Origin of the sequence: Bacillus sp. CDB3 (assembly GCF_002081505.1) — a bacterium.
GTDB classification, from domain to species: domain Bacteria; phylum Bacillota; class Bacilli; order Bacillales; family Bacillaceae_G; genus Bacillus_A; species Bacillus_A cereus_AT.
In genome coordinates, this window is sequence record NZ_ALBR01000026.1 from 57,672 (window position 1) to 115,342 (window position 57,671).

Consider the following 57,671-nt stretch of genomic DNA (forward strand, 5'->3'; position numbering starts at 1 on the left):
AATTTTTATTTTTTGTATTAATAGTACCAACTCCTAAAGCATCGTTTTCGACATAAAATATGAATACATTATTGTCAATTTTTGTTTGAGATATGATTGCATTATTCGTCACACCTTCTTGCTGTAATCCTCCTTTAATGGCTTCTTGTATACTGCTATAAGTAGGTAGTTTGTTTTGAACGGTCTGGTTACAACCAAAAAGTAACATTGATGTGAAAAAAAGCACAAAAAATCGCTTTTTCATCTCGTATACACTCCTTCATTTATTAAAGATTTTAATTGTATTTGCGCTTTTACTTAAATATCCTCTAATTTTCTAAAGTTTATATATTAATTGTTTTGAGAATGCTCGATATTTTTTATGAAACGTAATTTCGTTCAGAATGCAGCAGATTTATATAAAAATGGGTTTAAAATGAACTTTTAGTTGATTATAAATTCAATCAACAAATTTTGTATAATATTTAATTACAAATAATTATATTCGAATTAAAAGCAAGTATTTCAGCTGAGAGAGAACAAGTACTTTTAGATAAGTGGTATAAAATAAGAAGAGTTTAAATAACAATAAAATGAAAAAAGTACTCTGTTTATTGTTTAAACAGAGTACTAATATTAATCTACCACTCAATCGGTTCTTCCCCGTACATCTCCCATAGCTTAGGAAACATCTTTTTTAAACCTTCTTCATCGTCTTCATTCCAGTCAAATTCAAAATCTACATCGTCGAATTCTTCATTAGATAAGACATGGTAAAGTGTAAAGTAAGTATCATCTTCGTCACCAGTTTTTTCTGCATATACAGTGAAACCGAAATATAAAGAAAGTTCTTCTATTTCTGGAACTTCATACTCACTCAAATTTTCTAACACAGAAATTAACCGTTCTGGATCTTCAATACAAGCTTCGTATGTCTCTTTTCCTTGATATAATAACCATCCGCGGAAGTAATCAAAACAATCATCCGAACACCCACCTAAAATAATATAGGCTGCTGCCCATAAGCGAGATGTATAGGAAGCTTTTAATATATGATGCATATGCGTATCAAAAGCAACAATTTCATGTACTGTACGTTTAGCAAGGTGAGAAATAAGCCATTCTATTTGTTCTTCTTGGTCTTCACCTTTCGTTTTTGCACGTTTAAGTAGTTCCCAAAATTCTTCTTCTGTTATCGTCTTTTCTTTTATGTAATCTTCCCCTAGAATAGGGTCTATGTATCCCTTTTTACGTTTGGAAGCAACTAGTTTGTTAGCTTCTTTCATACATTCTTCTGCTGTTTCAAACTCTTTTGCTTTCACACTACCGGCTGTGCCAATTTTTCCGTAAAACACAACATAGTCCTTTTCTTTCACAACGATTTTCCAAAACTTATTTGATTTCTCAGTTTGCTGGATTAATAACGTTTCCATTCGTACCCCCATCATGCTTTTCTAGTGTGCACTGTGATTGTAACATATGTATAAATACCTGTAATGACAAAAAGGTGAGTGTAGTTTTTGGAAAGTTCGAAAATCATTGAACGAAATAGAAAAATTTAGTAATCTTATTTATACAGCACATACATAATCGTTTTGTAATAATTCGATATTTAATATATTAGGGGGCATTACGGATGGATCTTACGTTTAAAGTAGAGGAAACATGTTTTAATTACCGAGTTGGAGCAATTTGTAAACAAGGTAATAAAATCCTTATTTTGCAAGGTGACGGTGAAGATTTTTGGTATGTACCAGGCGGAAGAGTGAAAATGCTAGAAAATAGTGAGGATGCGTTAAAACGAGAGCTTGCAGAAGAACTAGGTGTTCCTATTAAAGGGAAGAGATTGATATGGTCAGTAGAAAATTTCTTTACACTTTATGAGCGAAAGTTTCATGAGATTAGTTTTTATTATGAAGTAGAGCTGCATGAATTGCCTGCAAATGGAGCGGATCAATATATTTTGGAAGAAGAGGGTAGAACGTATTTGTTTAAGTGGGTGCCGGTAGAAGAGTTACATGCATATAACGTACAGCCTGCATTTATAAAAGAGAAAGTAAAGGATATAGCAGTTCATACAGAACATATCGTTTTACAAAAGTAAATGTATTCGGAGGGAGAAAAGAGTGAAGGGGACTAAAAAAGAGATACATATAGATAATAAAGTAATTCGTTACACACATATTGAAAAGGGTTGTAATACGGTTTGCTTTATGTTCTCAGGTTCAGGATACAATTATGATAAGCCGTTGTTTTTTTATTCGACGATGCTTATGCTTGAACATAAAATTGATGTTGTACATATTCATTATTCCTATGATGGACAATTAATGAATAAACCAATGGAAGAAGTAACGAAAGTAATGATGGATGATATTAATCCTATAATGAATGAAGTATTAAAAGATGAGCAATACAACCATACTATGTTTTTAGGGAAATCACTCGGAACAATCCCAATTGCAAATGATTTAATGAAGAGAGAAGAATTTTTACAGTCAAAAATGATATTATTGACACCGTTACTAACGTTTGATTCGATTTTTGATTCAATCTTACATAGTCATCACGAAGGGCTTTTAGTAATTGGAGACAAAGATCACCAATACAATGCAGATCAAATTGATCAATTACATAAAACGAATTTAAAGATTGAGGTTGTGAAGAACGCAAACCATTCTTTAAATGTTGGGGAACTTGAAACAGAGAATTCAATTGTAGCAATAGCAAAAGTAATAGAAACACTTGAAGATATAATTAGAGTTTGAATGGATTATTTTTGTTAAAATACATGCAAAAGAGGTGCTTCATGCATCTCTTTTTTATGTTCAAATTTCAATGGGTTTTTTCAATGTATCAACCTTAATTCTTAATTATTTTAATTTGCCTCTCTACTTCAATTACAGAAACTCCCTGAACAGAAATTGAATTCCTATGAAGTAAAGTCCACATTAAATAGGAATATTACTTTTCTTTTTCCTATAAAAAGCGGATAACAATTTTAAGTAGTAGTTATTACAATTTAAATACGGAAAATTCAGAAAAATTTCAGAAACTTGAGAAAGGATAATTGGAAGCGTTTACTAGTTGTGGAGTACAAGAAAGGGAAAATTCCTATATAAGGGGGCTATTAAGGTGAAATCGATTAACCCGATGAAAGTGATAGATGAGAGTCGTATCCATTCCATGCATATTTGGTTAATATTTTGGCTATTTATCGTAATTGCATTTGATGGATATGATGCTGTTATTTATGGAGCAACTGTACCTTCGCTTATTAAAGAGTGGGGAATATCAGATGTTACAGCAGGGGCGATTGGTAGTTGTACAGCTATAGGAACGGCAATTGGTGCTGCTTTCTTCGGTTTATTAGCTGATAAAATAGGTCGTAAAAATATTATACTAGTAACTACAATCTTATTTAGTCTATTTACATGTTTAGCCGGTTTTGCGAACGGTCCTGTAATATTTGCTATTTTTCGTGTTATAGCGGGTGTAGGACTTGGCGGAGTTATGCCGAATGTAATTGCTATAGCAACAGAATTTTCGCCAAAACGAATTCGAACTGCTATCGTATCTTTTATTTTTTGCGGGTATTCAATTGGAGCAATGGCGGCGGCACTTACAAGTCGTTCCATTCTTACGACAGCAGGATGGGAGCTTGTTTTTTGGTTAGCGGGAGTTCCATTATTGTTTATCCCGTTTTTAATGAAAAGTATTCCTGAGTCTGTTGGTTTCCTATTAATGAAAGGAAAAATAGAAGAAGCTAAAAAAGTAATAGCTAAGGTAAATCCACAATTAAGTAAAGATGTGACAATTGAATTTACAAAACCACCAACTAAAGAAGCCGGTTCTCCTGTTGTTAAGTTATTTGAGGAAAAGCGCGCCGTAAGTACAATTATGTTTTGGATTTCATGTTTTAGTGCTTTCGTACTCATTTACTCTATGAGTACATGGTTACCAAGGCTTATGATGCAGTCAGGATACGATCTCAAATCAAGCCTCACATTTACAGCTGTCATGCAAATCGGAGCTATTATTGGAACACTCATATTCGGCCCAATAGTAGATAAAATTGGATTTAAAAAAGTACTTGTCCCATTATTTTTCTGTGGAGCAATTGCGTTATCACTCATTGGATTTGTAAATAATATGTTTATTGGATTTTTGTTAATTTCAGTCATTGGTGCTTCTTCTGTCGGACTACAAAATATGTCAAATGCATTTGTTTCTCAATATTATCCTAGTAATATGCGCTCAACAGCGGTAGGAAGTACAATGGCTTTTGGGCGTCTTGGAGGTGTGGTAGCTCCAACTTTGGTAGGTATTCTTCTTTCCATGCATTTATTGCCTCAATATAATTTTGCAGCAATTGCAACTGCTGCTGTAATTGGTGGCATAGCATTGTTATTTGTGAAAGAAGAACATGGAATTTATTATAAAGAGAAAAAAGAAATCGCTAGTGGAAATAACAATGTAACTACAGCCAAATAGTGAATAATCAATCCCGGGGATATATTTCTTCGGGATTCGTATTTGTTTAGTTAATAGTTAGAATATTTACTTTTATTTTGTGTGACGTTTCTTATACAATAGAGAGAAAAGGTGAAATGGGGGATGGGGCGTGTCTAGTAATAAGAGAGAGAGATTAATGAAAAGAATAGAATATCATTTGCGAAATACATCACGCCAGCTTATTAAAATCGATACGGAAGAAGAGGCGCTTCAGTATTTAACTCATTCCTTTTGTGCAGAATTACATTGTGATTTCGTCGCTGTAATTTTTAATGAAGGTGGACAGTTTTTACCAAAAGCTTGGAGTGGTAATTTAACTTCTTTAGCTTCAGCGTTTCCACTTCATTCTGATGAATGTTCCTCCAAACTACAATATCAAAGCATGACAGATCAAACGGCAGATTTACCAGAAGTGTGTCTTCTATCTGAAACATTGAAAAGTGCTGGGGTAGAGACTTGGTTCACTGTCCCATTAAAAGATGATATCCAGCATTTTGGTTTTTGTGTTGTTGCATTTTCAAGTTACGTGCCACTTTTAGATATGGAAATATCATTTGAAGAGTTTGGAAGAGATATAGCAGTGGCGATAGCTGTGGCTAGACAAAAAGAATCGCAGTTGAAAAAGATTGAAGGTTTTGGATGGATTAGTAAAAACCTGTCGTTAGATGTTCCGTTAGAAAAGCATGTTTATGAGGTAACTTCTAAAGCCGGAAATGAAACAAATTCGAATTTTGCATGTGTTTATTTATATAACGAGACTGAAAACTGTTTTGTTTTTCAAGCACCTGCATATGGAGAAATGAGAAAGCCATACAAAATTATGGTTGAGGATAAATATGTATTAAAAGAACACTTTCCATTTTTTGAAACGATTGGTGGTGAACAGTATACTGCCCCAATCGTTATTGATATGAAACCAATTGGAGTATTGCATGTTGAAAAGGAATGCGAAGGTTTTTTTACAGAAGCAGATGCAAAATCACTTGAAATGATTGCAAATCATTTAGCAACCATACTAGATAATGCAAGGTTATATAATGGTGAGAAAGAACATAAGCAACGTCTTCATTTTCTATTAGATTATCAGCAAGCATTATTAAAAGAAACGGTCGATGATAATAATTTTGAAGGCATTACAACAATGCTGGGTAGTTTGTTTCAAGATACAGTATTTATTTTTGATAGATTTATGCAACCTATAGCATATAATGATGAAAATGGTGGGCGTATAGCAGAACATTTATCTGAATTGGCGAGAGAAGAACGAAAACAACAACGAATAACAGATACTTTCCAAATTAATGATCCGAATAATAGTGAAAATTGTTTTTCGTTTTGGATTATTAATGGGGGCGGTAATTTTTTAGGGTATTTAGCAGTGCGAAGAACGATTGGAGGCATGGATGAATTTGATCAATTAACGATTGATTTAGCTCGAAATATATGCTCAATCCAGTTTATTAAGCAAAAACTCGTTCTAGATACGAAAGAACAAATGAAAGATAGCTTTATTAGTAAATTACTAATTGAAAAAATTGAGGATCGAGATAATATTTTACAATATGCTAACTTGTATCAGTGGAACCTTTTCAAACAACATCGAGTAGCTGTATTATCCATTTCACTTGATGAGGAAGAATTAAAGAAAGGGAACTTACTCGAACACCAAGCGAAAAAGTCGCTTATATGGGATTTAATTAAGACTCGTCTTCCAGAACTAGGGACAGGTATTTTTGCAGTATCCCATAATGATGAGCAAATTTTAATTGTTCCAATAGATGAACAGAAGAAGGAAGCTGATATATTTTGGGAAACGGTGTTTTATAGTATTCAAAAATGGATTAACTCATCACCTATTGGATGTCGTGTTTTGTTAGGAATTGGTGGTGTTACAAAACATTTGGAAGACTATTATATTAGTTACCAGCAAGCCATGCAGGCTCTAAATATTTTAGCTAGCCGATTCCGCAAAAAGGGGTATGCGCTATTTGAAGATCTAGGTTCTTATGCCATTTTACATCATTTGAATCATTCAGCAGCTGTAGACCTTTTTATTAAGAAACAAATTGGTCCGCTCCTTGAATATTCAGAAGGGAAGAATATAGATTTGTATAATACACTACATGTATTTTTACAAAATAATGGAAATGTAAAAAGTGCTGCCAAAGAGCTCTTTATTCACCGGAGCTCACTCTTGTACAGGCTTGAAAAGATAGAGTCACTCATTTCGGTTGATTTAAATCATGCAGAAGTGAGATTTAATTTAATGATGGCGTTAAAGCTATATGATATGCATGGTGAAGTAGTAGGGAATTGAAGTTTATACTTTAAGTAGAGTACTAGCTTAAATTCGATAAAAAGAGTTTTCTCTATAAAACGAAACCTTTTTTATTTTTATATAATTGTTTTTCAAAACTTGTTACACTATATAGGTATATAAAGGAATTATAGATTTGAAGGTGATTTGTATGAAGAAATATAAAATAGGAGAAGTAGGAAAGGAATTTGGAGTTTCAATAGATGCTTTAAGGTTTTATGAAAAGAAAGGATTCCTAAAACCACAAAAAGATAAAGATAATGGTTTTAGATTTTATACATATGAGGATTTTGGAGTGTTTTTAGCAATTAGAAGCTTTCGACAAATGGGTTTTCATGTGAAAGAAATTGGATCGATTTTTAACGGCTTAGAATATGATGACATAATGAAAAAATGTGTTAATAAAATAGCTGAAAAAAATGAAGCGATAAAACAATTAGAGATAGAAACAAAACAAATAAATGAATTTATTAACTTATTACAAGAATATAAACAAGAAGATAGACGATGGGTTATAAAACAAACTGGCACTTATTATTTTCTCAAACATGTTCATTTAAATGATGGAGCGCTATGTGTAAATCCTCTATTAAAAGAATGGTTAAATTTCTTGCCAACAGTTTCTCCAGCATTATGTATTCCACTTGAAGATTATAAAATGAAGGATATAGATAATAGTTACTGGGTAATGGCCATATCTGAATTAAAGATGAAAGAGTGCCAATTACATATTGATGATACAGTTTTTCAAATAGATATGGGAGAGTGCTTGCATTATTTATATGAAAAAGATGTAAATGAACCGATATCATCGTTGATATTTGATGAAGCACTACATATAATGCAGGAACAGGGATACTCTCTTAACGGAGATATTTTATGTCGATACGTTTGCGAAACAAAGAGTCAAGAAAAAACAGATGAACATTATATTATTATGATTCCTGTTATTAAATTAAACCGTATAAAGTGACATAGTAAATGTGAAGTAGAGAACGAAATGAAGAAATGCATGTAATTGTTAGACATAGTCTACAATTACATGCATTTTTTTTGAAACAAAAGAACTTTTACTCGGTGCTCAATTAAGTTTATACAAAAAAATGAATTAATTAAATTAAGCTATTGACCCTAGTCTTAGACCATAGTTTATATTGAAATTATGAAGTAAGCGTTTACAAAAACGAAATATAAAACGCTTAAATAAATTATTGGAGGTTTTTAATATGAGAAATATCGTACTTTTATGTAATGCAGGTATGTCTACAAGTATGTTAATGAACAAAATGAGAGGATATGCAGAATCAACAGGGTATAACTGTGAAATTAATGCTTATGCACTAACAGAAGCGAAAAATGTTGGTCCGGCAGCTGATGTAATTTTATTAGGGCCACAAGTTCGATATGCCTTAAATACTGTGAAAAGTCAATTGCCAGAAAAGACAATTGAAGTTATTGATATGGCAGCTTACGGCATGCTAGATGGGAAAAAAGTAATTGAGCGCGTGAAAACCATTTTAGGTGATTAATAGTTATACACCGGGAATGATTAACGAGCTTTATACGACTTATGTCAGTTTTGAAAAGTACATATTTTGAGGGGGTCATCGTCTGAAAAAGATAAAGAAATTTCCAATTTTATGTATGGTAATAGGGAGCCTGACAGGTGGTTTGGTGCTTTCAGGATGTTCATCAGAAAGCAAAGATAAGGCTTTAAAAGATTCAGATATAACACTTATAACGAATGTTCTTCCGTATGGAGAAGTAGGAGCTACTGTCGTTTGTGATTTTGGAGATACAATAGATAGCTCAAAATTAACAAACGATAGTTTTAAAGTTGAGGTGGAAGTGAATGGGAAGCCTCAAAATAGAAAAATAACGAAAGTGTATACAAATAATAAAGCTGAGGTATCAGAGACTTCAAAAGACGGACAATACGTCGTGATTGAATTAGATGAAAACGATAAATATGCATCTACCTCAACATTTAATGAAGAAAAATTTTTAAGTACAAGAGATAATTTAGATTATAAGTTATCTCTTACGAAAGAAATTAAAACAAAAGAAGGCGCAACCTTTAAAGCATCTGAAAAGAAAAATAAAATTTCAAATGTAGTTACTCCTGTTGTGGATGACTTTAAAAAAGGGGTCTATCAAGATGCTTCTGGAAGCAAAATGCAATACAGACTTTTTGAGCCTAAAAAAGAGCCTAACAAAAAATATCCGCTAGTTTTATTTTTACATGGATCAGGTGAACGAGGAAATGACAACTATATGCAAGTCGTAGGAAATGAGGGCGCTGTAGCGTGGGCTAATCCAGAACAGCAAAAGAAAAACCCTGCATATGTGTTAGCTCCTCAGGTTGAAGCCGCTGAAACCCTTACAGCGTATTGGACCGAGGAACCAAACTATACTACGATGTTTAATTTACTAAAAGAAACCATCGATAAATATGATATTGATAAAAATCGCATATATGTTGTTGGTATGTCCAATGGTGGAATTGGCACTTGGAATGTTATTAAGAAGAACCCGAATCTTTTCGCAGCTGCTGTTCCGATTTGTGGAATAGGAGATTTGCCGGGAAATCAGCTAGTTGGTGAATATGAACCAATGCAAGATACTTCGGTATTCAAGGATATTAAAGATATGCCAATTTGGGTCTTCCATGCAGAAGATGATCCACTGGTTGATGTGAAATATAGCAGAGATGCTGTACAAGCGATTAAAGAACTAGGGGGTTCTTCTATCAAATATACAGAATACCCAACTGGAATCGTTAAACCAATGGGGCACTTCTCTTGGGTACCAGCTTTACAAGATAAAGAGATGATAAATTGGTTATTTAATCAGTCAAAATAACTGATTACATTAATTCATTAGGAAATAATCATTCTATTACCGATATTGCCCATAAGGAGATTATACGATGAATAAAAAAATAGTATCGTTTTGCTTAGTAGCTTCTTTGGCAGTTTCCTTGTTTGGATGTTCTCCTAATAAGGCAGAACAAGCTAAGGAGAAAAAAGAAGAAAAACCAGTTGAATTTTATTTAGTAAGACATGGAAAAACGATGTTAAATACGACTGATAGAGTACAAGGATGGGCAGATGCACCACTTACAAAAGATGGTGTTGCAGTAGCAGAGAACCTTGGGAAAGGTTTGAAAGAAGTTAAGTTTGAAAAGGCATATAGTAGCGATAGTGGACGTGCGGTAGAAACAGCGAAAATTGTGTTAGATCAAAGTGGAAATAAAGATATGAAAATCAATCAAAGTAAAAATTTGCGTGAAGCATGTTTCGGTGAGTTTGAAGGGGAATTAAATCATACTTTTCGGGAAAAACTTGCGCAAGCTAATAATATGACCTATGAAGAATTTATGAATAATTTCGACATCGATATTATGCAAAAAACTGCAGCGAAGATTGATAACAGTAAACAGGCTGAAGATACTGAAACAGTCACAAAGAGAATGAAAAAAGAAGTTGATAAAATTGCAAAAGAAGTAGCAGAAGATGGCGGCGGTGAAGTCCTTGTTGTATCACATGGTATATCTTTAATGGATTTATTATATTCAATATCTCCTGAATCTTTAAATGAGGTTGAAGAAGGGTTAGGAAATGCAAGTGTTTCAAAAGTTGTATATAAAGATGGGAAATATAAAGTTCAATCTGTAAATGATATGAGCTACGTAGAAAAAGGAAAAAAGTAAATTAATTAAAAGTCAGAAATGTTGGAGGTAATTATGAAGCTGTTAGAAGGGATAAGAAACGGATTAGAAAGAATCATCACACCACTAACAAATTATCTCGGAAATAGTAAAGTAGTAAATGCTATTACATCAGGGATGATGATGACAATTCCTGTTACGATCGGTGTTACATTGTTTGCTATTTTAGGTAATCTACCATTTGAAGGGTGGAAAGAATTTTTAATTCAAATTGGTTTGTATACGCACATGCAAGACATGATTAGTGCGACACTTAGATTGTTAGCAGTATATATGGTTGTCATTATCGCTTATTCTTATGTGAAAGAAGAAGGCATGAACGGAATGACAGCTGCTGTTATAGCATTAGGTAGTTTCTTATGCTTAATGCCAATGTCAATTAAGATTGGAGAAGAGCAAGTTCCAGCTATTTTAAATCAGTACCTAGGTAGTGATGGTATATTCGTTGCCATGTTTGTCGGCGTGTTTACTGGTAAATTGTACTGTGCATTAAAAAGAAAAAATATTGGAGTGAAATTACCAGAATCGGTACCACCTATGGTAGCTGATGCGATTAATCCTGTATTTATTTCAATCATCATTTTCACACTTATCTTCTTTATTAGAGTAATATTTGGCTATACTCCTTATGAAAATATTTTCAACTTTGTAAGTCAAGTAATCTCGTTACCTGTAAAATTCATTGGATCGTCTGTATGGTCAGTAATTGCTATCTTTACATTCATGAATATATGTTGGTTCTTCGGTTTACACCCAGCACCAATCATAAATGTATGGTATAGTGCGACAGCTCCATTATTTACAGCAGCTATTACAGCTTTCGCTTCAGGAACACCTTTTGCAGAAATTCCTTATTTAGGATTTAGTTTAATGCATTTTGCAGTTGCCATTGGTGGAACAGGAAATACGTTAGGTTTAGCAATAAATCTACTATTTGCGAAGTCACAGCAATATAAATCACTTGGGAAAATCGGTATCGTCCCAAATATCTTTAATATTAATGAGCCGATTGTATTTGGATTACCGCTTGTTCTGAATCCAATCTACTTTATTCCATTAGTAGCATCTTCAATAGTTGGCGGGTTAATTTGTATCGTATTCCTTAAAATCACGGGAATTTTATCTACCTTTAACCCACTTATTGAATTGCCATGGGTAACACCAGCACCATTTGCAGCTTATATTTCTGGTGGTTGGTTACTATTCATCATGACAGTATTAATTATTATCTCTCAAATTCTATTATATTATCCGTTCTTTAAAATGGGAGATAAGAAAGCTTATGAGGCAGAACAACAAGCGGCGACACAGCAATAATCATGTATCCCGCAAAAGCCCAATTAGTGTTGGCTAGTAATCAGTGGGGATGAACAAAACCCCGCTGATTGTTTTTTCGAATTATAAAAATAAAAAAATGTTAGGAGAATTGTTATGGAACAAAATGAATTAGTAGTATTTCAAATTATATCAACGGTAGGTAGCGCACGATCTTCGTATATTGAAGCGATTCAAGAAGCGAAAATGGGTAACTTTGAACAAGCAAGACAATTAATGAACGAAGGTAGTGAAACTTTTATTGAAGGCCATAGAGCACATGCTGGATTGATTAGTAGAGAAGCAGCTGGTGAAAAAGTAGAAGTAAGCTTATTGTTGGCGCATGCAGAAGATCAATTAATGAGTGCAGAAGGATTTAAAATCATTGCAGAAGAGCTTATAAGTGTTTATGAAACATTTTTAGTGAAACAAAATTAATAGAAATAAACGATAACAATACTATTTTTGAAAGGGAAAGGTAAATATGCTCAATACTACATTTAAAAAAGACTTTTTATGGGGCGCTTCGACAAGCGCCTATCAAGTAGAAGGTGCCTATAATGAAGATGGAAAAGGCCTTTCTGTTCAAGATGTGAAAGTTATTCCTGAAGGTACATCAGATTTCAAAGTTTGTAGTGATCATTATCATCATTTTAAAGAAGATGTGAAACTTTTTTCTGAATTAGGACTGAAAGTATATCGCTTTTCTATAGCTTGGACTCGAATTCTTCCAAATGGCACGGGAGAAGTGAATGAAAAAGGTATCACATTCTATAGTAATCTTATTGATGAATTGCTGAAGCATGATATCGTACCGTTAGTAACGATGTATCATTTTGATTTACCGTATGAATTAGAGAAAAAGGGTGGCTGGAGTAATCGTGCTACCATTGATGCTTTTGTTACATATTGTGAAATCCTTTTTGAACGTTTTGGAGATCGAGTAAAGAATTGGTTAACGATTAATGAACAGAATATGATGATTTTACACGGTGGGGCTATTGGTACATCTGTATTATCTCAAAAAGAGTTATATCAACAAAATCATCACATGCTTTTAGCAGAGGCAAAGGTAACAAACTTATGTCATAAGATGATACCTGATGCGAAAATTGGTCCAGCACCAAATATTAGTTATGTGTATCCGAAAACATGTAAGCCGAATGATATAATTGCAGCTCAAAATTGTAACGCAGTTCGTAATTGGCTATATCTAGATATGGCTGTATATGGACGATATAACAATATAGCGTGGAATTTCATGAAAAGCAAAAATATAGAACCAGTCATTCTAGAGGGAGATATGGAGATTCTAGCTAGTTCAAAACCCGATTATATAGCTTTTAACTATTATTCTTCTATTACTGTTAGTGAGTATGATGAAAACTTTGTAATCGATGATGCTGGTGATCAACAAATTGAAGTAGGTGAAGAAGGATTCTTTATGGGTGACGATAATGAATTTCTAGAATTAACCGATTTCGGTTGGGAGATTGATCCAATTGGCTTCCGGGCTACATTAAGAGAAGTGAATGATCGTTATCACTTACCAATTATTATTACAGAGAATGGAATAGGTGCTTACGACAAAGTAGATGAAGATGGATCCGTACAAGATCATTACCGAATTGATTATTTGAAAAAACATATTGAACAGATGGAATTGGCAATTGCAGATGGAGTGGATGTAATGGGTTACTGCCCTTGGGCTGCAATCGATTTAATTTCTACGCATCAAGGTTTCAGAAAAAGATATGGTTTTATTTATATAAATCGTGATGAAGACGATTTAAAAGATTTAAAAAGAATAAAGAAACAGAGCTTCTATTGGTATAAAGAAGTTATTTCATCAAATGGAAAAGAACGATAACATATAGTTTCGAAATTCACATCATAGAGTGCGTACCTCAAGAAAACATTATTTATCTTGAGGTGCGCACTTTTTGTATGAAAAATAACTGTACTTCTCACTAAATGGAAAATAAAGCGGTTTGAACCGAAATGAATACCATCAAAATGTATGAAAGAAATATATGCATTTCCTACACTATGTACATACAAAAACTTTTTGGATATAGATATAATTTATTTACAGAATATTTAAAAATTTATTCAAGGAGGTAGCAAAATGGCAATTCAAACAATTGGCATTGTCGGTGCAGGATCTATGGGTTCTGGCATTGCAAATTTAGCTGCATTACATGGATTTACGGTTATTTTACATGATATTGAAGAGCGTTATTTAGATAATGCAATACAACGTATGAATGGTTTTATGACTAAGAGTGTTACAAGAGGAAAGATGACGGAAGAAGATAAAGAAAAGGCGCTTGGCCGAATTCGAATCACTACAACTTTAGAAGATATGAAAGATGCGGATGTAGTTATTGAAGCCGTGTTAGAGAAGTTAGATTTGAAGAGGGAAGTGTTTGCAGCTCTTGATCGAATCGTTCCTGAAGGGGTTATACTTGCAACAAATACTTCATCTATGTCGATAACAGAGATTGCTTCAGCAACGAATCGTCCAGAACGTGTGGCAGGTATGCATTTCTTTAACCCTGCACAACTTATGAAACTTGTAGAAGTTGTTCGCGGCTATAAAACGAGTGATGAAACAGTCGAAGAATTGAAAGCGTTATCTAAAAAACTTTCGAAAGAACCAGTTGAAGTAAAGAAAGATTCACCTGGATTTATTGTAAATCGAATTATGATTCCGCAATTTATTGAAGCAATTAAATTGCTTGAAGATGGGGTTGCATCTGCAGAAGATATTGATAAGGCTGTTACACTTGGCCTCAATTATCCGATGGGGCCGTTTACACTACAAGATTTTGCAGGTGTAGATATTGGGTATCACGTGATGGAGTACTTCAAAGAAGAACTAAATAATGATCAATACGCGCCGCCGCTTCTTTTAAAACAGCTAGTTAGAGCAGGTAGACATGGCAAAAAAACAGGTGCAGGTTTTTATGATTATGAATAAAGAATGGGGGATTAAGTTATGAATTATGAGTTTTTAATTTGTGATATTGAAAATAAAGTTGCGATCGTTACAATTAATCGACCGCCTGTAAATCCGTTGAATACACAAGTGTTTCATGAACTTTCCAGTCTATTTGGTGAACTAGAAGCCAATGAAGAAGTGCGAGTTATCGTTCTTACAGGAAGCGGAAGGAAGGCATTTGTTGCAGGCGCTGATATTAATGAAATGGTAGCACTTGATCTTGTCGGTGTAACCAAAATGAATAAAACTTCACGAACGGTATTTAGCAAAATTGAAAATATGTCAAAACCAGTTATTGCTGCGATAAATGGATTAGCTCTTGGTGGCGGTTTTGAACTTGCACTCGCATGTGACTTACGCATTTGTTCGGATCAAGCAAAATTCGCCTTTCCAGAAGTAGGACTTGGAATTATTCCTGGAGGCGGAGGAACACAGCGTCTTCAAAAGGTTGTCGGCCAAGGTATAGCAAAAGAATTACTTTATTTCGGAGATATGTTTGATGCAGAGCGTGCTTTCAGTTTACATATTGTCAACAAAGTAGTACCTGCGGAAGAGTTGTTTGAGTTTGCAAAGGAATGGGCATATAAATTGGCAAAAAAACCACCAGTAGCACTTCAAATGTTAAAAACGGCAGTAAATGTAGGAAGTAATGCTGATCTTGAAACAGGCTTAATCATTGAAAGTACCTGTTTTGGAAATGCTTTCGCAACAGAGGATCGTAAAGAAGGATTACAAGCATTCGTTGAAAAAAGAAAACCAGTTTATTTAGGGAAATAATGAGGTGAAAAGGATATGAAAGAAATTGTTTTATTAGAGGGAGCGAGGACTCCGTTCGCTGAAATTTCGGGATCATTCCGGGGGATGAATGCAACAGAATTAGGGGCAATTGCAGCTAAGGAAGCAATACGAAAAGCTGCTATATCTGCAGAGGATATTGATCAAGTTGTATTTGGTAACGTTCAGCAATCTAGTAAAGACGCACATTTATTGGCAAGGCATGTTGGTTTAAAAGCCGGAGCACCTATTCATGTCCCCGCTTTGACAATCAATCGACTTTGCGGAACAGGTGTTGAATCTATTTTAACGGCCGCACGTTATATATTAAGCGGGGAAGCAGAAGTTGCACTTGCCGGAGGAACGGAGAACATGAGCCAAGTGCCGCACGTAATACCTGGAATGAGATGGGGAAGTCCACTCGGGGGTCCGGCTTTAGAAGATTGGTTATGGGATGGTCTTTATGATACGTATGGTAAATGTACGATGGGAGAAACAGCTGAGAATTTGGCTGCAAAATATAACTTAACGAGAGAAGAAGTAGATCAGCATGCACTCTCTAGTCATGAGCGAGCTCTTTTAGCAAGGGAGAAAGGGTATTTAAAAGAAGAGATTGTTCCAGTAACAGTGAAAGGAAGAAAAGGAGAACAGGTCATTGAAGAAGATGAGCATATCCGTCATACAAGCTTAGAAAAACTTGCAAAACTAAAGCCGCGCTTTGTGGAAAATGGTGTCGTAACTCCTGGTAGTGCAAGTGGGATGGTAGATGGTGCAGCGGCAGTTGTTTTAGCATCAAGCGATTATGCAAATGAAAGAGGATTAAAACCGATTGCTAAGCTCATTTCTTGGGCTGTTGTTGGAGTAGAACCGAAGTATATGGGAATCGGACCGGTTCCGGCTATTCAAAGCGCATTAGAAAAAGTAAATCTAAATCTAGCAGACTTAGACTTAATTGAAATTAATGAAGCATTCTCTGCGCAGTACTTAGCTTGTCAAAAAGAATTAGGATTCGATCTTAATAAAGCGAATGTAAATGGCGGGGCAATTGCGATTGGGCATCCACTTGCTGCGAGTGGAACAAGAATTTCTCTTTCCTTAATTTATGAATTAAGAAGAAGAAATAAGAAGTATGGGGTATCCGCTGTTTGTATTGGCGGAGGGCAAGGAATTGCAGCGATTTGGGAAGCTTTGTATTAGAAAAACCAGGGGGAGTCCTTCCTGGTTTTCCTACATCGTTTATCCGGCTATAAGTATGGGATAAAAAACTCGGGCTAGTTGGTAAGACGATAGAAAGTGAGTGAGAGAATGAAAAAGAATAAGAACTTATTAGCGGTGTATGAGCTGATAGAATCTATTGTTTCATCTTACGGTGAAAAAGAAGCAATATATGATTTAACGAGACGAATTACATACAAACAATTGAAAAACGAAATAGATTGTTTGGCTACTGCATTTAAGAGACTAGGAATAGGTAAAGCAGACCGCATCGCCGTATCTCTACCAAACTGGTCCGAAACAGTAGTTATATATTTTGCAGCAGCAAAATTAGGAGCGACAATTGTTCCGTTTAATCCAAAATATAAATCATTTGAAATTGAATATATATTGAAAAGTTCAACTCCGAAGCTATTAATAGCTTCAGAAGAATTTGAAAAGAATTTTGGGTTTGAAAAAGTACTTAATATGGTACAAAAAGCTATTACAGTAAGATTTCCGCAAGAAAATCTTAGTACGTATGAGGAGTTAATGCGTACGGAAATAATGGATGTTGAACCAGTAAGTATAAATGTGAATGAAGATTTGTTTTGTATATTATATACGTCAGGAACGACGGGAACCCCAAAAGGTGTAATGGTTACACATCGTGCTGTTGTACAATCTGCGCAAACGATAGGAATAGAGCTGCATTGTACACAAGATGATGTATTTATAATTTCAGCACCACTGTTTCATATTTTTGGTATGGCAATTAATATGCTTTGTGCAGTAGCGATGGGAGGACGAATAGTATTGCAAGAAAGATTTCGTCCGCGAGAAACTTTACAATTAATTGCACAAGAAAAGGTAACCATCCAAAAAGGCGTACCAACAATGTTTATAAAAGAACTAGAATTAGAGGATTTTGATAAATATGATTTATCTTCATTGCGTGCCGGATTAGTTGGCGCCGCACCTATTCCAGCAAAAACAGTGACGGAGATACGAGAACGGATGGGAATTAACCTTTGTCAATCATTTGGGATAACTGAAACGGTTTCTATTACGATGACCTCGTATGATGATACAAATCAGAACATAACAGAAACTCTTGGAAAGGCAATCCCAGGAGTAACATTGAAAATTGTAGATGAAAATAGAGTAACGCTTCCGCACGGAGAAGTGGGAGAAATCGCCGTTAAGGGATTTGGAGTAATGAAAGGTTATTATAATATGGCTGAACAGACAAAGCAGGTTTTGGATAATGAAGGTTGGTATTATTCAGGAGATTTAGGCACACTTGATTCTCAAGGCTATTTAAGGTTCGTAGGACGAAAGAAAGAGATGATTATAAGAGGCGGGCTAAACGTTTATCCTCAGGAAATTGAAGCAGTCATTATGAAACATCCAAAAGTAATCGAAGCTGCAGTTGTGGGACTTCCAGATAAAGTGCTAGGGGAAGTTGCATGTGCGGTCATACGGTTAAAGCATGGGGAAGTAAGTACAGAAGAAGAAATAAAATTCTATCTTAAAGAGAGAATGGCAATTTATAAACTGCCAGAGAAAGTGATCTTTACTGATGAATTTCCTGTAACAGCAAGTGGGAAAATTCAAAAGTTGAAACTGAGAGAACAAGTATCTTCTAATATTAGTCCAACAGTTTGATAGATGGGAGGGAAGGCATAATGGAAGAATATACTTTTCAAGTAAGGTGGGGAGACACAGATGCTGCGGGCATTGTGTATTATCCTAATTTTTATAAATGGATGGACGAAGCAACTCATGAATACTTTAAAAAAATTGGTTATCCTTCAGTCGAACTTTACGAAGAACAACAAATTGGTTTGCCCTTACTAGAAGCAAAATGCCAATTTAAGTCGCCTCTTCGTTTTGAAGACCAAGTAGTTGTGAAAAGTACTGTGAATGAATTGCGTAATAAAGTTTTTACAATTCAACATGTTTTTGTAAAAGGCGAACAGGTCGTGGCAGAAGGTTATGAAACTCGTGCATGGACTTCTTTCAAAGAAAAAGCGAAAGCGCATCCAATACCTGAGGATATTCGGAGGAAGATGATGCCGGAGATAAAAACTGTAGAGAGTTAAATAAGAACGAGTGAAGATATCATAATGGGAAATTGTGAATAAAGGGGAGATATTGATGGGAAAAGAAAAAAAATATGATGCCATTGTTGTTGGTGCGGGCCCAGTAGGACTTGTAGCAGGACTTGCATTACAAAAGAAGGGGATATCAACTTTAGTAATTGAGGCAGATTCATTCGGAAGACCACGACCAGGAAGTAGAGCGATCTATTTGCATAGTGCTTCGTTAAAACTACTGGAGGAGACTGCCGAAGGCCTTGGTTTTACACTTGCTCATAACGGAATTATTTGGCCTGTAAAACGAACGTTTTATAAAGGTAAAGAAGTATATGTACGAAATTATGGTAAGGATGAAAACCTTAAGTTCAACAGATTACCTCATTTCACAGCTCTTCACCAAGATGAGATTGAAAAGCATATGTATGAGGCTTGTATAAATGCGGGCGTTGAATTCCTTTGGGATGCTCCAGTTAAAAAGTTACACATTACAGACTCTGGAGTAGAAGTAACAATCACAAATGACGAAATCTTAAAGGCACAGTATGTAATTGGATGTGATGGAGCACGTTCAATCGTAAGAGAGCAAGTGGGATTAACGTTTGAAGGTCCGCGCACAGCAGATACTTTTATCGTCGTAGATGCGAAAGAAGATGAAACAGATCCACTTCCTTTAGAAAGAATATTCCATTATCAGCATCCAGCTATGGAGGGAAGAAATGTAATGTTTGTTCCGTTTAAAGGCGGATGGCGTATCGATTTACAACTGCTTGATTCAGATAACCCAGATGATTATACAAATATTGAAAGTGTTAAGAAGTGGTTGCCAAAGGTGATGGATGCTAAGTACGCTGAGAGGATTACGTGGGTGTCTTCCTATCGTTTCCATCAAGTAGTGGCAAATTCATTTACTGACGAAAAACGTCGTGTTCTTCTAGCTGGAGAAGCAGCACACTTATTCGCCCCATTCGGAGCACGTGGATTAAACTCTGGAATACCAGATGCTGTTCTCGCTGCGAGAGGTATTGAGAAGGCGCTACAATCTACCTCTGAAGAAGAGCGGATAAACGAGATTGAAGCAGCTGCAAACGAACGTCGAATTGCAGCTAAATGGAACCGAGATGCTTCAACTACTGCGCTTCATCACCTTCAGGGGAACTCTCCTGAAATGAACATGAAACGCGACATTGCTGCTTCAATGGTATCTATCGTTCCGAGGCTTGGAAGATGGCTTGATGAGGGGCCATACGGACCGAAATTTGGACCTCCTGAACTGACAACGAAATATTAAAAGTATAAAAATACTTAGATGGATAACATGAACGATATGAAAGGAGCGATAAGAAATGACTTTGTCTCAATTCATGAATGAAGAAAAATATGGTTCTCATGCACGTTCTACAAATGGAATGATTGAACGGTTAATGACGATGAACTGGTATTGCAACATTGGACAGCAAAATGTAGAGGCTGAGAAGAAAATTGATCAATTTATGAGTTCTCTAAACATTAGTGAATATGAAATCAAATGGATTTCAAGAAAAAATTAAATGAAACAATTGAGCGGATTTCATTTGAAGATAACGATTTATGGGGGGCACTAGCGGCAGTGCCTGATCAATTGAAAGAAAAAATTGTACGTGTAGGTAACGAGAAACTTCTTGTAGATGTAGTAGATAAAGTACCAGAAGCAATCTTTCATAGTGTTTATAAAGAAGCTTTCAAGCATGTCGGAGAGGAAAAAACAGTGAAATTTCTCGTTGGGCATGCGATGTACATAAGTGTTGTTGCATGTGCTGCTGAATTAGCTGAAGAAAAAAATGTATTTCTGCCAATTGTAGAGTTAATAGAATTGGGACATATACCACTTGGTCCAGAGGGAAATACTTTTTATCTTTTATAACAAAAAGTGGGCTGGAAAGTTATACGCTACTATCGTTCTCGATTATTTGAGAAGGTAGAACCTTCAATCATTTAAAGGAAAGGGAGATTACTATGAAACTTGTTACTTTTACACATAATGGAGAAGCGAGAATTGCTGCCTTAGAGAACGGAAAATTGATTGATTTGCATGCTGCTTATAAAGCGAAATTGACCAGCGAAGGAAACATTCGGGCCGCTCACATTGCAGAGGCGTATATACCAAAGGATATGAATGGATTTTTACAAGGTGGAACAGAAAGCATGAATTTAGCAAAAGATGCGATCGCTTATGCGCTTATGAAAAATCATGAAGATAAATTGGTATTTGAAGAAGGTGAAGTGAAAATAGAAGCTCCAGTACCGGCGCCAGGAAAAATTATATGTGTAGGTCACAATTATCGTGAGCATATTTTGGAAATGAAACGAGAATTACCTGAATTTCCGGTCATCTTTGCGAAGTTTGCGAATACAGTAGTTGGTCCGCAAGATGATATTCCATTTTATCCGATTTCTGAACAACTAGATTATGAAGCTGAATTTGCTTTTGTAATAGGAAAGCGTGCCCGAAATGTTTCAGAAGGAGATGCCCTCGAATATGTAGCAGGTTACACAATTGCGAATGATATTACTTATCGTGATATTCAGCGCCGTACGATTCAATGGCTTCAAGGTAAGACAGTTGAAGGAAGTGCCCCAATGGGTCCGTGGTTAATTACATCAGATGAATTAACGAACCCATCTGGCTTGGAAATCGTATTAACAGTGAATGGAGAGACACGTCAGCAATCTAATACTGCTAATCTAGTATTCTCGGTACAATATCTCGTTTCGTTTTTATCTAGTTTAATGACACTAGAGCCAGGGGATGTCATTTTAACAGGTACGCCAGGTGGGGTAGGTGTTGCACGTAATCCGCAAGTATTTCTTAAAGATGGAGATATCGTTCGAATCGAAGTTGATGGAGTAGGTGTACTGGAAAATAAAGTAAAACAAAAGTTAGAGGTGCCAGTACTATGACGAAAAACGTACAAGTCCATGCGGCTGAATCTATTTATGAATCAATCGATAAGATAAAAACTATTGTTAAGCCTTTACCAGAGGAAATCATCTATTGGAAACCTTCAGAAGATGAATGGTCAGTTATGCAGATCATTACACATGTAGCGGAAGCTATTCCGTATTGGGCAAAGGAAATAAACAATATTAAATTAAACAATGAAAACTTATGGGGCCGCGGCTTAACAGATGGAGTACGCCTACAAGCAGTTTCAGAAGAGAATATAAATGAAAAATCTGTAGAAGAAGTCATTCAGCAACTTTCTACTATACCAATCATCATAGAAAATGTACTGAGCACATTAACAGACGAGGAGTTAAATATTCAGGCTCCAAGTCGCAATCCCCGATTTAACAATAAGTCGATTGACTTTATCGTTAATCACCTCATCGTAGAACATACAGAAAAACATTATAAACAAATCGAGCGGAATTTATCTAAATTTAATGAACGATAAAGGGGGAAAATAAAATGGCGGAAAAAAATGCTTTTTTTGAAAGTACACTCGTACAAGATTTCAACCGTGATATAGAACAATATCATCTCGGACCACTTTGGAACGCGATCCCAGATTTAATGAAACATACACCTGAACCCCATGCACAAGCGTACCTTTGGAAATCTGAATTGCTCCAAAAGAAGTTAACGGAGGCGACGCAAATATTTACACCAGACCGCGGGGGAGAACGCCGGGCCATCTACTTTCAAAATCCTGGACTTAATTATAGAAAACCTTGGGGATGGGCATCGACCACCCAAACATTATATGCAGCGGTTCAATTGATACAACCTGGAGAAACCGCTCCGTCACATCGACATGTTCAAAATGCGTTACGTTTCGTCATGGAAGGAGAAGGGGCTTACTCAATTGTGCAAGGAGAGCGTATTTTCATGGAACGGGGAGACTTCTTAACAACTCCAAATGGACTGTGGCATGGACATGGTCATACAGGTGACAAACCGATGATTTGGATGGATTGCCTTGATATTCCGACCATTTATTATCTCGGTGGTACGTTCTTTGAGCCGTATCCAGAAAAAATTGAACAGCCGAATGTGCCGGATAATTATACTGCTCAGCGTTATGAAGGTGGAATGGTTCGACCGGTTTCGGACCGATATGCGAAGAAAGCTCCACTTAGTTCCTACAAATGGGCAGGGACGGAAGCAGCGCTTAACGGATTAAGTCGTTTTGAACCAGATGCTTACGATGGTTATGCTGTTGAATATATAAATCCATCGAACGGTGAAACAGCGTGTCCAACGATTGCAGCTTGGATGCAAAAATTGCCGAAGGGATTCAAAGGAAAAGCGCATCGCCATACACATGCATCAATCTATCATGTACATGAAGGAGCAGGATATACGATTATTAATGGTGTTCGCTTCGACTGGTCTAAAGGAGATTTCTTTGTTGTACCAAATTGGGCATGGCATGAACACGTGGCGCTAGAAAATAGTTATGTATTTTCAACAAATGACCTGCCTATTTTAGAAAAGTTCGGGTTAGAGCGGAAACAAGAATATGAGAGCAATAATGGATATCAAACGATTACAGGAGAGTTTGAACCAGCTTTACCTTAATTTTGCTTACAAAAAAGCGCCCACATATCATACGTAGTGGCGCTTTTTTTTGTTATTTATATGATTTAATAAGCCTTCAGCACATGAAGTAAATAATCCTTACGATTCAGCGGATTATAATCAACACGTTTTCGAGTAGGGAAGGGAGCCGTAAGTTTTGTAAAACCACCTGGCTTTGTTGTAAAGATTCCTTCTCCTTCAGTGAATGAATGGAGCATTCGTTTAAAATCCTCTGTTTTCGCAACAGGTAATGATCCTGTTAGATGGTAGGAGTCATTATATAATCTAGGCTCTCTAAAAGTTGCTGAAATAGCAGCAAGCTTATACATTGAGGTACTAATTGCGTGCTCGGGAACAGTTAATTCAAATTCATTAATTGGTTCATATACGCATGTTTCAGCTTGTTTTAATGCATCCATTAAAACGAGTGGTGTTAAATTTCTAAAGTCACTCGCAGTTGTAACAGGACTAGCATAACCAGTATGTGTTAACGTGACAGAAATGTCCGTAACTTCCCATCCAAATAAACCTTGTTTTAACGTTTGAAATACTGTATCCTCAATCGCTTTATGAAATGCTAAAGGCAGTGATCCAAGTTCAACACCTAAGTTATACGTTATGCCAGAGTTAAGCGCACCACGTTCAACTTTGAAGCCAATTGTTGCATAAAATGGATTCGCTTTTTCACCCATTACTTCAACGCTATTACCTAAGCCAATTGGTTTTTCAATACATACAACTCGCGTATTTGAAAAGGTAACTTGTAGGTTGTATTTTTCATAAAGTGTTGTTTCAATTACTTCTTTTTGCACCTCACCGAAAAGTCGAATATACAGTTCATTATGAACATCGTCTTTCCATACTTTAATGAGTGGATCTTCTTCACATAGTTCCATAAGTACAGCGTATAAATCATGAATTCTTCCTTTAGACGTTGCTTCAATAGCTGCTTCCATTTGTGGTTCAGCAAAGTGAATATCCTTTATATAATCCGTCCGTTCACCGATAATATCACCAATTTTTATATCACTTAGTCCCCACACTTTGCAAAACTCTCCGCTATGAACGGTAGAAGCTTGAACTGCATCTCCATTATGAAACATGGACATTTTTTTAATCTTTTCTTTATGGGATAGAGACGTACTGCGCTGTATATCAACATATTTTCTAACGTGTAAACTACCTGAAAAAACTCTTACATAAGCAACCTTTTCACCAGAAGGTTCACGTTCTATTTTAAATACAACACCAGATAATGTTTCATTTTGTGCCGATTTTTTAGCTGGAAGTAAGGCTGAAATAATTTCAAGTAGTTCAGTTACGCCCATACCTGTCATTGCTGAACCGAAAAAGATTGGATAAACATTTGCTTGTTGTATTTGTTTTTCTAGTTCTTTTCTTAAAAGTGCATCCGGGATGATTTCGTTATTTACATATGATGCAAGCAATGCTTCGTTATATGGTGCTAACAGTTCCATACAATCGTCATATGATTTATATTCAATAATCCGTGCTTCTTTTGTTCCTTCGTTTTTTACAGAGTAGAAGGGGAATGCTTCATTTGAAAGAATCTCTTTTATTTGATTCCCAACTTTTTCAGTATTTGCGCCACTGCGGTCTATTTTATTTACAAATAAAACAGTCGGTATGTTTAGTTTCTGTAGTGTTCGCATTAAAATCTTCGTTTGTGCTTGCACGCCTTCAACGGCAGAAATAACTAAAATCGCACCGTCTAAAACGCGGAATGATCGCTCCACTTCAGCGATAAAATCAGCGTGTCCAGGTGTATCAATGACATTTACTTTTAAATCATTAATAAAGAAAGAAACGACAGATGCTTTAATCGTAATTCCGCGCTGTCTTTCTAATTCCATTGAATCAGTTTGCGTACTGCCGCTATCAACTCGGCCAATTTCTTTAATCACATTTGTTTCATAAAGAATACGCTCAGTCAAACTCGTCTTGCCAGCGTCTACGTGCGCTACAATCCCTATATTTATTGTTGTTATATATAAATATCCTCATTTCATTTTCCATTTTCATTTCCTCATTTCTATTTGTGTATTGCCGCATTACAATCACTCTCCAGTCATTTAAATTATTACTATTATAATGTAATTTACATTTTTTGTAACGCTACAAAGCGCCTTAATTTGGAAAAAATAAAATGAAAACAAAATGCTTGCATTCTAAATCGATATAGATTATATTAATTGACATATCAACTATTGATGTATCAAACATTTTTAGTTTGGATGTAAAGGAGGGGTAATTTGACAAGTTCATGCTCAAAAGAAGCAATAATTTTATATAAATTACACTTCCTCAATAAAGAAGTAAGTTCGAAGTTTGAAGGGTGTACGGGTATGAGTCAATCTAGACTAGAGCTTATACTTCAGTTATATGAAGTAGGTGAAATTAGTCAAAAAGCACTTCAGCAAGAAGTGAATATTGATAATGCTGCGATTACGAGGCATTTAAAACAGCTGGAAGCAAACGGAATGATTACAAGACGTAAAAATCCAGATGATAACAGAATTACGTTAGTTTCTCTTACAGAAGAGGGGCGAAATAAAATTCAAGTGTATCAAGAGGAAAAAGAGCGTTTCGCTACTTCAGCATTTAAAGGATTAAGTGAAGAAGAACGCGACAATCTTTTAACGATGTTAGACCGCATTCAAGAAAACATAAAAGAATTATAAAAAAGGGAGAATACAACTATGACAAACTTACTAAAAACAAATGACTTTAATGAAATTTTAACAGGACGCCGTTCAATTCGTAAATACGATCCAGCTGTAAAAATTAGCAAAGAGGAAATGACTGAAATTCTTACAGAAGCAACGCTTGCACCGTCTTCAGTAAATATGCAACCATGGAGATTCCTTGTTATTGAAAGTGACGAAGCAAAAGCAACACTTGCGCCACTTGCTAAATTTAACCAATCTCAAGTAGAAACATCTTCAGCAATGATTGCTGTATTTGGTGACTTAAACAACTTTGATAACGCAGAAGAAATTTACGGTACAGCAGTTGAGCGCGGTTTAATGCCAGCAGAAGTAAAAGAAGATCAAATGCAAAAACTTTCAGGTTACTTCTCAATGGTTACACCAGAAGTAATGAAAGATACTGTTTTAATTGATGGTGGTCTTGTAGCAATGCAATTTATGCTAGCAGCTCGTGCTCACGGTTATGACACTTGCCCAATTGGTGGATTTGAAAAAGACCAAATCGCAGAAGCATTCGGATTAGACAAAGAGCGTCACGTACCAGTAATGTTAATTTCAATCGGAAAAGCAGCTGACAGTGGTTATCAATCAGTACGTCTTCCAGTTGAAAAAGTTGCTGAGTGGAAGTAAATTTAAAAGAAATAAGTGGAATATGAGAGGGGAAACACCATGATTATTATTCACGCAATATTTCAAGTAGATCCAGCGAAACAACAATCATTTTTAGAAGAAATTCAGCCACTCATTCATGGTTCAAGAGAAGAAAGTGGAAATGTATCCTATGACCTTTATAAAGATACAGCAAATGAAAATGTCTATACGATGGTAGAAGTATGGAAAGATAAAGAAGCAGTTGCGAGTCATAATACGAGTGAACATTATACTGCCTTCGTTAGTAAAGCACCACAATTTTTAACTGCTCCACTTGATATAAAAGCTTATAATGGAGAGTTAGTAAAATAATATGATAAAAAGATATCCTTAGCGTATTGCTAAGGGTATCTTTTTTATTTTGATAGGAACATATTTACTTCTACTGTAATGTGTTATAATTTGGAAAATAACAATTCTTAATTTTCAGAATAAATAAAGACAGGAGATAAATATATGAGCATATTAAAGAAAATTACTAACAATATTTCGAAAGTTATTATAGGAAAAGATGAATCGATTGAACTGGCAGCTATAGCTCTTATAGCAAGAGGGCATATTTTATTAGAAGATGTACCTGGGACGGGAAAAACAACATTAGCGAAAAGTTTGGCTAAAAGTGTGGACGCTAAGTTTCAAAGAATACAATTTACAGCTGATACTTTGCCTGGAGATGTCATTGGTCTCGAATATTTTGATGTGAAGGAATCGGAATTTAAAACGAGGTTAGGGCCTATTTTTGCAAATATAGTATTAGTGGATGAAATTAATCGAGCTGTACCGAGAACACAATCTTCGTTACTTGAAGTTATGGAAGAACGTACTGTTACAATTGCGAAACAGACACATTCACTACCAGAACCTTTTTTAGTAATTGCAACGCAAAATCCTCTTGAATCGGCTGGTACATTTCCTTTACCTGATGCTCAATTAGACCGATTTTTACTTACTATTCGACAAGGTTATCCTACGAGAGAAGCAGAAAAGGAGATGATGAATCGTTTTCAAACGAATGATCCGTTAGAAACGTTACAATCAATTATTTCAAGTGAAGAAATTATTACGGTGCAAAAACGTGCGAGAGAAGTGTTAGTAGGGAATGATGTGCAAGATTATCTTCTTGAAATCATTGAGGCAACTCGTAATCATGAGTTAATTGAAATTGGTGTAAGTCCTCGGGGGACATTGGCATTTATGAGAGCGATTCAAGCACGGGCAATATTAAATGAAAGAGATTATTGTACGCCAGATGATATAAAACTACTAGCTGCATCCGTTTGTGCTCATCGTTTAACATTAACGATTGAAGGGGAGATGAAAACGACGAAAGAACAAATTATTAAAGAAATTCTTCATGAGATCGATGTGCCAGTGGAGAATGTACGATGAATAAAAAGCTTGTGTATACACCATTAGCGGAGCCTTTCGTAATAGGTGTTATGTCAGTTATAGCTGTTATTTTATGTGTATTTTCAAGTAATCTACTCATTTTATCTCTCGTATTTTTGTATTTAATTTTAATAAGTGCTACGCATGTATACATACGGAGAGTATCTCGCGTTAACTGGGAATACGATCAAGGAAATTCGAATGTTTTTATCGGTGAAACGAACACGTGCAAAATAATAATTTCAAACAAATCGATTTTTCCTATTTTCAATATCGTATTTCGATTTAAATGTGAAAATAAGTTAACTTGGAATCATGATGAACTAAACAAAAATCATAGTACAGGTTCAAATTATTATATGAATATGAATTTAAAAGGAGGAGAGTCAGTTTCATTTGATTTGCAAGCTGTAGCGCTAAAAAGAGGTATCGCGAAATGGGAAGAGATTGAAATTGTTATTTCGGATCTTTTTGGATTCATAACGAACCATATAACATATAAACAAGTTGATACGCCGTCCTATTTAGTTTTACCAGCCGTTCCGAAAATACAAGTTCCTGAATTACAAGAATGGTCACGGGGATTTCGAAAAGCGATGTCTTCACCGCTATATGATGAAACGAAAGTAATGGGAGTGAAGTCTTACGAAAATGAAGATTTTCGTTCCATCCACTGGAGTGCAACAGCGAAAACAGGGACAATAACAGCAAAAAAATACGAGCGAACACAATCAGATAAATATGCGATTTATCTCAATTTGCAAAATAAAAGTGGCGTTTCTTTGCGAAAGGATACAGAAGAACTAATTGAATTAACAGCAGGCATATGCAAGCAACTGCTTTTGCAAGATTGTTCATTTGAATTATGGATTAATAGTGTGAAAGATAACGGTTTGCTACATATAAAAAACGGGGATAATCGGAAACATTTGCAAAATATATTAAAGATACTTGCCTCAATATCGGACCAAGATACGCCTGTATCTTCTTCTTATTTTTACACAGCTGGCTTTCGTCGTAAGGAATTGGATGCAGTTCCTTTAATTTTGGGTACTTCTCCAAAGAAATATAGTAGAACGAATAAATGGATTGTAATTAAAGAATAAGAAGGGATTTATGTCATGTTGAATAAAAAACGGCATATGAAAGTGAAGTTTTGGAGTGTAAGAGCTTTAATCATACTTTTCTTTGCGATTAGTGCAATATCGTTATCACAAGGTGTGGTGCATGTACAAGACATAGTAAAAGAGCGTTTTTTTAGTGAGAAGAAATCTGAAAAAATTTATAAGGAAACAATAAACTATGAAAATAATGAAGATGATGGAACTGGCAGATCTGTGAAAAATACAAAAGAAGAAAATAGGGATAGGACGCCAACGGGTAAAAAATTAAAGATTTCGAAAAGAAAAATTCATGGGGAGCCATATTTTCTTTTCTTTCAAATTCATGGATTACTGTAGTTTTTTATGTAGTTATTGCAGCGGTAATTATATATTTTCTTTATAAATCAGTTAGGAAAAAGTTAATGAAATCAGAAATAGAACAGGAGAAACAATCGGTAACGAAAGAATATACGGTAAGAACCGAAAAAAACGAGAAAGTGAAGCATCGGTTAAAGCAACCGTTACCTACAGATACGATAAGGAAAGCGTTAGTTGAATGGGAGAGGACTTTACCATTTCACGAACAGCGAAGGTCCTATGAAACGATGCAACAATGGTTAAAACGAATATGTAGAACGAGAGACATTATTCCGTTGTATGAATCAGTTCGCTATGGCGAAAAGACTTATACGGAATTAGATGTAGAAAAAACAATGAAGTGGATAGAGGGGGATAGGAAATTGGATTAAGTTAAAATAATTGAAAGAAAGAGATTTAGGAATTACAAGGTGTAATGTTTCATGTATTATCCACCTTAATTCAATATTCATAGTATGAAAGGTGGAAGACAAAAATATTTGCAGGGGTGAGGTGAATAAAGAATGTTTCGTAATTGTTTTTACAATGAGAAGCAAATGCGTCCTTTAGGGGGACAGGGGCCTGCACAAAGTACTATTCAAGCTGTTCATCATGCTATACAAGCGCAGCAACAAGCATTTCAAGCACAACAAATGCAGGAAATCCATAATCCATCACAATCGTATTATTCATTACAGCCTTATTACCCATTACAATCGTATTATCCATCACAGTCCTATTATCCATTACAGTCTTATTATCCAATGTAGGTTAAAAAGGATGGTACGATTTTTTAATCGATTTCGTATGAAACTGTATATGCTTGATAGCGAATGAAAGTAAAACGGAAATATTATTTTTGTTGGAATTCATTCAAAAATAATTGAAAGAAAGCATTTTTTATTAAGTTCCAGGTTAACAAAAGAGGATTTGCTACGAATAGCAGGTCCTCTTTTTAAATGACAAAGAGTAACTGTGAATATGTTAGGTGAATATTTAGAAGTAATCTATCATATCGGACCAATTAAACTTTAACAAAATAGTTATTTGAATAGGAAAAGGCAAGATGAAATTTTGGACGGACTTCAAAATCTTAATTTGGTGGGCATGGGATACTGCCTTATAGCCATCAAATTAAGAAAAAAATTAATCCCCCTACAACAAAAACGCTATTCTTTTTCATTGCGGATATTGTATTTCTTTAACCGACGGATCAGTGAAGTTTGGGTGATTCCAAGAACTTTTGCAGTTTTACGTGTAGTCGTATTTTCCTTAATCGCCTGTTCAATAATTGTTTTTTCCATACTTTCGATAATCTCGTTTAAATTGCTTCCTTTTTTTAGAGATTGTAAAGCGTCTTCTTCCATGCTTACTGAGAGAAAGCGTTCTGGTAAATCATGAATCGAGATTTCTTCCTTTTTAGCCATAATAACAAGTTGCTCAATAGTGTTTTCCAACTCGCGTATATTTCCCGGCCACTGATAACGTTGTAAAATACCTATCGTTTGCTTCGAGAAGGTACGTGTCTGGTTGAATATCTGGTTATACTTTTGCAAATAGAAATGGATTAGTGGAAAAATATCTTCATGTCGCTCGCGTAACGGTGGGATGTTTACTGGTAAAACATGAAGGCGATAGTATAGGTCGGCTCGGAATTTCCCCTCTTTTACCATTTCCTCGATTTTACGATTTGTTGCTGCAATAATGCGAATATCAGCCTTTACTAACTGTGAACCGCCAATAGGTATATAGGTTTTGTCCTGCAGTAATTGAAGGAGTTTGGGCTGCAGATGTAGTGGAAGTTCACTAATTTCATCCAAAAAAAGTGTTCCTTTTTCGGCTGTTTTGACGAGCCCTGTTTTACCTTTTGAATTAGCACCTGTAAAGGCTCCCTTATGGTAGCCGAACAATTCAGATTCGAGAAGGGAATCGGGAATTGCTGCACAATTTAAGTGAACAAAGGGCTGACTATTTCGTTCGCTCAACTCATGAATACGCTTCGCAACTACGTTTTTTCCAACTCCTGTTTCTCCGTTAACAAGCACAGTTGAATCAACATTTGCCACTCTTTCCATGATTTCAGTAAGCAATTTATGTACTTTGCTATGTCCTATAAAGGACTGTTCTTCTTTTATGAGAATATACCGGGTATTCATTTTTTTTATTTCTAGTAAATATCGAGTCAATACGGGGGCTAATTCTTCCCATTCTAGTTTAGAAACATTATCCATCCAATTGCTTAAATCATGGCCATGTGCTACAAAATAAACGGGGTTTTCCTTCTCATCCAAAATAATGTCCCCTGTTACTGTCATCTTATTACCACCAGTAATTTCTTGCACAGTGGTTACAGTACTTCCATTTTGTAAAGCCATTTCGATTACGGATGGAGTGAACGCACCCTCTTTTTTCAGAACGAAAATATTCCTACCAATCAAATCTTCCTTACTTTTGTTAAAAAGCTTACAACATGCTTGGTTTACCCACATAATCGTTCCGTTTTTGTCAACAATATTCATCCCACTTTCAAGACTATCAAGAATCTTCAAGAGATATTTACTTTCAATTTGGACAGGAATGTCGGACATGGCTTAAATCCTCCTATGAATGCATCTATGTTGAACCGCAAGTGGTTCAACATAGATGGAAATTAGTGAAAAGAATGAACCATTTATGAATCTATTGAAACGAATTTAATTCATTATAGCTCACAAATGCCAGATTTAAATGAAATTTTTATAATTTTCCGTCTATTTTTAATGTTTTTGTTCCAAATTGATGGCATGATTTTTGCATTATAAAAATGTACAGTGTGGAATTATTAATTTATAGAGGGAGGTAGTTAATGGAATCTTTTCTATTTGTCAAGGATTTCCCTTTTTATTGAAAGCGCTTTAATAACGCGTAATTCTAATTAAGTCACGTTTATGAAGACTAAAAGGTGATCTGCACTCGTTGTCTCTTTCACTTAAAAAGAAAAGTTTTATGTCGTTTTTTCAATTTGTACTTATATAAAAAGGATGGTGTTTGTATGAATGCAAATCTAGTATTTATCAATGGTGAAGTTATTACATCAGACAGACAAGACTCAATAGTAGAATCTGTAGCGATAAAGGATAATCGAATAATTGGGATCGGTTCAAATTTAGAAATGAATAAATTTATTGGAGAGAAGACGGAAGTCATTGACTTAGCAGGAAAATCTCTTCTTCCTGGATTTATTGATGCGCACACACACTTGGTTTTATATGGGGTTTTTCAGTTGAATATCAGTTGTAAAGAAAGTCACATCGACTCTGTTGCAGATGTGCTGAATGAGCTTAAGAAAAAAGCGTTGGAAACTCCAGAAGGTGAGTGGATAAGAGCTTGGGGATTTAATGAAACTACCATAAAGGAGAAAAGGTATCCAACGATTGCAGAGCTAGATGCCATTTCAGCGAAGCATCCAATCATCATTTCTCGTACGTGTGGACATATTTGTATCGTGAACACAGCAGCACTAAAGAAGGCTGGAATTGACGAAAATACACCGAATCCTCAAGGTGGAGTGATTGAAAAAAATGAGAAGGGGGAAATTACAGGGAAATTATTTGAAGCTGCAAATATGAAGATGAATGATGTAGCAAGCTATACAGATGCTGAACTTATGAAAGCTGTTAAAATTGCGTCGGATCATTTCATTTCAGGGGGAATCACGAGTATTCATGAAGCAGCTACTTTTGATTCTAATTGTTATCGTTTGTTACAAACAGCTATAAAAACGAAAGACATCGGTGTTCGGATATATGCAATAATTGGTACCATTAATGAATCGGATAAATTTGTAAATAAAATGATGAATGCAGGGATAGTAACCGGTACAGGGGATGAGAAATTTAGAGTTGGGCCGGCTAAAATATTTTTAGATGGAAGTAGCTCTGGTCCAACGATTGCAACTCGAGAACCTTACTCCAGCGATCCTAACAATTTCGGGATTCTGTATTATAGTGAGGAAGAAATATATAAAGTGCTAGGTGAAGCCCATAAAAAAGGCTACCAAGTTACAGTACATGCTCAAGGTGATAAAGCCATTGAACTGTATTTAAATTGCGTAGAAAGAGCATTAGAAGAGGCACCGAGACAAAATCATCGTCATCGAATCGAGCATGCAGGAGTTTCAACCCCAGATTTACAAGAAAGAATGAAACAACTGGAAGTCATTCCTATTCCAAACCCGCCATTTCCATATGAATATGGAGAGATATATGCTCACAATTATGGGGAACGTGTGAATTATATGTACGCTGCTCGTGATTATATAGATAAAGGTATTATTGCAGCAGGTAGTTCAGATGCACCAGTTACGGATTATAATCCTTTATTAGGAATTCATACTGCAGTTAATAGAAAAAGCCAATTTGGAGCTGAAATTGGCACGAATCAATCCATTAGTGTACTAGAAGCTATTAAAATTTACACATGGAATGGCGCTTATGCAAGTTTTGAAGAAGATTTAAAAGGAAGTCTAGAGGTAGGGAAATTAGCGGATTTAGTTATTTTAAGTGAAAGTATTTTAAAAGCTGACCTAGATCGTATTAAGGATTTGAAAGTGGAAACAACGATTATTGATGGAGAAATTGTCTATCAAAAAGAGAATGATTTAATGTTGAAAAATTAGATTTAGGAAAAAAATGGGGTATTGCAAGTATATTACCTCGCATTATTCTATTAAACGAGTGTAGGTTACCATTAGCCCGCTAATTGCGGGCTAATAATCAGTAGGGGATGAAAACCCCGCTGATTAATGTTTCACTTTATTCTGCATATCAGAGATTTAGATGCTAGTAAGTTAAAAAGGATATATATTAACAAATCCTTTTATGATATTGGCTCTTAATCCATAAAAATTCAAACGATGAAAAGGGAGGTTGAGCATATTTTGAAATATATTAAACTCTTACTCTTAATACCTTTTATAGGGTGTGTTGGATTCTTGCCATTTGCAAATAAAATTGAGCCTTACGTATTAGGAATGCCTTTTCTTTTATTTTGGATTGTATTTTGGATGATACTTTCCTCAATTATTTTAACCATCGTTTATAAGTTTGATCCTGATAATAAAGGGAGTGAGGCAGAATGAATATATCATTATTTATTATTTTTATTTTCTTAATTCTATCTCTTTATTTAGGGATAGCAGCCAGACGAGGAAAAAAGATGAATTTGCAGCAATTTTCAGTTGGCGGCAGAGGTTTTGGAACCTTGTTCATATTCCTATTAATAGCTGGAGAGGTTTATACGACTTTTACTTTTCTAGGCGGAAGTGGTTGGGCGTATTCTAAAGGTGCTGCTGCATATTATGTACCCACGTATATATTTTTAGCATATATAATATCTTATTGGATTGCACCTAAAATTTGGAGATACGGTAAAGAACATGGAATTATTTCACAACCTGACTATTTTGCATCTAAATATGATAGTCGTGCAATGGGGGTTATAGTAGCTATTGTGGGAAGTTTGGCGCTTATACCATACATTTGTATACAAATGAAAGGGTTAGGGATTATTGTTTCAGAGGCTTCTTTTGGAGCAATTTCACCAATAGTTGCAAGTATTATAGGTGCAATAGTTATTACAACATATGTAATATTTTCTGGTATTCATGGCTCAGCTTGGACAGCTGTGATTAAAGATATTATGATTTTGGGAGTAGTTATTTTTTTAGGCCTATACATTCCTAGCCACTATTTTGGTGGAATTGAGCAAATGTTTAAGTCTGTTGAGGCTGTTAAACCTGAATTGTTAACGTTAGCCGATCAAGGACTAAGTGTTCCGTGGTTTATCTCTACTATCCTTTTAAATGCAATATCTTTTTATTTATTACCGACTTCTTTCACAGTGGTTTTCTCAGCAAATGGTGAAAAAGCACTTCGTAAAAATGCAATTACCCTACCTTTATACACTATATTATTACTGTTTGTTTTCTTTATTGGCTTTTCAGCTATCGTAAAAATTCCTGGTTTACAAGGAGCTGATGGAGATCTTTCTCTTTTAAGATTAACTATTCAAACATTTGATCCTTGGGTCGTTGGAATAGTTGGAGCAGCGGGTTTACTAACGGCTTTAGTACCAGCATCCGTGATGTTAATGTCTGCATCTGTTGGCTTAACAAAAGGGATTTACAACGTTATTTTTCCAAAAGCTACCGAAAAACAACAATTAGTAGCCTCAAAACTATTCATCATTATCCTTTCTTTGGTTGCTTTAATCTTCACAGTATTTGGCGGGACAGCACTTGCACTGTTAAATATCATGTCATACAGTCTTATCGCACAATTGGCACCTGCATTATTCCTTAGTTTTTCTCAAAAAAATTATATTAATAAATATGGCGCAATGACTGGTATTATCACAGGGGTACTTATTGTATTGTACGCTACGATTTTCAATATAAAAATCGCAACCTTTTTCCCAACAGTCCCACACACTATTAACGACATTAGTACAGGAGCAATAGCATTATTTATTAATATCGTAATAACTATTATTGTAAGCTTAGCTTCAAAAAACATAGCAGTTCAAAAGGGGTCTACCACATCAATATCAAGCTAAAATAATTGTATATCCATTAGCTTAGTAAAAGATAAAAGGATGTCTGTTCATGACATCCTTTTTATTTTGGAGCAAAGAGGCATGCTTTTTATTCTGAAAATTGTTATTCTTAAAACTATTACATATAATAAAGGTTATAGGGATTTATACAGGGGAGTTATGAATGAAAATACTTTAGTTGATTAACTTTTTCTCGTTTTAACCAATATAACAGTTAATAGATTTGGAGTTGAATACATTGGGACAAAATCATTATAAATGGAGTAACAAGCAATTACGAGAACATGTTGAAGTATTAGATGGCAAGAGAAGTCCGCACATTTTATTAAAAAATGCAACGTATTTAAATTCATACTTGCGTGAATGGACAGTAGCAAATATTTGGGTATATGATGACCGCATTGTATATGTAGGAGAAAAACAGCCAGAGCAAGTTACTTATTGTGAAGTTATTGATTGCGATGGAAAGTATATAGTTCCTAGTTACATAGAACCGCATGCACATCCATATCAATTATATAATCCAGAGACTTTAGCAAATCATGCAATGCAATTTGGCACGACAACTTTTATTAATGATAATTTAACTTTATTTTTTACATTACAACGTGAAGAAGCATTTCGTTTATTAGATGAATTTAAAAAGATTCCAGCAAGTATGTATTGGTGGTGTCGTTTTGATGGGCAGACTGAACTGCAAAATGGAGAATCTTTATTTAATAGTGAAGAAATAATGGAATGGCTGAAACATGAAGCAGTTCTTCAAGGCGGTGAGTTAACAGCATGGCCAAAACTATTACATGGCGATGATGAAATGTTAAATTGGGTGCAGGAAACGAAGCGATTACAGAAAAAAGTAGAAGGACATTTCCCAGGTGCATCTGAAACAACTTTAGCGAAGTTAAAATTGTTAGGTACGGATTGTGATCATGAAGCGATGACAGGGCAGGAAGCATTAACACGCCTTATGCAAGGTTACACCGTTTCTCTTAGAAATTCTTCTATCCGTCCAGATTTAGAAGTTTTACTGAAAGAATTGCTGGAATTAGGTGTTAAGCAATTTGATAGATTCATTTTCACAACAGATGGTTCACATCCATCATTTTATGAAAACGGAATGACGAATAGGATGATAGAAATAGCGATTAAGCAAGGGATACCAGTAATTGATGCTTATAGTATGGCAAGCTATAACATTGCTCGTTATTATAATATGGAGCATTTACATGGTTCAATTGCGACAGGTAGAATTGCAAATATTAATATTTTAGAAAGTAAAGAAAACCCGGCGCCAATTAGTGTAATTGCAAAGGGAAAATGGGTGAAGCGTGACGGAGTAAACAAGAATGAAGCATTACATATAGAGTGGAGTAAATTCAAAGTAACCCCATTATCATTAGGCTGGTCCATAGAAAAAGAGGATATGATTTTTTCTAATAAAACAGGTATACACTTATTAAATAACGTTATAACAAAACCATATGTAACTGAAATCGACTTAAACGGTGATGAACTTTCTATTGAGCATGATGAATGTTTCCTTATGATGATTGCTCGTGATGGTACATGGCGAGTGAATACAGTTGTGAAAGGTTTTGCGATAGAATTAGGTGGTCTTGCTAGCTCTTATTCCGGTACAGGTGACATCATTCTTATTGGAAAAAGGAAAGAAGATATGCTTACAGCTTTTCATAGAGTAAAAGAGCTCGGTGGCGGAATGGTAATAGCGGAAAGAAATGAAGTGTTACACGAAATTGCATTACCGTTACTCGGGATTATGTCCGATTTAAAAATGAGCGCATTAATACATAAAGAGAAAATGATGGTGACATTACTGCAAGAACGAGGTTATTCTTATAACGATCCAGCATTTACGATTTTATTCTTTTCTGCGACGCACTTGCCATTTATACGAGTAACACCTATAGGATTATATGATGTGAAAAGTAGTAAGGTACTTGCGTCACCGGTGAACTTGATAAAGCAATATTAAAAGGAAAGGACCTATAAAAAGTCTATTTTATAGGTCCTTTCTCATGCTTAGTATAAGAATATCGTGAGCCTCAAATAATATAGTATCTAAATCATTTGAGGTGATATGTAATGATGAAAAAAATATTGTTTATTTTAAGTGTATTTATTTTATGTATATCTATTCAACACGTTGTACATTCCCAATCAGATGAACCAAGGTTATCTCCGAATTGTCTGGAAGAAAGTAAAATACGTGATGATAAGTATGTGAAAAATATAATGAAGGATATTATATCTACGTTTAATTTAAATATCGAGGAACATGGTTTTTTTGAAGTTAGTCAGAGAGATCTTGATGCGGCCCATTTAATGTATGGTGGCAGGGTTGACGATACGTATTACAATTCGTTAATGAAAGCTTTTGAAATTGGTGGATATAGAGGGGAGGCTAGGTTGTTTGTAAAACCGCTTGAAGCATTTTTACTTTATAAAGAAATAGACGATACAAATGTGATAAAACATCTTAAACTTGAAAAAGGAGAATGGATCGTTACTGAAACGAAAAAGAAGAAAGGGGAAATAGTGGAATACAAACCGCTACAATGTGAAAAGGATTATTTGAAAAAGAGAAATGAGTATCATAATTTAAAATGATGTAACGAAAATCTTGAAGGGGAAAGCTATCATTAATAAATGTAAATTGATCGGTAGAAATCACTAGTAAGTTCGCATAAAAAACGTCATTTTAATCATTAAAAATGACGTTTTTTTATATTCTTAAAACCTTTGCATCGCACTCTCAATCCTCTTTCCTAAATCAGCTGACACTTCATGAAAATACCCCATAACTATTTTTCTAATATCTTCGGATATAACTTTCAAATCATTAGCTAAATTTTCAGCGAGATGTTTTTTTTCAATGTGTGATAATTTAGCATAAAATTCACCAGGCTGCCCAAAGTCGTCTTTCTTAGTTATAGAAACTCTTTCAAGTTTTCCTTCAACGTATCTTCCGTCACCGCTTGTAATTTGATTAGCAGGTGTCCAATCTTGCTGTTGGTTGATCGCTAATTTACGAAATTCGGGGCTAATTCTTCTTCTTTGAGAATCGCTATAAATGTTAGCGCGTCCTTGTAACATTTTATCATCTGATAATTCAGCGCCGTCTAGTAAATTAGAAGGGGAGAAGGCGACTTTTTCTACTTGTTCCATATAATTTTCAGGATTTTTATTTAATACCATTTTGCCGACTGGTATGAGAGGATAAGCCTGTTCATCCCATATTTTTGTATCATCTAAAGGGTCAAAAGAAAGATGTGCTTCATCTTTCGGATCCATGAACTGGACATATAAACCATATTCTACTGGCTTACCATTTGCAATTGCATCGTATAAATCTTTCCCGCTATAATCAGGATTTTCGGCAGCTAGTTTATTTGCTTCCTCACTAGTAATGAATTGTACACCTTCAAATGGATACCAATGATACTTTATATACTTTCGATTACCTTCAGCATTTCTCCAAACATATGTATTTACACTATGTCCTGGGATATGGCGAAGACTTTTTGCCGTACCAGCATCAGAGAATAAACGGACAACAAAATGAATGGATTCAGGTGCTCTAGCGACAAAACTCCAAAATCTATTAGGGTCTAATAAGTTATTTTTAGGTGAGGGCAACAATGCTTGAATAGTTTCAGGGAAACGCATTGGATCACGAACAGAAAAGACAGGGATGTGATTACATAAAAGGTCGAAAATGCCTTCTTTTGTATAAAATTTTGTGGCAAAACCGCGTACATTTCTAGAAGTATCAGGTGTTCCTTTCGTACTAACAGCTAATGAAAACCGTACCATAACAGGAACTTTCTCATTAGAATTTTGTAAAAAACTTAGTTTAGTATGTTCTGACATCGGATATATCGTTTGGAAATAACCAAATGCACCAAATCCTTTTACATGAACAGGTCTTTCTAAAATCTTTTCATGAATAAATTCTTGTAAGGTTTCGTGTAGTACACCATCTTGCTTTAGAACAGGTCCACGTGAACCAACTGTTTGAGAGTGAAGTTTAGCTGGCTCATTAAGTTCTCGATTTTTATTAAAGTCTTCTCCTAATAAAGGTTGCCTCTGTTTATCATGTTTTTCATCCATCGATATAGCCTCCAAATCTTTTTTGTCCATTGTTACTAAATATGATTTTATAGCGTTGATTATGTATGACAAGCAAAGGTCAAAATAATAACAGACCGCTAGATGAAAAAAACGTGTATGTAGTGGACCTGTTGAAATAGAAGAAATTATGGAAAAATGAATATCGGGAAGAAAATTACTATTAAAATTTCAATCTTAAAAATGAATTTATACATGACTTTATAGAGAATGAACATAAAAAAATAGGGAAAATAACTAGGAGGAATTTGACATGTCGGATTGGTTTCAATTAGATAAAGAATATATGATGCCTACGTATTGTCGTACGGAGGTTGCGATAGAAAGAGGGGAAGGCTGTAAACTTTATGATGTGGATGGAAAAGAGTATTTAGATTTATTTTCTGGTGTAGGAGTAAATGTGTTAGGGTACAATCACCCTAAAATTGTGCAAACGACAATGGAGCAAGTTACGAAATCGTTGCATCTTCCATTTCATTTTTTAAACCCAGTTGCGATTGAGTATGCAAAGAAATTAGTTGATAACTCTTTAAAAAATGGAAAAGTCTTTTTTACAAACTCTGGTACGGAAGCGACAGAAACGACGTTAAAATTAATTGATAAATATAGATCTATTACGAATGAAGAACGTGATGGAGTTGTTGTACTAAAAAATAGTTTCCACGGGCGTACATTAGGGGCACTTCATTTTACGAGACAAGAAAATGTATATCAAAATTTCCCAAAAACATCTATTCCTGTATATGAAGTAGAACGTGAAAATATAGTGCAGCTAGAAGAAACAATTGTTAAAGAAAACCCAATTGCGATTATGCTAGAGCCTGTATTAGGAAGTGGAGGTATATATCCTTTATCGCGTGAATATTTACACGGTGTTCAATATTTATGTGAAAAATATAATGTACTATTTATCGTTGATGAAGTTCAAAGTGGTATGGGTAGAACGGGAAAACTATTTGCTTATCAAAATTTCAATATTACACCGGATATTATTCAAATTGGTAAAGGAGCAGGAGGCGGGATACCGCTAGGGGGAATCATTGTAGGTGAAAAGCTATGTGATGTATTTTCACCAGGAGATCATGGAACAACGTTTGCTCATTCATCAATGGGAACAGCTTTAGGTTTAACCGTATTAAATACATTGATTGACGATGATTTAATGCAAGAAGCGTATGAAATGTCACAGTATTTCAATGGAAAATTGCAAGAAATTCAGAAAGAAAATTCTTATCTTATTAAAGAAGTACGTCATGCTGGCATGATGTTTGGAATTAGTTTGAATGATACAAATGAAAATGTGAAGAAATTACAGGTAGAGCTAATGGAGAAAGGGATGTTAGTTGACGTTACACAAGGGAACATCATACGTTTACTTCCTCCATATATAATTACTAAAGAAGAAATTGATGCATTTATTTATGAGTTTATCTCCTGTATTCATAGCTTATCAGCTATAGCAAGTTTTTAAAAAGCTTTATGAAAAAGTACCTTATTTTTAATTCAAATAGGAAGAAAATAGGGTGGAAAAATAAATTTACGTATTAAAATAAAAAGCTGAAAAAGGTACTCGTATAGCGCCTTCTTCAGCTTTTTAAAATACTAAATTACTTAATCTAGGAAGCATCTCATTGGACAAATAATTAATTATGTGAAACAATAATAACAGATAAGGAGACGTTGCTTTTCCTTAAGTGCTTCGTATTGAATTTATTCTAGTAAGAGAAGGTGTGCTTAAAGAAGTTAAATTAAATAAGGGGCTGTTTTACTATATGCAACAAAATAATGATTTGAATTTTGAACCTCAAGACGTTAATATTGTCAATCCTAAACAAGCGAGGAAAGCAGTTGTTGCTACTGGCATTGGGAATGCAATGGAGTGGTTTGACTTCGGATTATACGCGTATTTAGCGGTAATTTTAAGTCAATTATTCTTCTCAGGTGTGAATAATAGTGGTTTGCAACTTGTACTAACATTTGGTACATTTGCGGCGGCCTTTCTAGTTCGACCAATTGGAGGTATTTTCTTTGGTAGAATAGGAGACAAGTATGGCCGAAAGATTGTTTTAAGTACAACTATTATTTTAATGGCACTTTCTACATTATTCATCGCATTACTACCAACCTATGAACAAATTGGTGTATGGGCACCAATACTACTTTTAATTGCTCGAATGATTCAAGGCTTCTCTACAGGCGGAGAATATTCAGGGGCAATGGTTTATATCGCAGAATCTTCTCCAGATAAAAAGCGTGGTATACTCGGTAGTGGTCTTGAAATTGGAACACTCTCAGGTTACATTGCTGCCTCGGTAATTGTTACCATTTTAACGTTATTATTAACAGATGAGCAAATGCTCAGCTGGGGATGGCGTATTCCTTTCTTAATTGCTGCACCAATTGGTTTGGTCGGTTTATATTTACGACGTCATTTAGATGAATCTCCAATCTTTGAAGAGATGGAAAAAGCACAAGAGGAATCTGAAGACAACGAACAATTTTCGTTTATTGATATATTAAAATATCACAAAAAAGACTTCTTATTAAGCACAGTAATTGTTGCCTTCTTTAACATTACAAACTATATGATCCTTTCGTATATTCCTTCTTATTTAACACAAGTATTAAAAGTCAAAGAAACAACTGGCTTATTAATCATTTCAATTACGATGGCACTTATGATTCCACTGGCACTTTATTTCGGTAAATTAAGTGATAAAGTAGGTAATAAACGCGTAGTGCAAATTGGTTTACTTGGTTTAGCATTATGTTCAATTCCAGCATTTTTATTAATTGGTAACGGACATATTGTAGCTATGTTTGCGGGTATTTTCGTCTTAGGTTTCTTCCTTAGTGTTTATGAAGGAACATTGCCTTCGTTATTACCAGCACTCTTTTTCACCGATGTACGTTATCGTGCACTATCTATCTCCTTTAATATTTCTGTATCTATATTTGGCGGGACAACACCGCTCGTATGTTCGTACTTAGTTCACGCTACTGGTAACCCGCTCGCACCAGCATTTTATTTAACTGGTGTAAGTGTAATTGGATTAGTTGCATTTAGTGTACTGTTTGTTACAACATCAGGACGTGCACTAAAAGGATCTTATCCTACCGTAGAATCGAAGAAAGAAGCACATTTAATCGCTAAAGAAGACCCTGAAGAAACACTTTGGTGGCATGAAGAATCTTTAGCAATTGAAGCAGGAAAAAAAGCATAAATTGTGAAAAGCAACGTGGACTTTTACACAAAAAGACTCCTAGTTTAATAGGAGTCTTTTGTGTGTGTCATATCTTAAATTGATTCATTTTTTCTTCTTTTTCAAACCTTTCTGATACGCATAAAGCTTATTAATTTCTTCCTTAAATTCTTGCAGAAGTATAGTATCTTCACGATTTGAATAACGTACTGCATTATACGCATCTATAATTATATGCCTCTGAATATTTAAACCTTCTTCATCATTAATTCTCTCTAGCCAAGCTTCAACTGTTTCTCCTCGTTCACGGTTTAAAGGAGGGGCTAACTTACTCTCCAGTTTGAAAATTTCTCTTCGAATTTCGTTATGTGGTGGTTTATTTCGCTTCATTCGTTTTTGACTAATTCCTTCTTTATCAGTAATGATTGTAGATTCAAAGACAGGCATATTTGGTAAACTTAAATGTTTTCGTTTTTTTACTATTTTCCAAACGACATAAATAGCGATGGCTGTACAGACTAATACTGTAATGCTATTAATAAGTATTGGGTCAAAGTCAGGAAGTTTTTTCCCGTCTTCAATTCGTGGTTTTAAGAGATGTCCTTTATTTGCCCAAACATCTTCAGTGTCTTTTAATTCAGCTGCTTTAATTAATGGCATTAAAGCATAGCCGACTCCTAATGCGATAACTTCCGTCATAAAACCAAACATAAGTCGGATAAAAGGGAACACTTGAACAATTAACATACTCATTACACCAATCGTAATGAGTGAAGCAAAACGTAATAGTTGTTGTTTGCGATTTGCCCCGGTTAGCCAAAATGTAATCATAAGATGTAAGGCTAACATTAATAATTTCCATAACGGTGGAAAGGGTGCATAAAATATAGCTGAAACGACAAACCATACAATACCACCTAGAGATTTTTGAACTGGATATCCAGGTCCGACCGCATGTATGATAAAGAAAAATAGTGGTAATATGATTGTGCCAAAAAGAGAAAAAGGTAAAAATAAAGAGAAAAGAACTATTTGAAGAACTAAAAGTATTACAAATCCTGTTATTTTTTTCTTCATTAATTTATGAATAAGAAATACTCCTACATAGCCTGTTGTTAAAAATATTGCAATGCCAATTAGTTCATCTCTTTCTGTTAATAATGAAAGCAGGAGGAGCAGAATGAAATCATGAATGTGAGATAGCCAAGTTTTCAACTGGTTCCACCATCCCTTCATTATTAATGAGAAACGTAGGCTGAGATAGAAGAGGAAGCTCATTCTTCTGCAGACCAATGTAAATCAATGTAGATGATCGCTCTCTTTTTCTCGTGACATAATGAAGGAATCCTTGTTTCGGAAGTAACGTACTATCATCTGAAATACGTGCTAATTCCTCTAACGTCTTTGCGTAATGCGTTTGTCCGTCGTTTAAAGGTAAGTGAAGGGGACCACCTTCTGCTAAAATGCTAATAAATAATTCGAATGGAATTTGATGCTTCGCTGCGAATTGACAAATGTATGTTGTAAATGAAATAAGGTCTTCTACATTCTCTTTCCAACCAAATCCACGATCAGCAGCTAAAGAAAGACAAATCGTCCAACTATAATTTTTTACAGGTTCATATTGCTTCGCTTGTAACGCCTGCATTTTAGCAGATGCTTTCCAATGAATAGAGCGGAAAGACTCACGTTCGTATCGTTTAACACCGATAATAGATGTTTCATCATTGTAAAAAGAAAAATTAGTTCGATACGAACCAGTTAATAGTTGCTGAAGTTCTTGTAAACCGGCTACTTCTTTAGGAGTAGGGTATACAATAATTTCAGTTTTTAACTTATCGAAAACAGGTAAATGTACAGTTAAAAGATGAAAAGGATCTTTTAAAACACATTCGAACTGTTCAATTTGAAACACACCACGCTTCGTTGCAGTTAATGTTAAATCCCATTTTTGTGCTGAGTGAGCAGGTTGTGAAAATGGGAAAGAAAATAACGTTTTCGATATTTGTTCAATCCCTTGATTCTTATGCGGTATAAGAGATGAATTTAAATGAAAATAACAAACACCGTTTACGAGTGGTATGCTTGCCCCATTTTTTAAATGAATAAAAAACTGTCCAGATTCATCAGGAAATAGCCGCGTTGTTTGTTTCTCGTTTATTACTTGAAACTTTTTCTCTATGAAAGTGACATATTTATAAATGAAAATAGCAAATAAATAATAAAAGAAAAAGAGAAACATAAGCATTCGTTGCGGGAAAAAGAATGTGAAAAGCAACGCGACTGGAACAGTTAATTGAATAATATGAAGTTGGAAAAATAAAGGTACAGTTACAACGCGCTGTCCATTCATGCTTGTTCAATCTCCACAGGTACGTCAACTTCTTTTAAAATCCTTTGCATGATTTCATTTTTTGTCGTACGTAAAGCTCCTTCCATTGACAAGACGATACGATGATTCCAAATGGAAGGAACTAAAAATTGTATATCTTCAGGTGTGCAATATTCTCTGCCGCGTAAAAAGGCTAATGCTTGAACTGCACGTACTAAAGCCAATGTGGCACGTGGACTTACACCGTTAGCGATGTAATCGTGATTTCTTGTAGCGTGAGCAAGTTTAATAATGTAGTGTTCTAGCGCCTCTGATACGAATATTTCTTTCACTTGTTTCTGTGCCCCTAAAATGTCTTCTAAAGAAATAACAGATTTGACGCTTTCTAACGGTGTATTGTTGCGAAAACGTCGCATCATTTTTAATTCATCTTCAGGAGTCGGATAACCAATTGAAATCGTCATTAAAAAACGATCAAGTTGTGCATCTGGAAGAGGGAAAGTTCCTTGTGATTCAATCGGGTTTTGTGTCGCAATAACAAAGAATGGTTTCGGAAGAGGAGTAGACTGCTTTTCAAGCGTTACTTGTCGTTCTTCCATCGCTTCTAACAAACTAGATTGTGTTCTCGGCATCGCGCGATTAATTTCATCTGCAAGTAGTATATTTGTCATAACTGGTCCAAGTCTTAATTCGAATTCACTAGTTTTTGGATTGAAATATTCAATACCTGTTACATCACTTGGAAGTACATCAGGGGTAAATTGAACGCGAGAAAAATTACCACCAATGCTTTTAGAAATTGTTTTTGCAAGTAATGTTTTTCCGGTGCCAGGCACATCTTCCAGAAGCACATGTCCGTCAGCAAGCAATGAAACGAGTAATAGATCTATAACATTTTCCTTACCGACAAAAACAGATCCTATATTTTCTTTTAATTTATTTATCATATGTATCATTCCTTTCATAATAAAAGCTGATATTTCTATATTTTAACAAATTATTCAGAAGATTAATATGATTATTTAATTCAAAGAAAACGATATTAAAGTTCGAAACTCCACTTGTATAATTTGGTATGTGGTTGTACAATATCGATATACGATGTATCGTAAGTCGATATATCATAAGACGATGTATCGGAGGTAGTTATAATGAATGCGAAAGCTCAAAAATATATTCCATTAACAGAGGCGACATATTACATATTGTTGTCACTAGTGAAGCCTATGCACGGATATGGAATTATGCAAATGGTAGAAGAGATGACAAATGGGGAAGTAAAGCTCGGGCCAGGCACTTTATACGGCAATACGACGAAGTTATTAAAAGAGAAGTTAATTGTTGAAGTTGCCTCTACAGACAGAAAGAAGTGCTATGAGTTAACACCATTTGGTAGAGAAGTGTTAGAGCTGGAGTATAACAGGCTGCAAAGATCTGTAAAGAATGGAAATAGTATTTTAGGGGAGTGAATGGAAGATGAAGACAAAGAAGGTATTGAAATTTTTCGCGGCATGGAGTTTAGAAAAAGAGGAAGCTTTTTTAAGGAAAATGCATCAACAAGGCTGGGCGTTACAAAGATATAATTTGATGTATACGTTTAAGAAAACTGAGCCGAAAGATGTAATATATAAAGCAGATTTTAGATTGGTTTATAGAGATTCAAAAGAAAAACAACAAGAGTACTTTGAAATATATGAAATGTCTGGTTGGAAACGCGTAACGAGTTTTACAAGATGGAATTATTTTTGTAAAGAAGTAGAAGAGGAAAATGAGTTACCTGACATATATTCAGAGAAGGACACGAAGGTGCAAAAAATGAAGGAATTATTACAATTTATTGCATTTATTTCAATAACTATATTACCATCAATGTATAACGTATTTTTAAGCCCGATAGAATCAAGAGTGCCTATTTGGGCGAAAGCTATGGTGGGGGTTGTTAGTTGTATGTGGATGTATCTCTTTATAAGGCTCTCTTGGAAAATTAAGAAGTTGAAAAGCGAAATATTATAATAAAGATTGGATTTTAATAGAAGATGATTCCGGAATCATCTTCTTTAATTTTTATGTAATTCTATTTTGTTAACTCTTTTTTACATAATAAAAAACTATGTATTCAAGGCATAGAACTAACAGTTACAAAGATAAGCCCAGTAACAAAACCCAAGAAAATCATAAATGATGAAGAAACGATTAATAATAATGAGCTACTGATTAATACTATTTTATTAGAGTTTTGATGTTTAAAGTGGTAATAAAGTAAAAATCCGCAAACAGTAGAAACAATCCATATAGCTAGACCGTAAGGAGTTGTTATCTTCTTCCAGTCGGAAATCCAAAAGTAAAAAATGCCTATGTGACAAGTTAGTAGTAGAAATGTAGATGGAATCATTAACTTTTTATTTAAAATCATTTATTTCACCTCTCTTATGTAAATATTACCAAAAGAGTGTGGGGTTGAAAATAAAATATGGAAGTGAATCAGGTTTTCATTTAAAGAAACTACGAGATGAGTAAGAGATATTTCTAAACCAATTTACATTTTCTTGCGAATGTAAATGGAAAAAGAACCATATAAAATTATGAAGGGAGGAGAGTCATAAAATGCAGAGAATGAACAATCATTTTCGTGCTCGTGCGAGTGTGGTATACATGATGACTAATAATGAAGTAATGAATCACATTGTTGCTTTTCATATGGATACGAATGGAATGCTTACCTTTGTGGGTTCTTACCGAACTTACGGAAGAGGTACTGGTATAAAGGAAGTTTCTACAGAAACGGCAAACGATGGTATAGATCCTCTAGCATCACAAGGTTCTCTGACTTTGTCCCGTGATGGTCGTTTCCTATTTGCAGTTAACACAGGCAGTCATAGTATCAGTAGTTTTATCATAGCAGATAACGGAGTGCCGATTTTCGTGGATGTAAAGCCATCAGGAGGTGCTCAGCCCAATAGCATTGGTGTGTATGATAATCTTCTTTATGTCTCCAATGTAGGTAATGCTGCAAACAATTTTGCATCAAATATTACTGGATTTCACATAGATGATAAGGGAAATCTTACACCTATTCCAGGATCCACTCATGCTCTCAGTACCTTTAATGCTCAGCCTGCACAAGTTCTCTTCACCCCGGATGGTAGTAAAATCGTTGTCTCCGAGCTTACATCAAACCATATCAGTGTATTCCATGTAAATAAAGAAGGTACGGTTACAGGACCAATTGTTAATGATTCGTACGGTAAAGGCCCATTGGGTGCTTACTTTCTATCGTCCGGAATTCTCTTAGTTACAGAAGCAGTTTCAAATGCGTTGTCATCTTATTCATTGAGCAATGACGGTACTCTTCATGTAATCAGCGGCTCTGTACAAAACGGATATAAAACTGCTTGTTGGGTTATAACAACGAAGGATGAACGTTTTGCCTACACTACGAACACTTTAAGTGGCACCATATCTACCTACCAAATCGCCCCCAATGGAGCACTGTCAGTAGTAAGGCATATTACTAGTACTCCGCCGGGTACAGCACCAGGTCTGCCGATGGATGTTGGAGTAAGTAAGGATGGAAGGTATTTTTACACGCTTAATGGAAATCAGGGGACAGTGTCAGCATTTAATATTCAAAGTGATGGTAGTCTAGTAAGATTGCAGGTTGTTGCTTCATCCAATTTTCCTTACTTTGGGTCGCAAGGTTTAGCTGTTCTTTGATTTTATTGGGCTGCTATATTTGTGTGGAACAGAAAAATATATGAAGGTGTATGAATAGTAGACATGTAGATGAATTAGGAACCTTTTAATTAAACAGCAATTCTGCATCTTGCTTATGTAAAACAGAAAAAACCCCCTATAGAAAATTGGTAGGGGGTAATAAAGATGTTTAAGAGAAAGACTGATTTTGCGCAGGTTTAATAAATTGTTCAGGGTTTTCAACAAGCCCGCATACAGCACATTGGACGCGGTAAGTAGGTCCTTGATAAGCCATATGAAAAGCGTTCATCGTTTCATTTGTGTATTCTTCTTCTACTTGACCAGTTTGTGGATTTAACTTGACTGGTTTTACTTGTTGCTCAAGAATATTAAAGCGAGTACGGTTCGTTTTACAGCTTGGACATAACATTGGTTCCATATGTATACACCTCCATTTGTAGCATTTCTTAAACGGTATGAATTTATGCACATAGTTTTATGGGCATGTAGAAAAAACTTTCTCAACATAAATAGGTGTATATTATATTTAAAAATTCAGAAAAAATAAAATATAATAAATGTAAGAACTGGTTATGTCCAAACCAAATCTCCTGTTTTATGCCAATAAGCTGGGGGCCGAGAAATCGGCCTCATTTTTTTGTGCTCGGCTCTATAAGGTACAAGGTTTTTAAAAACATTTGTCGAATTTTTAGAGGTGAAGGTAAAGGGGGGAAATAATGATGAACTTAAAAATGAAATACATTATTTTATATGTAGAAAAGTTTGAACAGTGTCTTCAGTTTTATAAAGAAATTTTAAAATTACCAATAAGAGCTGAACACGGTACATATATCGAATTTGAAACAGGATCTACAATTTTAGCAATGAATACGCGAGAGGATGTAAAGGAGTTAACTGGATTACCACTTACTGAAGGGGTATTACAGTCTTCTCATTTTGAATTAGGGTTTGTTGTAGAGGATGTAACGGCAACAATTGCGGAATTGAAAGAACAGGGAGTTAAGGTGTTAGTTGAACCGATGACGAAACCGTGGGGACAAACAATTGCTTACATTGCTGATCCAGACGGTAATTATATTGAAATTTGTAGTTCATTAGAATAGAAGGAGATAAAGAGGATGGGGTTTCCGAAATTAGAAACAGAACGTTTACTATTAAGAGAACTTACACTGTTAGATGCAGATACAATGTTCCATTATTTTTCAAAAGAATCCGTTATTCGTTATTTTGGGATGGATTCTTTCGAAAATATTGAACAAGCGAAAACGACTATTCAAACGTTTAGAAAGTGTAATGAAGAGGGAAGTGTATTTCGCTGGGGGATAGAGAAGAAAGGTACGGATCAATTAATCGGTACGTGTGGATTTCATTTAATTAACAATCATCATAAACGAGCTGAAATTGGTTATGAGCTAGATGATACATATTGGGGACAAGGATACGCAACCGAAGCACTGCAAGCAATGCTAGCTTACGGATTTGAAAATTTGCACTTTATAAGAATTGCCGCTGTTGTATATATAGAAAATGAAGCTTCCCGTAATTTATTAAAAAAAGCAGGGTTTCAGGAAGAAGGATTACTTCGGAAATATATGATTCAAAATGATGTTGCTCATGACACAGTCGTTTATTCATTATTAAAAGAAGATTGGGAAAAGTAATGAGCACAAGTGAAATAATGAAAGTTATTAAGGAACATAAAGATGAGAGATTTATATTAGGTGTAGATGGTCTGAGTCGTTCAGGTAAAACAACTTTGGTTAAAGAGTTGGAAGAAGATATGAAGAAAAGTGGAATCCCGTTTCATATATTCCATATTGATGATCATATTACCGAGCGTAACAAGCGATATAATACTGGATTTGCAGAATGGTATGAGTACTACAACCTTCAATGGGATATAGAGTGGTTGCAGCAAAACTTATTTCAGAAGTTACAAAGTGACATGCAATTAGAGTTGCCATACTATCATGATGAAACAGACACATGTGAAATGAAAGAAATACACCTTCCTTTAGTAGGTGTAATAATTGTTGAAGGTGTTTTTCTGCAGCGAAAAGAATGGAGAAATTTCTTTTATTATATGGTGTACTTGGATTGTTCAAGAGAAACAAGGTTTCTTCGCGAGAGTGAGGAAACGCAGAAAAACCTTCCAAAGTTTCAAAGTAGGTATTGGAAAGCTGAGGAGTATTATTTGGAAAAGGAATTGCCGGAGAAGAGAGCGGATGTAGTTATACCATGATTAGAAAATAGAAGGGTGAATGAAATGAATATTTTGTGGGACTTTGATGGGACGTTATTTGATACGTATCCGGTATATACAAAGATTCTTTCTCAGGTTATAGGCGAGAAAGTAAGTGAAGAAGAAATCTATACAAAATTAAAAGTTTCATTTTCTCACGCGATTGATTATTATAAAATCTCTAAAAAACAAATAAGTGAAATAGATGTTTTAGAGAGTCAAATTATTATAGCGGATATAAAGCCATTTGAAAAAGTGGAAGAGGTTTTAAAATTTGCACATAAAAATGTAATTATGACTCATAAAGATAGAGCGGGTGTATTATCTATATTAAACCATTACGGATGGGACAAATACTTCATCGATATGGTTACAATTGACGATGGTTTCCCTCGAAAACCGAACTCTTTATCTTATGATCATTTACATAAAAAGCACAATATTGATCTAGCAATTGGAGATAGAGAGTTAGATCTATTGCCTGCGAAGGAATTAGGTATTACAACATGTATGTTTCAAGATAAATGTGATGTAGCGGACTATTCTTTATCGCATTACTCTGAGTTTTTTAAGGTAGTTATTGATAGAAATAGGGAGTTTTCTTTATAAATGGCTTGATTAAAACTTCTACTTTTTACTCGAAAAGTAGAGGTTATTTTCTATGTTTAAAAAAACTATAGTGGATTAATGCTTTCAAGTGTATAGAAAGAGATTGTTATAACAATGTGAATTATATAGTTATAGATAAATCTATAGATAAAGGGGTGTGTTTTTGAACTTTTTTAAGTAAGTGATAGATTTCTATAAAGCGAGTGATCATATGAGTATTTTCATTTTAGAAGATGATGTTATGCAAGCGCAGCAAATGAAGCAAAGTATAAAGAAGTGCATGATAAATTTGATAGTAAAATGAAAACGGGATTATCAGAAGTAAAAGCAGGTTTATATATTAAATAAAAAAACAGATGCAGTGGAAGTTTCCGCTGTATCTGTTTTTTTGCATTAACCAAATTATGGTTATTCGTGCTAATATGAACTCATAGCTATATAGAAGGGGTGGGTAATTATGAAAACAGAAATAGTTCTCAAAAAGAAGTACAGCATAATAAGCTATGTATCTTTGCTCATCGGAATTATGTGTTTTTTATTCGTTTTTATAACTCCGACGAGGATAGCGAACGCGGGTAATATAGTGGGAGATTATATTACAATTGCTCTTACAGGCGTAGGTATTATACTTTCAAGCATTGGAATTACGAAACAAACAGAGAAGAAGGCAATTGTAATTATCTCATTAATACTTTCCTCATCTTTCTTCATTTTTTGGATTATTACGATTATCTTATTGTTTACTGGCCAAATAAATTTTGCACCGTAATAGCGAATAAAAAGAGTCCTTCATTACGAGAAGGACTCTTTTTTATTCGCTATCTTCCGGTTGATATTCTAAAATATCCCCTGGCTGGCATTCTAATGCTTTACAAATAGCATCTAAAGTTGAAATTCTAATTGCTTTTGCTTTTCCATTTTTTAATATAGAAAGGTTAGCCATTGTAATTCCAACCTTCTCTGAAAGCCCCGTTACACTCATTTTCCTTTTAGCTAGCATTACATCAATATTAATTATTATTGCCATATTATTCACCTCAGACCGTTAAATCATTTTCTGATTTTATATCTATCGCATTTTTTAAAAGGCTTTGGAGAACGGCAGCAAAGACTGCGATAACCATTGAAGCAAAGATTAGAAGCATGCCAAGTATAATAATACCAGGTGCGTCATCTCTTTCCGCCACAAGATAGAAGAGTGGCGTGCCTACTACATATAGTATACTAATTGTTACTGCACATTGTTTTATCTTCTTTAAAGCTCTAACAGATAATTTCGAGAAGGCGTTACCCTTGTCAATGTAGCTTACAAGTTTAAAAGCTTGGTACAGAGCAAAATAAAAAGGTACAACCGTTGCATATAGATTAAGTAAAACAAGATATTTAATATATGCAATATCGGGGTACAATTCCGCTACATAATTCCCTATGTTAGGAACTAAAAATATACATAAAGCAAGAACAGGAATACTGATAAGGATAATAGCTGTCTTTAAAAAGAGTGTTGATCCTTGTTTCATATAAAGCACCTCATTTATTAATTATCTATTAAATTTAACATGATATTTATCGTTTAACAATAAATTTTTATTTATTATAATCGTGTTTTTATTGTTAAACTAATTTTGAAATTTTATGAAGATAATCGTTCCTTCTTTCGGTAAATGATGTTATGTTAAAAGTAATGATTAAGTATCCTATAAATGCCTGATTGGTGAGGGTTAATAATCAGTGGGGATGAACAAAAAACCACTGATTAAAGTTTCACTTTATAATAAGAGTTTTTAGAAAATCAATATTTTGCGTAATTTGACGAGGTGTTAATGAAATGAAATCGTACACACAATTTGAAAGAAGAAAATACATACTAGATGAATTAGAAAAATATAACCGAGTAATGGTAAATGATTTAGCGAAGGTATTAAATGTTACAACAGAAACGATACGAAGAGATTTAGATATGTTGCACAAGGAAGGGCAGCTTACGAAAATACATGGTGGTGCAATTAAGAAAAAAGATCAAACACTAGAATTTTATTTTGATAAGCGTCGATCTGAGAATATTGAAGAGAAACGAAAAATTGCAATGGAAGCGAGTAAACTCGTAGAAGATAATGATATTATCGCAATTGAAATTGGGACAACCACAATGCAAATTTTAGATTACATACACGATAAAAAGAATTTGACGATTTTAACAAACTCGATACCAGCTGTTAATAAAATTATTGAGCTTAAAGAACAAAATGATTCCTTTGATTGCAGGTTAATAGTCATTGGAGGAATATTGAATACAAATTCATTAGCATTGTCTGGAGAAATGACGTTAAACTATCTTGACCATTTCACTGTTAATAAGTTATTTGCTTCTTGTGATGGAATTTCTCTAGAAAAGGAACTAACATGTTCGTATATTGAAGATGCACAAATATATAAGCAGTTAAAGAATAATGCAAAACAAGTTGTAATGATGGCTGATGAGTCAAAGTTTAATTTAACAAAGTTTTATAAAAGCGGAAGTTTTAGTGATATAGATGCGTTATATACGAATGCAAAGCTCGATGAATCGTGGCAAAATATGCTAACAAGTAATGGGGTTGAAGTAATAACAGTATAGAAAAGCTAAAAGAAGACTATTTCTTAGTAAATTGAGAAATAGTCTTCTTTTATTGTTTATATGTTGTTTTATTTTGTTTATCTATTGTTTTTACAATTAGTTAACAAATTAACAACATTGTGTTAATAATGAACTCGTACAATATGAATTAGGAGGTGCAAGAATGCAAATAAAACTATCAAAAGCTGTGTTCTTTTTAATACCAGTTGGAATACCTCTAATCTTGTTTTGGATTATTCCGAATTTCATTAGTTTAGGTATTAGTTTTACTGATTGGGATTTTATGACGAATGATTTTAACTTTATTGGTTTAGAAAACTATTTTAATTTATTTACACAAGATTCTTTTATGCAAGCATTGCTAAATACGTTTTATTTCGGAATTGGAACAGTGATTCCAACGATTGCATTAGGTTTAGGATTCGCATTATTCTTCCGAAAAAAATTTAAAGGTTCCGCATTGTATCAATTAATGATTTTTTCACCTTGGGTAACGCCAACAATAGCTGTATCCATTGTGTGGTCACTCTTATATGAACCTCAATTTGGAGTTATTAATAAAGTTCTAAACTTTTTCGGAATACCAGGTTTGGACTGGCTTCAAAGTAGTAAAACAGCGATGTTAGCAGTCATTATAATGACTGTTTGGAAATTAGTTGGTTGGACGATGATCTTCTATATCGGTGCATTAGAAAAAGTTCCAGATAGTTTATATGAAGCAGCTAGTATTGATGGGGCAAATTCATGGCAGAAATTCCGATATGTAACACTGCCAATGGTTTCATCAACAACTTTCTTCTTAGTTGTCGTTAATACAATTTCTTCGGTGCAGGCTTACGATCAAATAAAAATTTTAACACAAGGTGGGCCTAGTGGTTCGACGCGTACGTTACTTTATTTATTCTTCCAACAAGGGTTTGAACAGTTTGATATGGGATCTGCAACAGCAATCGCATTTATCATACTAATCATTACAATTTTACTATCTGTTATTAACAAAAAAATAGGTGATAAGTGGGTGAACTATTGAGGTGAATAATATGAAAAAAGGTCCATCAATCGTAAAGCATCTCTTTTTAGCATTATCAAGTATACTATTTGTTTTTCCGTTCATATGGATGGTACTTGGTTCGTTTAAAACATCTAGTGAAGTATTACAAGGAGGTTTTTGGCCTAAAGAATTTCACTGGGAAAATTATCGGCAAGTATTAGACATACTACCATTTAACACATATTTATTTAATAGTTTTTATACATCTTTCATCATTACTATATATGTGCTTGTTTCATCTGCACTGTTTGCTTATATGTTAGCATTTTACAAGTTTAAAGGTAAAAATATTACATTTAGTGTTGTAATGGCAACTTATATGATTCCTGGAGCTGTATCGTATGTTCCTGTATATGTAATGTTAGGGAAATTCGGGCTACTTGATTCACATTTGGGATACATGATTTCTATGGCTGTTAGCGTATTCGGTATTTTCTATTTAAAACAATCGTTCCACAAAGTAGGTTCTGAAATAGTAGAAGCAGCCAAAATTGATGGAGCAAGTGATTGGCGTATTCTTTGGAAGATTATTTTTCCAATGACACGATCATCATTTGTAACACTAGGATTGGTCACATTTATTGGTAATTATAATAATTACATCTGGCCAGCTCTTATATTGAAAGATAATACGCAAAAGTTAATTACGAATGGAATTGCTGATTATTTCATTAATAGTTCCTTAGGGCGAGATTGGTCACACATTATGGTTGCAAGTACAATCGCAACAGTGCCGCTCTTAATCGTATTTTTAATTCTACAAAAATGGTTCTTATCTGGTGTTACTGATTCAGGAATAAAGGGGTAATTAAATAGTAAAGGAGATATGTGGGATGAAAAAACTATTCATGCTTCTAACAGTTTTAACATTGTTTGTTAGTGCACTTGCGGGTTGTTCAGGCGGAAAAGGAAGTACGGTTAAAGCGAGTAAAGAAGGGGAGAAAGTTGTTGTTCCATTCATAAATGGAGTGGGTGGTTCTCTGGCAGACCGTGTAGACAAAATCGTGGAAGAATACAATAAAAGTCAGGACAAATATGTAGTGAAAACGACGAAAGCCGGTAACTACGATGAGTCTTATCAAAAGCTACAAAGTGGATTTGCAGCGAATAACCAAGAAGCAATCGCATTACTAGGTTCAGACGTCATTCAAGAATATGTTAAAAAAGAGTTAATTGTACCTTTAGATGAATCTGTTAAAAATGATACTGATTTTAAAAAGGAAGATTACGGAAAAGGTTTTATGGAGCAAGCAACAATTGACGGGAAGTTATATGGAATTCCGTTTTACGGTACAACACAAATCTTTTATTACAATAAAAAAGCATTAGCGGAAAATGGCTTTACAAAAGATGATTTAAAGACGTGGGAAGGTGTAGAAAAGGTAGCAAAAACTGTCGCAAAACGTGGTGAAAATGGAAATGTTTCATATGCTGGCTGGAT

Annotated in this window: 57 protein-coding genes and 3 pseudogenes (2 of these 60 cut by a window edge); 48 read left to right on the forward strand and 12 right to left on the reverse strand. The window is 34.7% G+C overall.

Annotated features, from left to right (window positions below; genetic code table 11):
* Positions 1 to 244, reverse strand: partial view of a hypothetical protein gene (locus CDB3_RS09060; protein ID WP_128854203.1) — the 5' end (the start) only. The gene continues 281 nt to the left of window position 1, outside the view; the window shows 244 of its 525 coding nt (coding positions 1-244); it begins with the start codon at positions 242 to 244; its stop codon lies off the left edge, out of view.
* A 376-nt stretch (positions 245 to 620) separates the two neighbouring features.
* Positions 621 to 1,412: a DUF4240 domain-containing protein gene (locus CDB3_RS09065; protein WP_128854204.1), complete on the reverse strand. Its 792-nt coding sequence runs from the start codon at positions 1,410 to 1,412 to the stop codon at positions 621 to 623.
* Between the two features lie 203 nt (positions 1,413 to 1,615).
* On the opposite strand from CDB3_RS09065, the gene CDB3_RS09070 reads away from it, so the two are divergent.
* The 21 genes and pseudogenes from CDB3_RS09070 (at position 1,616) to CDB3_RS09170 (ending at position 23,490) form a co-directional block, all read left to right on the forward strand.
* Positions 1,616 to 2,083, forward strand: coding sequence for an NUDIX hydrolase (locus tag CDB3_RS09070; RefSeq protein WP_128854205.1), 468 nt, complete (start codon positions 1,616 to 1,618; stop codon positions 2,081 to 2,083).
* A 22-nt stretch (positions 2,084 to 2,105) separates the two neighbouring features.
* A complete protein-coding gene (locus CDB3_RS09075; RefSeq protein ID WP_128854206.1) occupies positions 2,106 to 2,747 on the forward strand; it encodes an alpha/beta hydrolase in 642 nt (213 codons plus the stop codon).
* Positions 2,748 to 3,114: 367 nt separating this feature from the next.
* Positions 3,115 to 4,473, forward strand: coding sequence for an MFS transporter (locus CDB3_RS09080; protein ID WP_128854207.1), 1,359 nt, complete (start codon positions 3,115 to 3,117; stop codon positions 4,471 to 4,473).
* 130 nt (positions 4,474 to 4,603) lie between these two features.
* Positions 4,604 to 6,811, forward strand: a complete 2,208-nt coding sequence (locus CDB3_RS09085; protein ID WP_128854208.1) for a helix-turn-helix domain-containing protein — start codon at positions 4,604 to 4,606, stop codon at positions 6,809 to 6,811.
* A 151-nt stretch (positions 6,812 to 6,962) separates the two neighbouring features.
* Positions 6,963 to 7,784, forward strand: coding sequence for a MerR family transcriptional regulator (locus tag CDB3_RS09090; RefSeq protein ID WP_128854209.1), 822 nt, complete (start codon positions 6,963 to 6,965; stop codon positions 7,782 to 7,784).
* Between the two features lie 253 nt (positions 7,785 to 8,037).
* Positions 8,038 to 8,340 (forward strand): PTS sugar transporter subunit IIB, encoded by a 303-nt coding sequence (locus CDB3_RS09095; protein ID WP_128854210.1) that lies wholly within the window; start codon positions 8,038 to 8,040, stop codon positions 8,338 to 8,340.
* Between the two features lie 145 nt (positions 8,341 to 8,485).
* On the forward strand, positions 8,486 to 9,673 hold the full coding sequence (locus tag CDB3_RS09100; RefSeq protein WP_256869712.1) for a prolyl oligopeptidase family serine peptidase: 1,188 nt from the start codon (positions 8,486 to 8,488) through the stop codon (positions 9,671 to 9,673).
* A 67-nt stretch (positions 9,674 to 9,740) separates the two neighbouring features.
* On the forward strand, positions 9,741 to 10,523 hold the full coding sequence (locus CDB3_RS09105) for a histidine phosphatase family protein (RefSeq protein WP_128854212.1): 783 nt from the start codon (positions 9,741 to 9,743) through the stop codon (positions 10,521 to 10,523).
* Between the two features lie 33 nt (positions 10,524 to 10,556).
* Entirely contained in the window at positions 10,557 to 11,858 is a 1,302-nt protein-coding gene (locus tag CDB3_RS09110; protein ID WP_128854213.1) for a PTS sugar transporter subunit IIC, read from the forward strand.
* Between the two features lie 114 nt (positions 11,859 to 11,972).
* Positions 11,973 to 12,293, forward strand: coding sequence for a PTS sugar transporter subunit IIA (locus CDB3_RS09115; RefSeq protein WP_128854214.1), 321 nt, complete (start codon positions 11,973 to 11,975; stop codon positions 12,291 to 12,293).
* Between the two features lie 46 nt (positions 12,294 to 12,339).
* Complete coding sequence (locus CDB3_RS09120; protein WP_128854215.1) at positions 12,340 to 13,725, forward strand: glycoside hydrolase family 1 protein; 1,386 nt, start codon at positions 12,340 to 12,342, stop codon at positions 13,723 to 13,725.
* A 258-nt stretch (positions 13,726 to 13,983) separates the two neighbouring features.
* Positions 13,984 to 14,838, forward strand: coding sequence for a 3-hydroxyacyl-CoA dehydrogenase family protein (locus CDB3_RS09125; protein ID WP_128854216.1), 855 nt, complete (start codon positions 13,984 to 13,986; stop codon positions 14,836 to 14,838).
* 18 nt (positions 14,839 to 14,856) lie between these two features.
* On the forward strand, positions 14,857 to 15,636 hold the full coding sequence (locus tag CDB3_RS09130; protein ID WP_128854217.1) for an enoyl-CoA hydratase/isomerase family protein: 780 nt from the start codon (positions 14,857 to 14,859) through the stop codon (positions 15,634 to 15,636).
* 15 nt (positions 15,637 to 15,651) lie between these two features.
* Positions 15,652 to 16,830, forward strand: coding sequence for an acetyl-CoA C-acetyltransferase (locus CDB3_RS09135; RefSeq protein ID WP_128854218.1), 1,179 nt, complete (start codon positions 15,652 to 15,654; stop codon positions 16,828 to 16,830).
* Positions 16,831 to 16,938: 108 nt separating this feature from the next.
* Positions 16,939 to 18,495 carry a class I adenylate-forming enzyme family protein gene (locus tag CDB3_RS09140; RefSeq protein WP_128854219.1) on the forward strand — a complete coding sequence of 519 codons (1,557 nt, stop codon included), beginning with the start codon at positions 16,939 to 16,941 and terminating at the stop codon, positions 18,493 to 18,495.
* 20 nt (positions 18,496 to 18,515) lie between these two features.
* Complete coding sequence (locus CDB3_RS09145) at positions 18,516 to 18,932, forward strand: acyl-CoA thioesterase (protein WP_128854220.1); 417 nt, start codon at positions 18,516 to 18,518, stop codon at positions 18,930 to 18,932.
* Positions 18,933 to 18,987: 55 nt separating this feature from the next.
* Positions 18,988 to 20,217: an FAD-dependent oxidoreductase gene (locus tag CDB3_RS09150; protein ID WP_128854221.1), complete on the forward strand. Its 1,230-nt coding sequence runs from the start codon at positions 18,988 to 18,990 to the stop codon at positions 20,215 to 20,217.
* A 55-nt stretch (positions 20,218 to 20,272) separates the two neighbouring features.
* Positions 20,273 to 20,829 (forward strand): annotated as a pseudogene (locus tag CDB3_RS09155) (hypothetical protein).
* 92 nt (positions 20,830 to 20,921) lie between these two features.
* Positions 20,922 to 21,866, forward strand: coding sequence for a fumarylacetoacetate hydrolase family protein (locus CDB3_RS09160; protein ID WP_128854222.1), 945 nt, complete (start codon positions 20,922 to 20,924; stop codon positions 21,864 to 21,866).
* The gene (locus CDB3_RS09165; protein WP_128854223.1) at positions 21,863 to 22,363 is read left to right on the forward strand and encodes a DinB family protein; all 501 of its coding nucleotides are present in this window, start codon (positions 21,863 to 21,865) and stop codon (positions 22,361 to 22,363) included. The genes CDB3_RS09160 and CDB3_RS09165 overlap by 4 nt, the downstream gene beginning before the upstream one ends.
* Positions 22,364 to 22,377: 14 nt before the next feature.
* The gene (locus tag CDB3_RS09170) at positions 22,378 to 23,490 is read left to right on the forward strand and encodes a cupin domain-containing protein (RefSeq protein ID WP_128854224.1); all 1,113 of its coding nucleotides are present in this window, start codon (positions 22,378 to 22,380) and stop codon (positions 23,488 to 23,490) included.
* Positions 23,491 to 23,555: 65 nt separating this feature from the next.
* Here the strand turns inward: CDB3_RS09170 and CDB3_RS09175 are convergent, their stop codons facing one another.
* Positions 23,556 to 25,499 carry an elongation factor G gene (locus CDB3_RS09175; protein WP_128854225.1) on the reverse strand — a complete coding sequence of 648 codons (1,944 nt, stop codon included), beginning with the start codon at positions 25,497 to 25,499 and terminating at the stop codon, positions 23,556 to 23,558.
* Positions 25,500 to 25,763: 264 nt separating this feature from the next.
* Between CDB3_RS09175 and CDB3_RS09185 the strand changes: the two genes are divergently transcribed.
* The 7 genes and pseudogenes from CDB3_RS09185 to CDB3_RS09215 all read left to right on the forward strand — a co-directional run bounded on the left by CDB3_RS09185 (position 25,764) and on the right by CDB3_RS09215 (position 30,489).
* Positions 25,764 to 26,192: a MarR family winged helix-turn-helix transcriptional regulator gene (locus CDB3_RS09185; protein ID WP_128854227.1), complete on the forward strand. Its 429-nt coding sequence runs from the start codon at positions 25,764 to 25,766 to the stop codon at positions 26,190 to 26,192.
* An 18-nt stretch (positions 26,193 to 26,210) separates the two neighbouring features.
* Positions 26,211 to 26,849, forward strand: coding sequence for a nitroreductase family protein (locus CDB3_RS09190; RefSeq protein ID WP_097830199.1), 639 nt, complete (start codon positions 26,211 to 26,213; stop codon positions 26,847 to 26,849).
* A gap of 39 nt (positions 26,850 to 26,888) precedes the next feature.
* Positions 26,889 to 27,182 (forward strand): putative quinol monooxygenase, encoded by a 294-nt coding sequence (locus CDB3_RS09195; RefSeq protein ID WP_128854228.1) that lies wholly within the window; start codon positions 26,889 to 26,891, stop codon positions 27,180 to 27,182.
* 144 nt (positions 27,183 to 27,326) lie between these two features.
* Positions 27,327 to 28,259 carry an AAA family ATPase gene (locus tag CDB3_RS09200; RefSeq protein ID WP_128854229.1) on the forward strand — a complete coding sequence of 311 codons (933 nt, stop codon included), beginning with the start codon at positions 27,327 to 27,329 and terminating at the stop codon, positions 28,257 to 28,259.
* Positions 28,256 to 29,365, forward strand: coding sequence for a DUF58 domain-containing protein (locus CDB3_RS09205; protein WP_128854230.1), 1,110 nt, complete (start codon positions 28,256 to 28,258; stop codon positions 29,363 to 29,365). The genes CDB3_RS09200 and CDB3_RS09205 overlap by 4 nt, the downstream gene beginning before the upstream one ends.
* 15 nt (positions 29,366 to 29,380) lie before the next feature.
* Positions 29,381 to 30,111: pseudogene (locus tag CDB3_RS09210) on the forward strand (signal peptidase II).
* Positions 30,112 to 30,243: 132 nt separating this feature from the next.
* Complete coding sequence (locus CDB3_RS09215; protein ID WP_128854231.1) at positions 30,244 to 30,489, forward strand: DUF3947 family protein; 246 nt, start codon at positions 30,244 to 30,246, stop codon at positions 30,487 to 30,489.
* 399 nt (positions 30,490 to 30,888) lie between these two features.
* Here CDB3_RS09215 and CDB3_RS09220 read toward each other — a convergent pair whose 3' ends face one another.
* On the reverse strand, positions 30,889 to 32,307 hold the full coding sequence (locus tag CDB3_RS09220) for a sigma-54 interaction domain-containing protein (RefSeq protein ID WP_128854232.1): 1,419 nt from the start codon (positions 32,305 to 32,307) through the stop codon (positions 30,889 to 30,891).
* 443 nt (positions 32,308 to 32,750) lie between these two features.
* Here CDB3_RS09220 and CDB3_RS09225 point away from each other — a divergent pair, with 443 nt between their 5' ends.
* From CDB3_RS09225 to CDB3_RS09245, 5 genes are all read left to right on the forward strand, one after another.
* Positions 32,751 to 34,376 (forward strand): amidohydrolase, encoded by a 1,626-nt coding sequence (locus CDB3_RS09225; RefSeq protein WP_128854233.1) that lies wholly within the window; start codon positions 32,751 to 32,753, stop codon positions 34,374 to 34,376.
* Between the two features lie 261 nt (positions 34,377 to 34,637).
* Positions 34,638 to 34,838 carry a DUF3311 domain-containing protein gene (locus tag CDB3_RS09230; protein ID WP_128854234.1) on the forward strand — a complete coding sequence of 67 codons (201 nt, stop codon included), beginning with the start codon at positions 34,638 to 34,640 and terminating at the stop codon, positions 34,836 to 34,838.
* Positions 34,835 to 36,313: a sodium:solute symporter family protein gene (locus CDB3_RS09235; protein WP_128854235.1), complete on the forward strand. Its 1,479-nt coding sequence runs from the start codon at positions 34,835 to 34,837 to the stop codon at positions 36,311 to 36,313. Before CDB3_RS09230 ends, CDB3_RS09235 begins: the two co-directional genes overlap by 4 nt.
* A 238-nt stretch (positions 36,314 to 36,551) precedes the next feature.
* The gene (locus CDB3_RS09240) at positions 36,552 to 38,306 is read left to right on the forward strand and encodes an adenine deaminase C-terminal domain-containing protein (RefSeq protein ID WP_128854236.1); all 1,755 of its coding nucleotides are present in this window, start codon (positions 36,552 to 36,554) and stop codon (positions 38,304 to 38,306) included.
* Between the two features lie 113 nt (positions 38,307 to 38,419).
* Positions 38,420 to 38,941 (forward strand): hypothetical protein, encoded by a 522-nt coding sequence (locus CDB3_RS09245; RefSeq protein WP_128854256.1) that lies wholly within the window; start codon positions 38,420 to 38,422, stop codon positions 38,939 to 38,941.
* Between the two features lie 123 nt (positions 38,942 to 39,064).
* Here CDB3_RS09245 and CDB3_RS09250 read toward each other — a convergent pair whose 3' ends face one another.
* Positions 39,065 to 40,474 carry a catalase gene (locus CDB3_RS09250; protein WP_179139685.1) on the reverse strand — a complete coding sequence of 470 codons (1,410 nt, stop codon included), beginning with the start codon at positions 40,472 to 40,474 and terminating at the stop codon, positions 39,065 to 39,067.
* A 241-nt stretch (positions 40,475 to 40,715) separates the two neighbouring features.
* Between CDB3_RS09250 and CDB3_RS09255 the strand changes: the two genes are divergently transcribed.
* A complete protein-coding gene (locus CDB3_RS09255; protein ID WP_128854238.1) occupies positions 40,716 to 41,933 on the forward strand; it encodes an aspartate aminotransferase family protein in 1,218 nt (405 codons plus the stop codon).
* A 301-nt stretch (positions 41,934 to 42,234) separates the two neighbouring features.
* Positions 42,235 to 43,686, forward strand: coding sequence for an MFS transporter (locus CDB3_RS09260; protein WP_128854257.1), 1,452 nt, complete (start codon positions 42,235 to 42,237; stop codon positions 43,684 to 43,686).
* 84 nt (positions 43,687 to 43,770) lie between these two features.
* Here the strand turns inward: CDB3_RS09260 and CDB3_RS09265 are convergent, their stop codons facing one another.
* The 3 genes from CDB3_RS09265 to CDB3_RS09275 are packed head-to-tail and all read right to left on the reverse strand — an operon-like array spanning position 43,771 to position 46,944.
* On the reverse strand, positions 43,771 to 44,880 hold the full coding sequence (locus tag CDB3_RS09265) for a DUF4018 domain-containing protein (RefSeq protein WP_128854258.1): 1,110 nt from the start codon (positions 44,878 to 44,880) through the stop codon (positions 43,771 to 43,773).
* Positions 44,852 to 46,018, reverse strand: coding sequence for a DUF58 domain-containing protein (locus CDB3_RS09270; RefSeq protein WP_128854239.1), 1,167 nt, complete (start codon positions 46,016 to 46,018; stop codon positions 44,852 to 44,854). Before CDB3_RS09270 ends, CDB3_RS09265 begins: the two co-directional genes overlap by 29 nt.
* Entirely contained in the window at positions 46,015 to 46,944 is a 930-nt protein-coding gene (locus CDB3_RS09275) for an AAA family ATPase (RefSeq protein ID WP_128854259.1), read from the reverse strand. Before CDB3_RS09275 ends, CDB3_RS09270 begins: the two co-directional genes overlap by 4 nt.
* A 204-nt stretch (positions 46,945 to 47,148) precedes the next feature.
* On the opposite strand from CDB3_RS09275, the gene CDB3_RS09280 reads away from it, so the two are divergent.
* Together CDB3_RS09280 and CDB3_RS09285 are read left to right on the forward strand one after the other, a co-directional pair.
* Positions 47,149 to 47,466, forward strand: a complete 318-nt coding sequence (locus tag CDB3_RS09280) for a PadR family transcriptional regulator (RefSeq protein WP_000991890.1) — start codon at positions 47,149 to 47,151, stop codon at positions 47,464 to 47,466.
* A 7-nt stretch (positions 47,467 to 47,473) separates the two neighbouring features.
* A complete protein-coding gene (locus CDB3_RS09285) occupies positions 47,474 to 48,010 on the forward strand; it encodes a DUF2812 domain-containing protein (protein ID WP_128854240.1) in 537 nt (178 codons plus the stop codon).
* 103 nt (positions 48,011 to 48,113) lie between these two features.
* Here the strand turns inward: CDB3_RS09285 and CDB3_RS32245 are convergent, their stop codons facing one another.
* A complete protein-coding gene (locus CDB3_RS32245; RefSeq protein WP_128854241.1) occupies positions 48,114 to 48,410 on the reverse strand; it encodes a hypothetical protein in 297 nt (98 codons plus the stop codon).
* 191 nt (positions 48,411 to 48,601) lie between these two features.
* Here CDB3_RS32245 and CDB3_RS09295 point away from each other — a divergent pair, with 191 nt between their 5' ends.
* Positions 48,602 to 49,711 (forward strand): lactonase family protein, encoded by a 1,110-nt coding sequence (locus CDB3_RS09295; RefSeq protein ID WP_128854242.1) that lies wholly within the window; start codon positions 48,602 to 48,604, stop codon positions 49,709 to 49,711.
* A gap of 169 nt (positions 49,712 to 49,880) precedes the next feature.
* On the opposite strand, the gene CDB3_RS09300 is transcribed toward CDB3_RS09295, so the two are convergent.
* On the reverse strand, positions 49,881 to 50,129 hold the full coding sequence (locus CDB3_RS09300) for a hypothetical protein (RefSeq protein ID WP_000433610.1): 249 nt from the start codon (positions 50,127 to 50,129) through the stop codon (positions 49,881 to 49,883).
* 301 nt (positions 50,130 to 50,430) lie between these two features.
* Between CDB3_RS09300 and CDB3_RS09305 the strand changes: the two genes are divergently transcribed.
* From CDB3_RS09305 to CDB3_RS09325, 6 genes and pseudogenes are all read left to right on the forward strand, one after another.
* Positions 50,431 to 50,814, forward strand: coding sequence for a VOC family protein (locus tag CDB3_RS09305; RefSeq protein WP_128854260.1), 384 nt, complete (start codon positions 50,431 to 50,433; stop codon positions 50,812 to 50,814).
* Between the two features lie 15 nt (positions 50,815 to 50,829).
* On the forward strand, positions 50,830 to 51,372 hold the full coding sequence (locus CDB3_RS09310; RefSeq protein WP_128854243.1) for a GNAT family N-acetyltransferase: 543 nt from the start codon (positions 50,830 to 50,832) through the stop codon (positions 51,370 to 51,372).
* Positions 51,372 to 51,953, forward strand: a complete 582-nt coding sequence (locus tag CDB3_RS09315) for a kinase (RefSeq protein WP_128854244.1) — start codon at positions 51,372 to 51,374, stop codon at positions 51,951 to 51,953. Before CDB3_RS09310 ends, CDB3_RS09315 begins: the two co-directional genes overlap by 1 nt.
* Before the next feature lie 24 nt (positions 51,954 to 51,977).
* Positions 51,978 to 52,562, forward strand: a complete 585-nt coding sequence (locus CDB3_RS09320; RefSeq protein WP_128854245.1) for an HAD-IA family hydrolase — start codon at positions 51,978 to 51,980, stop codon at positions 52,560 to 52,562.
* A gap of 246 nt (positions 52,563 to 52,808) precedes the next feature.
* Positions 52,809 to 52,889: pseudogene (locus CDB3_RS33220) on the forward strand (DUF3887 domain-containing protein); the annotation flags it as partial.
* A 130-nt stretch (positions 52,890 to 53,019) separates the two neighbouring features.
* Positions 53,020 to 53,331 (forward strand): hypothetical protein, encoded by a 312-nt coding sequence (locus tag CDB3_RS09325; protein WP_128854246.1) that lies wholly within the window; start codon positions 53,020 to 53,022, stop codon positions 53,329 to 53,331.
* A 42-nt stretch (positions 53,332 to 53,373) separates the two neighbouring features.
* On the opposite strand, the gene CDB3_RS09330 is transcribed toward CDB3_RS09325, so the two are convergent.
* Both CDB3_RS09330 and CDB3_RS09335 read right to left on the reverse strand, forming a co-directional pair.
* Positions 53,374 to 53,589, reverse strand: coding sequence for a helix-turn-helix domain-containing protein (locus CDB3_RS09330; protein WP_128854247.1), 216 nt, complete (start codon positions 53,587 to 53,589; stop codon positions 53,374 to 53,376).
* A 10-nt stretch (positions 53,590 to 53,599) separates the two neighbouring features.
* Complete coding sequence (locus CDB3_RS09335) at positions 53,600 to 54,082, reverse strand: DUF2975 domain-containing protein (protein WP_128854248.1); 483 nt, start codon at positions 54,080 to 54,082, stop codon at positions 53,600 to 53,602.
* 308 nt (positions 54,083 to 54,390) lie between these two features.
* Here CDB3_RS09335 and CDB3_RS09340 point away from each other — a divergent pair, with 308 nt between their 5' ends.
* The 4 genes from CDB3_RS09340 to CDB3_RS09355 all read left to right on the forward strand — a co-directional run.
* On the forward strand, positions 54,391 to 55,179 hold the full coding sequence (locus CDB3_RS09340) for a DeoR/GlpR family DNA-binding transcription regulator (protein ID WP_128854249.1): 789 nt from the start codon (positions 54,391 to 54,393) through the stop codon (positions 55,177 to 55,179).
* Positions 55,180 to 55,342: 163 nt separating this feature from the next.
* A complete protein-coding gene (locus tag CDB3_RS09345; protein WP_128854250.1) occupies positions 55,343 to 56,209 on the forward strand; it encodes a carbohydrate ABC transporter permease in 867 nt (288 codons plus the stop codon).
* A gap of 10 nt (positions 56,210 to 56,219) precedes the next feature.
* Positions 56,220 to 57,038, forward strand: coding sequence for a carbohydrate ABC transporter permease (locus CDB3_RS09350; protein WP_128854251.1), 819 nt, complete (start codon positions 56,220 to 56,222; stop codon positions 57,036 to 57,038).
* Between the two features lie 25 nt (positions 57,039 to 57,063).
* Positions 57,064 to 57,671, forward strand: partial view of an extracellular solute-binding protein gene (locus tag CDB3_RS09355; RefSeq protein ID WP_128854252.1) — the 5' portion only. 754 nt of this gene lie beyond the right edge of the window; the window shows 608 of its 1,362 coding nt (coding positions 1-608); its start codon is at positions 57,064 to 57,066; its stop codon lies beyond the right edge, outside the window.

Coding starts and splice junctions, on each gene's coding strand:
- CDB3_RS09225 (WP_128854233.1), top strand. CDS start 32,751: ATGAATGCAAATCTAGTATTTATCAATGGTGAAGTTATTACATCAGAC.
- CDB3_RS09260 (WP_128854257.1), top strand. CDS start 42,235: ATGCAACAAAATAATGATTTGAATTTTGAACCTCAAGACGTTAATATT.
- CDB3_RS09205 (WP_128854230.1), top strand. CDS start 28,256: ATGAATAAAAAGCTTGTGTATACACCATTAGCGGAGCCTTTCGTAATA.
- CDB3_RS09105 (WP_128854212.1), top strand. CDS start 9,741: ATGAATAAAAAAATAGTATCGTTTTGCTTAGTAGCTTCTTTGGCAGTT.
- CDB3_RS09305 (WP_128854260.1), top strand. CDS start 50,431: ATGAACTTAAAAATGAAATACATTATTTTATATGTAGAAAAGTTTGAA.
- CDB3_RS09165 (WP_128854223.1), top strand. CDS start 21,863: ATGACGAAAAACGTACAAGTCCATGCGGCTGAATCTATTTATGAATCA.
- CDB3_RS09350 (WP_128854251.1), top strand. CDS start 56,220: ATGAAAAAAGGTCCATCAATCGTAAAGCATCTCTTTTTAGCATTATCA.
- CDB3_RS32245 (WP_128854241.1), bottom strand. CDS start 48,410: ATGATTTTAAATAAAAAGTTAATGATTCCATCTACATTTCTACTACTA.
- CDB3_RS09335 (WP_128854248.1), bottom strand. CDS start 54,082: ATGAAACAAGGATCAACACTCTTTTTAAAGACAGCTATTATCCTTATC.
- CDB3_RS09275 (WP_128854259.1), bottom strand. CDS start 46,944: ATGATAAATAAATTAAAAGAAAATATAGGATCTGTTTTTGTCGGTAAG.
- CDB3_RS09330 (WP_128854247.1), bottom strand. CDS start 53,589: ATGGCAATAATAATTAATATTGATGTAATGCTAGCTAAAAGGAAAATG.
- CDB3_RS09310 (WP_128854243.1), top strand. CDS start 50,830: ATGGGGTTTCCGAAATTAGAAACAGAACGTTTACTATTAAGAGAACTT.
- CDB3_RS09170 (WP_128854224.1), top strand. CDS start 22,378: ATGGCGGAAAAAAATGCTTTTTTTGAAAGTACACTCGTACAAGATTTC.
- CDB3_RS09065 (WP_128854204.1), bottom strand. CDS start 1,412: ATGGAAACGTTATTAATCCAGCAAACTGAGAAATCAAATAAGTTTTGG.
- CDB3_RS09315 (WP_128854244.1), top strand. CDS start 51,372: ATGAGCACAAGTGAAATAATGAAAGTTATTAAGGAACATAAAGATGAG.
- CDB3_RS09285 (WP_128854240.1), top strand. CDS start 47,474: ATGAAGACAAAGAAGGTATTGAAATTTTTCGCGGCATGGAGTTTAGAA.
- CDB3_RS09345 (WP_128854250.1), top strand. CDS start 55,343: ATGCAAATAAAACTATCAAAAGCTGTGTTCTTTTTAATACCAGTTGGA.
- CDB3_RS09280 (WP_000991890.1), top strand. CDS start 47,149: ATGAATGCGAAAGCTCAAAAATATATTCCATTAACAGAGGCGACATAT.
- CDB3_RS09250 (WP_179139685.1), bottom strand. CDS start 40,474: ATGGACAAAAAAGATTTGGAGGCTATATCGATGGATGAAAAACATGAT.
- CDB3_RS09270 (WP_128854239.1), bottom strand. CDS start 46,018: ATGAATGGACAGCGCGTTGTAACTGTACCTTTATTTTTCCAACTTCAT.
- CDB3_RS09070 (WP_128854205.1), top strand. CDS start 1,616: ATGGATCTTACGTTTAAAGTAGAGGAAACATGTTTTAATTACCGAGTT.
- CDB3_RS09110 (WP_128854213.1), top strand. CDS start 10,557: ATGAAGCTGTTAGAAGGGATAAGAAACGGATTAGAAAGAATCATCACA.
- CDB3_RS09320 (WP_128854245.1), top strand. CDS start 51,978: ATGAATATTTTGTGGGACTTTGATGGGACGTTATTTGATACGTATCCG.
- CDB3_RS09150 (WP_128854221.1), top strand. CDS start 18,988: ATGGGAAAAGAAAAAAAATATGATGCCATTGTTGTTGGTGCGGGCCCA.
- CDB3_RS09195 (WP_128854228.1), top strand. CDS start 26,889: ATGATTATTATTCACGCAATATTTCAAGTAGATCCAGCGAAACAACAA.
- CDB3_RS09130 (WP_128854217.1), top strand. CDS start 14,857: ATGAATTATGAGTTTTTAATTTGTGATATTGAAAATAAAGTTGCGATC.
- CDB3_RS09190 (WP_097830199.1), top strand. CDS start 26,211: ATGACAAACTTACTAAAAACAAATGACTTTAATGAAATTTTAACAGGA.
- CDB3_RS09200 (WP_128854229.1), top strand. CDS start 27,327: ATGAGCATATTAAAGAAAATTACTAACAATATTTCGAAAGTTATTATA.
- CDB3_RS09090 (WP_128854209.1), top strand. CDS start 6,963: ATGAAGAAATATAAAATAGGAGAAGTAGGAAAGGAATTTGGAGTTTCA.
- CDB3_RS09095 (WP_128854210.1), top strand. CDS start 8,038: ATGAGAAATATCGTACTTTTATGTAATGCAGGTATGTCTACAAGTATG.
- CDB3_RS09295 (WP_128854242.1), top strand. CDS start 48,602: ATGCAGAGAATGAACAATCATTTTCGTGCTCGTGCGAGTGTGGTATAC.
- CDB3_RS09300 (WP_000433610.1), bottom strand. CDS start 50,129: ATGGAACCAATGTTATGTCCAAGCTGTAAAACGAACCGTACTCGCTTT.
- CDB3_RS09145 (WP_128854220.1), top strand. CDS start 18,516: ATGGAAGAATATACTTTTCAAGTAAGGTGGGGAGACACAGATGCTGCG.
- CDB3_RS09160 (WP_128854222.1), top strand. CDS start 20,922: ATGAAACTTGTTACTTTTACACATAATGGAGAAGCGAGAATTGCTGCC.
- CDB3_RS09125 (WP_128854216.1), top strand. CDS start 13,984: ATGGCAATTCAAACAATTGGCATTGTCGGTGCAGGATCTATGGGTTCT.
- CDB3_RS09220 (WP_128854232.1), bottom strand. CDS start 32,307: ATGTCCGACATTCCTGTCCAAATTGAAAGTAAATATCTCTTGAAGATT.
- CDB3_RS09120 (WP_128854215.1), top strand. CDS start 12,340: ATGCTCAATACTACATTTAAAAAAGACTTTTTATGGGGCGCTTCGACA.
- CDB3_RS09340 (WP_128854249.1), top strand. CDS start 54,391: ATGAAATCGTACACACAATTTGAAAGAAGAAAATACATACTAGATGAA.
- CDB3_RS09215 (WP_128854231.1), top strand. CDS start 30,244: ATGTTTCGTAATTGTTTTTACAATGAGAAGCAAATGCGTCCTTTAGGG.
- CDB3_RS09135 (WP_128854218.1), top strand. CDS start 15,652: ATGAAAGAAATTGTTTTATTAGAGGGAGCGAGGACTCCGTTCGCTGAA.
- CDB3_RS09115 (WP_128854214.1), top strand. CDS start 11,973: ATGGAACAAAATGAATTAGTAGTATTTCAAATTATATCAACGGTAGGT.
- CDB3_RS09140 (WP_128854219.1), top strand. CDS start 16,939: ATGAAAAAGAATAAGAACTTATTAGCGGTGTATGAGCTGATAGAATCT.
- CDB3_RS09245 (WP_128854256.1), top strand. CDS start 38,420: ATGAAAAAAATATTGTTTATTTTAAGTGTATTTATTTTATGTATATCT.
- CDB3_RS09325 (WP_128854246.1), top strand. CDS start 53,020: ATGAAAACAGAAATAGTTCTCAAAAAGAAGTACAGCATAATAAGCTAT.
- CDB3_RS09235 (WP_128854235.1), top strand. CDS start 34,835: ATGAATATATCATTATTTATTATTTTTATTTTCTTAATTCTATCTCTT.
- CDB3_RS09255 (WP_128854238.1), top strand. CDS start 40,716: ATGTCGGATTGGTTTCAATTAGATAAAGAATATATGATGCCTACGTAT.